General features: G+C 67.7%; 57 protein-coding genes and 1 pseudogene (1 of these 58 cut by a window edge). 31 read left to right on the top strand and 27 right to left on the bottom strand.

Going from position 1 to position 55,042, the window contains the following annotated elements:
* Positions 1 to 326 precede the first annotated feature (326 nt).
* Together QRN13_RS09680 and QRN13_RS09685 are read right to left on the bottom strand one after the other, a co-directional pair.
* Positions 327 to 1,037 carry a DUF6456 domain-containing protein gene (locus QRN13_RS09680; RefSeq protein WP_284877757.1) on the bottom strand — a complete coding sequence of 237 codons (711 nt, stop codon included), beginning with the start codon at positions 1,035 to 1,037 and terminating at the stop codon, positions 327 to 329.
* Positions 1,034 to 1,390 (bottom strand): chromosomal replication initiator DnaA, encoded by a 357-nt coding sequence (locus QRN13_RS09685; RefSeq protein WP_271042661.1) that lies wholly within the window; start codon positions 1,388 to 1,390, stop codon positions 1,034 to 1,036. Before QRN13_RS09685 ends, QRN13_RS09680 begins: the two co-directional genes overlap by 4 nt.
* A 379-nt stretch (positions 1,391 to 1,769) precedes the next feature.
* Between QRN13_RS09685 and ctrA the strand changes: the two genes are divergently transcribed.
* On the top strand, positions 1,770 to 2,471 hold the full coding sequence (gene ctrA, locus QRN13_RS09690; RefSeq protein WP_017505852.1) for a response regulator transcription factor CtrA: 702 nt from the start codon (positions 1,770 to 1,772) through the stop codon (positions 2,469 to 2,471).
* A gap of 63 nt (positions 2,472 to 2,534) precedes the next feature.
* On the opposite strand, the gene QRN13_RS09695 is transcribed toward ctrA, so the two are convergent.
* The 3 genes from QRN13_RS09695 to QRN13_RS09705 form a co-directional block, all read right to left on the bottom strand.
* Positions 2,535 to 3,914 carry a serine hydrolase gene (locus tag QRN13_RS09695; RefSeq protein WP_284877758.1) on the bottom strand — a complete coding sequence of 460 codons (1,380 nt, stop codon included), beginning with the start codon at positions 3,912 to 3,914 and terminating at the stop codon, positions 2,535 to 2,537.
* A gap of 87 nt (positions 3,915 to 4,001) precedes the next feature.
* Entirely contained in the window at positions 4,002 to 5,312 is a 1,311-nt protein-coding gene (locus QRN13_RS09700; RefSeq protein WP_284877759.1) for a sensor histidine kinase, read from the bottom strand.
* The gene (locus QRN13_RS09705; protein WP_284877760.1) at positions 5,300 to 6,016 is read right to left on the bottom strand and encodes a response regulator; all 717 of its coding nucleotides are present in this window, start codon (positions 6,014 to 6,016) and stop codon (positions 5,300 to 5,302) included. Before QRN13_RS09705 ends, QRN13_RS09700 begins: the two co-directional genes overlap by 13 nt.
* A gap of 195 nt (positions 6,017 to 6,211) precedes the next feature.
* Between QRN13_RS09705 and QRN13_RS09710 the strand changes: the two genes are divergently transcribed.
* Together QRN13_RS09710 and QRN13_RS09715 are read left to right on the top strand one after the other, a co-directional pair.
* Entirely contained in the window at positions 6,212 to 6,406 is a 195-nt protein-coding gene (locus tag QRN13_RS09710; RefSeq protein WP_017505846.1) for a hypothetical protein, read from the top strand.
* Positions 6,407 to 6,497: 91 nt separating this feature from the next.
* Positions 6,498 to 6,743 carry a hypothetical protein gene (locus tag QRN13_RS09715; RefSeq protein WP_284877761.1) on the top strand — a complete coding sequence of 82 codons (246 nt, stop codon included), beginning with the start codon at positions 6,498 to 6,500 and terminating at the stop codon, positions 6,741 to 6,743.
* Between the two features lie 81 nt (positions 6,744 to 6,824).
* Here QRN13_RS09715 and QRN13_RS09720 read toward each other — a convergent pair whose 3' ends face one another.
* The 3 genes from QRN13_RS09720 to fliI are packed head-to-tail and all read right to left on the bottom strand — an operon-like array spanning position 6,825 to position 9,833.
* Positions 6,825 to 8,081 carry an endo-1,4-beta-xylanase gene (locus QRN13_RS09720; protein ID WP_284877762.1) on the bottom strand — a complete coding sequence of 419 codons (1,257 nt, stop codon included), beginning with the start codon at positions 8,079 to 8,081 and terminating at the stop codon, positions 6,825 to 6,827.
* Entirely contained in the window at positions 8,071 to 8,481 is a 411-nt protein-coding gene (locus QRN13_RS09725) for a flagellar export protein FliJ (RefSeq protein WP_055803572.1), read from the bottom strand. Before QRN13_RS09725 ends, QRN13_RS09720 begins: the two co-directional genes overlap by 11 nt.
* Before the next feature lie 8 nt (positions 8,482 to 8,489).
* Positions 8,490 to 9,833, bottom strand: coding sequence for a flagellar protein export ATPase FliI (gene fliI / locus QRN13_RS09730; RefSeq protein ID WP_284877763.1), 1,344 nt, complete (start codon positions 9,831 to 9,833; stop codon positions 8,490 to 8,492).
* Positions 9,834 to 10,036: 203 nt separating this feature from the next.
* On the opposite strand from fliI, the gene QRN13_RS09735 reads away from it, so the two are divergent.
* A complete protein-coding gene (locus tag QRN13_RS09735) occupies positions 10,037 to 11,527 on the top strand; it encodes a methyl-accepting chemotaxis protein (RefSeq protein ID WP_284877764.1) in 1,491 nt (496 codons plus the stop codon).
* A gap of 38 nt (positions 11,528 to 11,565) precedes the next feature.
* Here QRN13_RS09735 and QRN13_RS09740 read toward each other — a convergent pair whose 3' ends face one another.
* Positions 11,566 to 12,396 (bottom strand): hypothetical protein, encoded by an 831-nt coding sequence (locus QRN13_RS09740; protein ID WP_284877765.1) that lies wholly within the window; start codon positions 12,394 to 12,396, stop codon positions 11,566 to 11,568.
* A gap of 65 nt (positions 12,397 to 12,461) precedes the next feature.
* Positions 12,462 to 13,370 (bottom strand): EamA family transporter, encoded by a 909-nt coding sequence (locus QRN13_RS09745; protein WP_284877766.1) that lies wholly within the window; start codon positions 13,368 to 13,370, stop codon positions 12,462 to 12,464.
* An 84-nt stretch (positions 13,371 to 13,454) separates the two neighbouring features.
* Between QRN13_RS09745 and QRN13_RS09750 the strand changes: the two genes are divergently transcribed.
* Complete coding sequence (locus tag QRN13_RS09750; protein WP_284877767.1) at positions 13,455 to 13,937, top strand: Lrp/AsnC family transcriptional regulator; 483 nt, start codon at positions 13,455 to 13,457, stop codon at positions 13,935 to 13,937.
* Here QRN13_RS09750 and QRN13_RS09755 read toward each other — a convergent pair.
* Both QRN13_RS09755 and QRN13_RS09760 read right to left on the bottom strand, forming a co-directional pair.
* Positions 13,934 to 15,223, bottom strand: a complete 1,290-nt coding sequence (locus tag QRN13_RS09755) for a sensor histidine kinase (RefSeq protein ID WP_284877768.1) — start codon at positions 15,221 to 15,223, stop codon at positions 13,934 to 13,936. The genes QRN13_RS09750 and QRN13_RS09755 overlap by 4 nt on opposite strands.
* Positions 15,224 to 15,376: 153 nt before the next feature.
* On the bottom strand, positions 15,377 to 16,366 hold the full coding sequence (locus QRN13_RS09760) for an alpha/beta hydrolase family protein (RefSeq protein ID WP_284877769.1): 990 nt from the start codon (positions 16,364 to 16,366) through the stop codon (positions 15,377 to 15,379).
* A 136-nt stretch (positions 16,367 to 16,502) separates the two neighbouring features.
* Here QRN13_RS09760 and QRN13_RS09765 point away from each other — a divergent pair, with 136 nt between their 5' ends.
* The 4 genes from QRN13_RS09765 (at position 16,503) to QRN13_RS09780 (ending at position 20,196) form a co-directional block, all read left to right on the top strand.
* Positions 16,503 to 17,264 carry a LytTR family DNA-binding domain-containing protein gene (locus tag QRN13_RS09765; RefSeq protein WP_284877770.1) on the top strand — a complete coding sequence of 254 codons (762 nt, stop codon included), beginning with the start codon at positions 16,503 to 16,505 and terminating at the stop codon, positions 17,262 to 17,264.
* Positions 17,265 to 17,369: 105 nt separating this feature from the next.
* Positions 17,370 to 18,350: a cysteine synthase A gene (gene cysK, locus QRN13_RS09770; protein ID WP_284877771.1), complete on the top strand. Its 981-nt coding sequence runs from the start codon at positions 17,370 to 17,372 to the stop codon at positions 18,348 to 18,350.
* Positions 18,351 to 18,393: 43 nt separating this feature from the next.
* A complete protein-coding gene (locus tag QRN13_RS09775; RefSeq protein WP_284877772.1) occupies positions 18,394 to 19,611 on the top strand; it encodes a DUF2336 domain-containing protein in 1,218 nt (405 codons plus the stop codon).
* A 150-nt stretch (positions 19,612 to 19,761) separates the two neighbouring features.
* Positions 19,762 to 20,196, top strand: a complete 435-nt coding sequence (locus QRN13_RS09780; RefSeq protein ID WP_055753018.1) for a Ros/MucR family transcriptional regulator — start codon at positions 19,762 to 19,764, stop codon at positions 20,194 to 20,196.
* Positions 20,197 to 20,316: 120 nt separating this feature from the next.
* On the opposite strand, the gene QRN13_RS09785 is transcribed toward QRN13_RS09780, so the two are convergent.
* The 4 genes from QRN13_RS09785 to QRN13_RS09800 form a co-directional block, all read right to left on the bottom strand.
* Complete coding sequence (locus QRN13_RS09785; protein ID WP_055753019.1) at positions 20,317 to 20,745, bottom strand: hypothetical protein; 429 nt, start codon at positions 20,743 to 20,745, stop codon at positions 20,317 to 20,319.
* A 232-nt stretch (positions 20,746 to 20,977) separates the two neighbouring features.
* A complete protein-coding gene (locus QRN13_RS09790; protein WP_165115596.1) occupies positions 20,978 to 22,093 on the bottom strand; it encodes a DUF2336 domain-containing protein in 1,116 nt (371 codons plus the stop codon).
* Complete coding sequence (locus tag QRN13_RS09795) at positions 22,090 to 22,995, bottom strand: hypothetical protein (RefSeq protein WP_284877773.1); 906 nt, start codon at positions 22,993 to 22,995, stop codon at positions 22,090 to 22,092. The genes QRN13_RS09790 and QRN13_RS09795 overlap by 4 nt, the downstream gene beginning before the upstream one ends.
* Positions 22,996 to 23,090: 95 nt before the next feature.
* Positions 23,091 to 24,131 carry an ABC transporter substrate-binding protein gene (locus tag QRN13_RS09800; protein ID WP_284877774.1) on the bottom strand — a complete coding sequence of 347 codons (1,041 nt, stop codon included), beginning with the start codon at positions 24,129 to 24,131 and terminating at the stop codon, positions 23,091 to 23,093.
* A 701-nt stretch (positions 24,132 to 24,832) separates the two neighbouring features.
* Between QRN13_RS09800 and QRN13_RS09805 the strand changes: the two genes are divergently transcribed.
* Positions 24,833 to 27,730, top strand: a complete 2,898-nt coding sequence (locus tag QRN13_RS09805; protein WP_284877775.1) for a PAS domain S-box protein — start codon at positions 24,833 to 24,835, stop codon at positions 27,728 to 27,730.
* Here the strand turns inward: QRN13_RS09805 and QRN13_RS09810 are convergent.
* Positions 27,727 to 28,695: an alpha/beta hydrolase gene (locus tag QRN13_RS09810; protein ID WP_284877776.1), complete on the bottom strand. Its 969-nt coding sequence runs from the start codon at positions 28,693 to 28,695 to the stop codon at positions 27,727 to 27,729. The two genes, QRN13_RS09805 and QRN13_RS09810, sit on opposite strands and share 4 nt — an antisense overlap.
* A 92-nt stretch (positions 28,696 to 28,787) precedes the next feature.
* On the opposite strand from QRN13_RS09810, the gene QRN13_RS09815 reads away from it, so the two are divergent.
* Positions 28,788 to 28,961 carry a hypothetical protein gene (locus QRN13_RS09815; RefSeq protein WP_176758279.1) on the top strand — a complete coding sequence of 58 codons (174 nt, stop codon included), beginning with the start codon at positions 28,788 to 28,790 and terminating at the stop codon, positions 28,959 to 28,961.
* A 42-nt stretch (positions 28,962 to 29,003) separates the two neighbouring features.
* On the opposite strand, the gene QRN13_RS09820 is transcribed toward QRN13_RS09815, so the two are convergent.
* On the bottom strand, positions 29,004 to 30,821 hold the full coding sequence (locus QRN13_RS09820) for an ABC-F family ATP-binding cassette domain-containing protein (RefSeq protein WP_284877777.1): 1,818 nt from the start codon (positions 30,819 to 30,821) through the stop codon (positions 29,004 to 29,006).
* Between the two features lie 175 nt (positions 30,822 to 30,996).
* Here QRN13_RS09820 and QRN13_RS09825 point away from each other — a divergent pair, with 175 nt between their 5' ends.
* From QRN13_RS09825 to QRN13_RS09870, 10 genes are all read left to right on the top strand, one after another.
* Positions 30,997 to 31,335 (top strand): SMR family transporter, encoded by a 339-nt coding sequence (locus QRN13_RS09825; protein WP_284877778.1) that lies wholly within the window; start codon positions 30,997 to 30,999, stop codon positions 31,333 to 31,335.
* Between the two features lie 40 nt (positions 31,336 to 31,375).
* On the top strand, positions 31,376 to 31,837 hold the full coding sequence (locus QRN13_RS09830) for a YcgN family cysteine cluster protein (RefSeq protein WP_284877779.1): 462 nt from the start codon (positions 31,376 to 31,378) through the stop codon (positions 31,835 to 31,837).
* A 23-nt stretch (positions 31,838 to 31,860) separates the two neighbouring features.
* Positions 31,861 to 32,394, top strand: a complete 534-nt coding sequence (locus QRN13_RS09835) for a hypothetical protein (protein ID WP_284877780.1) — start codon at positions 31,861 to 31,863, stop codon at positions 32,392 to 32,394.
* Complete coding sequence (locus QRN13_RS09840) at positions 32,312 to 33,538, top strand: DNA-packaging protein (protein WP_284877781.1); 1,227 nt, start codon at positions 32,312 to 32,314, stop codon at positions 33,536 to 33,538. The genes QRN13_RS09835 and QRN13_RS09840 overlap by 83 nt, the downstream gene beginning before the upstream one ends.
* 32 nt (positions 33,539 to 33,570) lie before the next feature.
* Entirely contained in the window at positions 33,571 to 33,858 is a 288-nt protein-coding gene (locus QRN13_RS09845) for a spike base protein, RCAP_Rcc01079 family (RefSeq protein ID WP_284877782.1), read from the top strand.
* On the top strand, positions 33,858 to 34,997 hold the full coding sequence (locus tag QRN13_RS09850; RefSeq protein WP_284877783.1) for an SGNH/GDSL hydrolase family protein: 1,140 nt from the start codon (positions 33,858 to 33,860) through the stop codon (positions 34,995 to 34,997). The genes QRN13_RS09845 and QRN13_RS09850 overlap by 1 nt, the downstream gene beginning before the upstream one ends.
* 38 nt (positions 34,998 to 35,035) lie before the next feature.
* Entirely contained in the window at positions 35,036 to 36,121 is a 1,086-nt protein-coding gene (locus QRN13_RS09855; protein ID WP_284877784.1) for an acyltransferase family protein, read from the top strand.
* A gap of 125 nt (positions 36,122 to 36,246) precedes the next feature.
* Entirely contained in the window at positions 36,247 to 37,419 is a 1,173-nt protein-coding gene (locus QRN13_RS09860; protein ID WP_284877785.1) for a phage portal protein, read from the top strand.
* On the top strand, positions 37,416 to 37,646 hold the full coding sequence (locus QRN13_RS09865) for a hypothetical protein (protein ID WP_153926101.1): 231 nt from the start codon (positions 37,416 to 37,418) through the stop codon (positions 37,644 to 37,646). Before QRN13_RS09860 ends, QRN13_RS09865 begins: the two co-directional genes overlap by 4 nt.
* The gene (locus tag QRN13_RS09870) at positions 37,643 to 38,050 is read left to right on the top strand and encodes an HK97 family phage prohead protease (protein WP_153926103.1); all 408 of its coding nucleotides are present in this window, start codon (positions 37,643 to 37,645) and stop codon (positions 38,048 to 38,050) included. The genes QRN13_RS09865 and QRN13_RS09870 overlap by 4 nt, the downstream gene beginning before the upstream one ends.
* Here QRN13_RS09870 and QRN13_RS09875 read toward each other — a convergent pair.
* Positions 38,037 to 38,855: a hypothetical protein gene (locus QRN13_RS09875; protein ID WP_284877786.1), complete on the bottom strand. Its 819-nt coding sequence runs from the start codon at positions 38,853 to 38,855 to the stop codon at positions 38,037 to 38,039. The two genes, QRN13_RS09870 and QRN13_RS09875, sit on opposite strands and share 14 nt — an antisense overlap.
* Before the next feature lie 10 nt (positions 38,856 to 38,865).
* The gene (locus QRN13_RS09880) at positions 38,866 to 39,504 is read right to left on the bottom strand and encodes a hypothetical protein (RefSeq protein WP_284877787.1); all 639 of its coding nucleotides are present in this window, start codon (positions 39,502 to 39,504) and stop codon (positions 38,866 to 38,868) included.
* 95 nt (positions 39,505 to 39,599) lie between these two features.
* Between QRN13_RS09880 and QRN13_RS09885 the strand changes: the two are divergent.
* Positions 39,600 to 39,836: pseudogene (locus tag QRN13_RS09885) on the top strand (phage tail tape measure protein); the annotation flags it as partial.
* Between the two features lie 53 nt (positions 39,837 to 39,889).
* Here QRN13_RS09885 and QRN13_RS09890 read toward each other — a convergent pair.
* The gene (locus QRN13_RS09890; protein ID WP_284877788.1) at positions 39,890 to 40,591 is read right to left on the bottom strand and encodes a DUF805 domain-containing protein; all 702 of its coding nucleotides are present in this window, start codon (positions 40,589 to 40,591) and stop codon (positions 39,890 to 39,892) included.
* Positions 40,592 to 40,688: 97 nt separating this feature from the next.
* Here QRN13_RS09890 and QRN13_RS14695 point away from each other — a divergent pair, with 97 nt between their 5' ends.
* The 6 genes from QRN13_RS14695 (at position 40,689) to QRN13_RS09920 (ending at position 46,133) form a co-directional block, all read left to right on the top strand.
* Positions 40,689 to 41,291, top strand: coding sequence for a DUF2460 domain-containing protein (locus tag QRN13_RS14695; protein WP_502868589.1), 603 nt, complete (start codon positions 40,689 to 40,691; stop codon positions 41,289 to 41,291).
* The gene (locus QRN13_RS09900; RefSeq protein WP_284877789.1) at positions 41,284 to 41,622 is read left to right on the top strand and encodes a hypothetical protein; all 339 of its coding nucleotides are present in this window, start codon (positions 41,284 to 41,286) and stop codon (positions 41,620 to 41,622) included. The genes QRN13_RS14695 and QRN13_RS09900 overlap by 8 nt, the downstream gene beginning before the upstream one ends.
* Before the next feature lie 90 nt (positions 41,623 to 41,712).
* Entirely contained in the window at positions 41,713 to 42,636 is a 924-nt protein-coding gene (locus tag QRN13_RS09905; protein WP_284877790.1) for a DnaJ C-terminal domain-containing protein, read from the top strand.
* A gap of 46 nt (positions 42,637 to 42,682) precedes the next feature.
* Positions 42,683 to 43,843 carry a phosphoserine transaminase gene (locus tag QRN13_RS09910; RefSeq protein WP_284877791.1) on the top strand — a complete coding sequence of 387 codons (1,161 nt, stop codon included), beginning with the start codon at positions 42,683 to 42,685 and terminating at the stop codon, positions 43,841 to 43,843.
* Between the two features lie 75 nt (positions 43,844 to 43,918).
* Positions 43,919 to 45,214, top strand: a complete 1,296-nt coding sequence (locus QRN13_RS09915; protein WP_174085878.1) for an adenylosuccinate synthase — start codon at positions 43,919 to 43,921, stop codon at positions 45,212 to 45,214.
* A 106-nt stretch (positions 45,215 to 45,320) separates the two neighbouring features.
* Positions 45,321 to 46,133: a response regulator gene (locus tag QRN13_RS09920; RefSeq protein ID WP_284877792.1), complete on the top strand. Its 813-nt coding sequence runs from the start codon at positions 45,321 to 45,323 to the stop codon at positions 46,131 to 46,133.
* A 44-nt stretch (positions 46,134 to 46,177) separates the two neighbouring features.
* Here the strand turns inward: QRN13_RS09920 and rpoH are convergent, their stop codons facing one another.
* On the bottom strand, positions 46,178 to 47,065 hold the full coding sequence (gene rpoH / locus QRN13_RS09925) for an RNA polymerase sigma factor RpoH (RefSeq protein WP_284877793.1): 888 nt from the start codon (positions 47,063 to 47,065) through the stop codon (positions 46,178 to 46,180).
* Between the two features lie 230 nt (positions 47,066 to 47,295).
* Positions 47,296 to 48,315: an RluA family pseudouridine synthase gene (locus tag QRN13_RS09930; RefSeq protein WP_502868590.1), complete on the bottom strand. Its 1,020-nt coding sequence runs from the start codon at positions 48,313 to 48,315 to the stop codon at positions 47,296 to 47,298.
* An 83-nt stretch (positions 48,316 to 48,398) separates the two neighbouring features.
* Here QRN13_RS09930 and QRN13_RS09935 point away from each other — a divergent pair, with 83 nt between their 5' ends.
* Positions 48,399 to 49,034: a DUF2799 domain-containing protein gene (locus QRN13_RS09935; RefSeq protein ID WP_284877794.1), complete on the top strand. Its 636-nt coding sequence runs from the start codon at positions 48,399 to 48,401 to the stop codon at positions 49,032 to 49,034.
* Positions 49,035 to 49,043: 9 nt separating this feature from the next.
* On the opposite strand, the gene fba is transcribed toward QRN13_RS09935, so the two are convergent.
* The 4 genes from fba to gap form a co-directional block, all read right to left on the bottom strand.
* A complete protein-coding gene (gene fba, locus QRN13_RS09940) occupies positions 49,044 to 50,129 on the bottom strand; it encodes a class II fructose-bisphosphate aldolase (RefSeq protein ID WP_284877795.1) in 1,086 nt (361 codons plus the stop codon).
* A gap of 143 nt (positions 50,130 to 50,272) precedes the next feature.
* Positions 50,273 to 51,469, bottom strand: coding sequence for a phosphoglycerate kinase (locus QRN13_RS09945; RefSeq protein ID WP_284877796.1), 1,197 nt, complete (start codon positions 51,467 to 51,469; stop codon positions 50,273 to 50,275).
* Between the two features lie 4 nt (positions 51,470 to 51,473).
* Positions 51,474 to 51,776, bottom strand: coding sequence for a hypothetical protein (locus QRN13_RS09950; protein WP_284877797.1), 303 nt, complete (start codon positions 51,774 to 51,776; stop codon positions 51,474 to 51,476).
* A 55-nt stretch (positions 51,777 to 51,831) separates the two neighbouring features.
* Positions 51,832 to 52,839, bottom strand: a complete 1,008-nt coding sequence (gap, locus tag QRN13_RS09955) for a type I glyceraldehyde-3-phosphate dehydrogenase (RefSeq protein ID WP_284877798.1) — start codon at positions 52,837 to 52,839, stop codon at positions 51,832 to 51,834.
* Positions 52,840 to 53,092: 253 nt separating this feature from the next.
* Here gap and QRN13_RS09960 point away from each other — a divergent pair, with 253 nt between their 5' ends.
* On the top strand, positions 53,093 to 53,245 hold the full coding sequence (locus tag QRN13_RS09960) for a hypothetical protein (protein ID WP_284877799.1): 153 nt from the start codon (positions 53,093 to 53,095) through the stop codon (positions 53,243 to 53,245).
* Positions 53,246 to 53,335: 90 nt separating this feature from the next.
* Positions 53,336 to 55,042 carry the 5' portion of a dihydroxy-acid dehydratase gene (gene ilvD / locus QRN13_RS09965; RefSeq protein WP_284877800.1) on the top strand. It continues 33 nt past the right edge of the window, so 1,707 of the gene's 1,740 nt are visible here — the first part of the coding sequence; the start codon lies at positions 53,336 to 53,338; its stop codon lies beyond the right edge, outside the window.

A 55,042-nucleotide genomic window follows, 5' to 3' on the forward strand; every position in this document is an offset into this window, starting at 1 on the left:
GCGGCGCCGACAGCCGTCCACAAGGCTCAGGCGCGGGTCGAAAGCTTCGCCCGCGCCCACGCCGCCCCTGCGCGAGCCCGCATGGCGCTAGGGCGTAATGGCCCGGCGCTGGCGGTCGTGGCGTCGAGTTGGGAAGAGTTCTGAGAAAAAAGCCGCTTCCGGCCTAGATCAAGCCCTTACCTCCACAATGTGCCGTACATTGAATTAATGCCCTGGGTCAGCGCAGGACTGACCGCAAGCCATAGCCACTGGCCGCTTCCCACCCTTGGCCGACATTCGCCGCGCCCGGGATCGCGCTCAGGAATCTCCAGTGCAAAGTGTGCACTTCATCCAATCCCGTAGTGATCCGCCAACGCCTGAAGCGCCTGTTTCAGGACGGTCTTGCCCTGGCGGCGGCGCAGGCCCAGGCCCGTTTCCGCCAGTTGCAGGCTGTCGCCATGGATGCAGATGCGGGTCAGGATGGGGCGCAGGCGCGGGCCGACGGCGGTCAGGGCCTGTTCGACGCGGCGGGCGGCGGACAGGGCGCGGTCGGTCGGCTCCATCCGCGCGGCGGTTCCTGAGCCGGAGGTCGGCAGGGCGTCCCAGCGCATGGTGAGCGACGCGCCCTTCGTCGCCTGTTCCGCCTCGCGCCGCAGCCGTTCGCCGGCGGCGGCCTCGGCCGGGGTCAACCAGGGGCGGCCGGACGCATCCTTGCGCCGCGCCAGCCAGGCGATGGGGCTTTCGCCCAGATTGGCCCGCGCGCGGACCATGCGGCCGTCCGGCTGCATCAGGTCGCGCTCGCCCGCCACGAAGCCGGGACGGCCGGGGGCGGGGGACGGCGTCGGGTCCGGCTGGGCGCGTCCCGACCAGCCGCCGCCTGGCCGCACGCGCAGGCCGGGCTGGTCGATCAGGGCGCGAAACTCGGTCTCGGTCAGGGTCAGGCTGATGCGGCTGCGGCGATCCGGCGACAGGCGCAAGGCATAGGCCCCGCCCTCGGCCGACAGCCAGGCGCCGGGCTTGGCCATCAGATCGCGCGCGCGTTCCAGAAGCCTGCTCATTGCGGCAGCTCCAGGCGGGGCGACTGATACAGGCCCTGGATGCAGCCTTCGAGATCGTTCATCAGGTCGTCGATGCTGCGCTGTTCGCGCTCGTCCTCGACCCAGCGGCAGGCGGCGCCGACGCTGGCGCGATTGACGCCGAAGACGTGGCCGACCCGTTCCATCGTCCAGCCATAGGCGACGTGCGACAAATACATGGCCAGCCAGCGCGGGCGGGCCGCGCGCGGGTTCATCCGACCCCGACCGGTCATCTGCGACGGATGGGCGCCGGTGCGCGCCGCGATCAGATGAATGGCCAGCCCGGCCTTGACCTGATCCTCCTCGGTGACCGGCACCCTGTAGTCCTCCAGCACGAAACGTCTCCCTCTCACGAACTCTCGACGCCGGCATCATAGGTGGTTGCGACGTCGAGATAGGAATATTATCCTACTATGCGCCAAAATCGGTCGTGGCGGCTTAACCGCCTTGAGGTTGCGGGCAGCACGTCGTGCGTGAGGGAGGTGAGAGGACGGGCGGTATGTCGGCCGAAACACGGGGCGCGGGTCCAACATGGTTAATAAATTTCGAATCGTTGACTCCAGCCTCTCGACGCCGATTCGCAAATCAGCCTAGATTCGCCTCAATTGGATGGCGTTAACCCTTCTTAAGGTTTTCACGTCTTAACTTGCGAACAAGGTTACCCGGCCGTGTGCCAGGGTGGTTACCGCAAAGCTTTTGCCTGGAGGGGCACGTATGCGCGTCCTGTTGATTGAAGACGATCACGCAACCGCCCAAAGCATCGAACTGATGCTGAAGTCGGAAGGCTTCAACGTCTATACGACGGACCTGGGCGAGGAAGGCATCGACCTGGGCAAGATCTATGACTACGACCTCATTCTTCTTGACCTGAACCTGCCGGACATGAGCGGCCTGGAAGTCCTGCGCCAGCTGCGCGTCGGCAAGGTCAACACCCCGGTCATGATCCTGTCGGGCAGCCACGAGATCGAAACCAAGGTCAAGACCTTCGGCGGCGGCGCCGACGACTATATGACCAAGCCCTTCCACAAGGACGAACTGATCGCGCGCACCCACGCCGTGGTCCGCCGCTCCAAGGGTCACGCCCAGGCGATCATCCACACCGGCGAGATCGCCGTGAACCTGGACGCCAAGACGGTCGAGGTGAACGGTCACCGCGTCCACCTGACGGGCAAGGAATACCAGATGCTGGAGCTGCTCTCGCTCCGCAAGGGCACGACCCTGACCAAGGAAATGTTCCTGAACCACCTGTACGGCGGCATGGACGAGCCCGAGCTGAAGATCATCGACGTCTTCATCTGCAAGCTGCGCAAGAAGCTGGCCACCGCCGCCGACGGCAAACACTATATCGAAACCGTCTGGGGACGCGGCTATGTTCTGCGCGACCCGGCCGAGGGCGTCGTCACCGTCGCCGCCTGATCGACCTTCGATCCGCGATTTCGAAACGCCCGCCGGTGACGGCGGGCGTTTTGCGTTGGGACCCTACTGACGCTTGGCCGGCATGTCGCGGCCGCCCTGGTGCAGGACCAGCCCATCGACGGCGCCGTCGGCGTTGCGGGTGAAGGTGATCTGGGCGTCGACGGCGGTCAGGTAGAAGGCGTCCTGGGCCTCCGCCGTCAGTTCGAAGGCGGGCTGGCCGGTGGCCTGGGCCATCAGCTTGCCGTCCACGACCGAGATCGTCAGGGCGAAGGTCGGGGCCAGATTGTAGACCCCCTCATAAGCCTTCAGCACGTCGGGCGAGAGGGCGACGGCGCGGCGTTCGCTGGGCAGGGTCACGGTCCCGCCGCGCGCCAGGGTGACCAAAGCCGCGCCCAGTTTGTCGGGCGCCTCGCCGTTCAGATTGCCCAGGACGATGACGGCGGTCCGATCGCCCGGATCATAGGCCATATAGGTGTTGAAGCCATCGATGGCGCCGTTGTGCCAGACCAGACGCTTGTCGTCGGCTTCGGACACCATCAGCCCCATGGCGTAGCCGTTGCGCACCGGCGTGGTCAGGGCGGTCATCGACTGGGCGTTCAGCAGCCGCCCGCCGAACAGGCCCTGTTCCCACTTCAGCAGGTCGTGGGTGGTCGAATACAGGGCGCCGGCCCCGGTCGGGATGCTCATGTCCACATAGTCGGCGTTGACGACGCCGTCGGCGCCCGGCGCATAGCCCGAGGCGCGGCGGAGCAGGATCACGTCGTGGCGGTCGTAGCCGCTGTCGCTCATGCCCAGCGGCTGGAACAGATTGGTGGTGATGAAGTCGGCATAGGTCTGACCGCTGGCCGCCTCGATGATGGCGCTGAGCAGCACATACCCCGAGTTGGAATAGGCGAACCGGGAGCCCGGCGCGAAGTCCAGCGGCCGGTCGCGGAACCGGGCGATCAGCTGCGGCAGCGTCGCGGGCCGGGTCTTCTGGGCCTCGAAGTCGGAAAAGGCGGTGAAGTTGGGCACGCCCGCCGTATGGCTGAGCAGATGGCGCGGGGTGATCGCGTCCCAGGCGGCCGGAGCGTCGGGCAGCCAGGTCTTGATCGGCGCATCCAGATCCAGCTTGCCCTGCTGGTTCAGCAGCATGACCGCGACGGCGGTGAACTGTTTCGACAGCGAGCCGAGGCGGAACTTCACATCACCGTCGTTAGGGATGTTCCACTCGCGGTTGGCCAGGCCGTAGCCCTGATCCAGAAGGATGCGGCCGTCGCGGGCGACCAGGACGGCGCCGGAAAAGGCGTCGGCGTCACTGGAGGCGCGGATCACCTGGTCCATGCGCGCCGCGTCCTGGGCGGCGGCCGGGCGGCTGGCCAGCGGGCTGAGCGTGAGGGCCAGGGCGCTGGCGGCCAGCAACAGGAGGACCTGACGGCGGCGAGCGAGGAACGAATGAGGCAAGGGGCGGTCTCCTGAACGCGTCACGCTAACGCTTTCAGAGAGAGGCGGCGAGAGCGGCGAACAGATGCAGGCGCCGCGTGCTTTTCGTCAGGCCTCGAACGTTAGCGTCGCCTCCAGCCCGCCGCCGTCGGCGTTGGCGAGCGTCAGATGAGCGCCGGCGCGTTCGGCCATGCGGCGCGCGATGGTCAGGCCCAGGCCGGAGCCGCCGCTGTCGCGCGAACGGGACGGATCGAGGCGGTAGAAGGGCTCGAACAGTTTCTCCAACTGATCCGGCGCCACGCCGGGACCGTGGTCGCGCACGATCAGGCGCACCGTATGGTCGTCGCGCACGGCGCTGACGGCCGCATCGCCGCCGTGGCGGACGGCGTTGTCGATCAGATTGGTCAGGCAGCGGCGCAGGGCCTGGGGCCGGGTCGGCACGACGGCGTTGCAGCCCTGGGTGAAGACGACCGGCTGGCCCGCCTCGGCCGCGTCCTCGCAGATGGCCGATAGAAGCGCGTCCAGATCGACGGGGGTCGCGGCCTCGACGGTCGTCTCGATCCGGGCCAGGTCCAGGCCTTCCCGAACCAGATGCTGCATCCCGGCCAGATCGCTGACGAACTGCGCGCGCAGGGTCTCGTCCTTAATCTTTTCGACGCGCAGCCGCATCCGGGTCAGGGGCGTCTGCAGGTCGTGGGCGACGGCGGCCAGCACGCGGGTGCGATCCTCGATCAGAGCCCTCAGTCGGGTCTGCATGGCGTTCAGGGCGGCGGCGGCCTCGCGGACCTCGCGCGCGCCCTCCTCGACCAGGGGCGGGCGGTCCAGATCGTGGCTGAGGGCGACGGCGCCCTGGGACAGGCGATTCAGCGGACCGGCCGCCAGCCGCGACGCCATCCAACCGGTCAGCAGCACGGCGGCCAGACCCGCAAACAGCAGGGCGGCGGCCTCGCGGCTGAGCGTCCACGGGCGCGGGGCGGGCGGCAGGCTGATCGCCACCGGGACGGGCGCGCCATTGACCGGCCGCAGCACCAGGATGCGGCACCGCAGCCGATCGGCCGCCGCGCCGCACGCCCCGGCCGAGGCCTCGAACGCCTTGACCGAGACGCCGTCCACGCCGCGCCGCTTCAGCGCCTCGGCGACCGCATGGGTCAGCGACGGATCGGGCGCGCCCAGCCTTTGGCCCGCCGCGTCCGGCAGGCCGTCGGTCAGGCCGACGGCGGGATCGTCGCTGGAGCCGGCCAGGTCCACGATCCGTTCGGCGGTGGTGAAGTCATGGGCCTGGGACAGGCGATGGCGATGGTTCAGGCCCAGGGCGGCGAAGGTCACGCCCGCCGCCAGCAGGGCGCCGACCAGCAGCAGCAGGAACAGCCGCGTGGTCTCGGCCTCGGCCCGGCCGTGGCGGGTGCTCACGCGCGCCATGTGACGGGCCCCGCCAGCATATAGCCCAGGCTGCGCACCGTGCGGATCAGGGCCGGGGCCTTGGCGTCGTCGCCCAGCTTCTGGCGCAAGCGGCTGACCCTCAGATCGATGGCGCGGTCGTCAGCGTCGGCGACGGTGGACAGGGCGCGGATCCGCTCGCGCGACAGGGGCTTGCCGCCGTTCCTGACCAGGGCGTGCAGCAGGTCGAAGTCGGCGCCCGACAGCGGAGCCAGCCGTCCGTCCGGCGCCGTCAGCGCCCGCGCGGCGATGTCCAGCGACCAGCCGGAGAAGTCGGCGTGTCGTCCCTCGCTCGTCGTCGCCTCGCCGCCGGTGCGACGCAGGACGGTGCGAATGCGGGCCACCAGCTCGCGCGGCTCGAACGGCTTGGCCATATAGTCGTCCGCGCCCATCTCCAGTCCCACGATCCGGTCGATGGGATCGCCGCGCGCCGTCAGGATGATGACGGGAATCTTGGACGCCGCGCGGATGCCGCGACACAACGACAGGCCGTCCTCGTCCGGCAGGTTCAGGTCCAGCACCACCAGATCGACCGGCCCGGCCTCCAGCGCCGCCTTCATGGCTCGCCCGTCGGCGGCCTTCACCGTGCGAAACCCGTGCTGCTCCAGATGGTCGGACAACAGGTTTCGGATCTCGCGATCGTCGTCGACGACCAGTAGGACAGGGGCGGCGGAGGTCTGGGACATTGGCGTTCGGCGAGCGGGAAGAAGCGCGATCTGTCGTCCTGTCTCATGGCCAAAGCGCGGCGGATACAGTCGGACACAATTCTCTTCGCCGACGATACGCGGCGACACCGACCGGCCCCGAACCGGCCGGACGCGGGTCTGAAACAGTGACTGTCCGACACGAGGCCGGACGCCAAACACACAGAAAGACCCGCCATGAAGTCCTTCCGTTCCACCGCCGCTTTCGGCGCCGCCGCACTGGTGATCCTGACCAGCGGCGCAGCCTTCGCCGGCACGCCTTCGGCCCCGTCGTCGGGCGCTCACGCCCGCCCCGCCGCCTCCGCCCGTGCGCATCATCGGGTCAGCCACGCCCGCACCCACCGCGCCGTGACGCCCGCCAAGAAGAAGTAAGGCCCGACGCCTTGCTGGTCCTGTCGGCGTCCCCGGCCGGCAGGACCCCCGACACTCCTGAGACTTCGACCTTCAAACGAAAGACATCGACATGAAATCCTTCCGCACCGCCGCCGCCGTTTCCGCCGTCGCCTTCGTCGCCCTGACCAGCGGCGCCGCCTTCGCCGGCACGACCCCGGCTCCCTCGACCGCCATGACCGCTCGTCCGGCCGCGACCGCTTCGGTGACGACGCCCGCGCCGTCGGCCCGCGCCCCGCGTGCGCATCGCCGGGGTCATCAAGCCCAGGCCCAGACCTCGGTCCAGGCGCCGGCCGCCGCGACCGCCAAGAAGAAGTAAACCGGCCGCCCCCTCCGGTTCGCACAGGAACGCCCGGCTGTCGCAAGACGGCCGGGCGTCTCCGTATTCAGAGGCCTGTCGTCAGGCCGGGGTCTTGAAGCCTGCCGCGAGGGCGGCCGCCATCGGATTGGGACGGCCGAAGCTGTCGAAGGGCAGGGGCTTGTCCCGGCCGTCGTCCTTGTCGCCCTGGCGATACCAGCTGTCGGTGTCGCGCAGGCCCCAGACGGTGAAGGCGAATTGCTGAGCTTTGGGCAGGGCCGCAAAGGCCGAGGCCAGTTCGGTGACGCGCGCGCCCTGGGCCGCGATCCGGTCGGCCTGGCTGCGGAGGTCCAGCCGGTTTTCGGTGCGCAGGGTGCAGTCCAGCTCCGACACATGGATCGGCAGGCCGAACTGGCTGATCTCGCGCATATAGGCGGCGATGACGCCTTCGGGGATGTCGATCCACAGATGGGATTGCAGGCCCAGGCCCTGCAGCGGACAGCCGGACTTCAGCAGCCGCTCGACCAGTTTCAGGAACTGCGCGCCCTTGGCCGGCACGCTCTCCTGATTGTATTCGTTGAGAAACAGAACGGCGTCAGGATCCGCGGTCCGGGCCTTTTCGAACGCGCGCAGGATATAGCCGTCCTGGCCATATTGCGCCGACCAGTGACAGTCGCGCATCCCCGATCCGTCGTCCAGGATCGGCTCATTGACCACGTCCCAACTGCGGACCTTGCCGCGATAGCGGCCGGCGACCGTGGCGATATAGCCGTCGAAGGCGCGGTCGAAGGCGGCGCCCGACAGGCCGGCGAAGGCCTCCTTGCCTTGCGCGTACCAGATCAGGGTGTGGCCATGCATCGTCATGCCCTCGGCCCGGACGAAGGCGGCGATACGGTCCGACCGGTCGAAGTTGGGCCGGTCCAGGCCGTTCGCCAGGATGTATTCCATCTTCATCTCCCACTCGGGCGTGAGTTGGGAGACGTTGGCGCGGGCCAGCGCGACCCAGTCCGGATCGTCGATCTGGCTGGCCTTGATCGCCGTGCCGAAGGGCGCCGGGGCAATGGACTTCAGCGGAGGAACGTTGGGCGGCGACGGCTCCGCCGAGGCGAAGCGGTCGCAGGCGGCGAGCGCAAGAGGGGCGGCGAGGATAGCGCGGCGACTAAAATCCTCGCCCGAGGAGCGCAGCGGAACGGGGGAGGGGGACCGCGAAGCGGTGGAGGGGGCGACCTCAGACTCGATCTGAAAGCGGCGTGCAAAAACCGAAGACAGGGGTCCGTGCGACTTCCGCCGCCTCCACCACGCTACGCGCGGTCCCCCTCCCCCGCGATGCGAGGGAGGATTTTTGGAGTCAGACCGCACGCTTCCGCAGGCCCAACTCGTCGAAGGCGGCGGTTTCGCGCTTGGCGAGGGCGATCAGTTGGTTGAGCCGGGTGGTTTCGGCGACGTGTTCGAACTTCTTCAGCTCTTCGAAGGCGCCGGTCAGGGCGTCGCGGGCGCCGGCTTCCTCGGCGTCCAGCACCGACAGGTCGCCTTCGGCGGCGGCCTTCCTTGATTTCCAGCCGTTCAGATAGGCGCCCAGCATCATGCCGGCCTCGGCGTCCATGCGGGCGCGGTTGCGTTCGCCCTCGGCCTCGGCGTCCAGCACGGCGATGCGGAGTTCGGCGCCGGCGCGGCGTTCGGCGATCTCGGCCAGGCGCTTCTGCAGCGTCTCGACCTCATAGTTGGAGATGCGGATCAGGGATTGGGCCCAAGCGGTCATCTAAATCATCACTCCCTGATCATGCCTTGGTTCAGGATTGCTTCCAGCCGGGTAAAGGAATCGGAAAGACGCGTCGCATCGTCCTTGTCCTGACCCAAAAAATCTTCGAGGGCCGGGTTCAGCGCGATGGCCCGGTCCACGATGGGGTCGGCGCCGGTGCGGTAGGCGCCGATCTTGATCAGCTCTTCCATATTGGCATAGGCGCTCAGGCACTGGCGGGCGCGCTTGTTCAGCTCGCGCTCGGGCGGTGTCTGGCAGGCGGGCATGGTGCGGCTGACGGACTTCAACACGTCGATGGCGGGGAAGCGCCCACGCTCAGCGATCTTGCGATCCATGACGATGTGGCCGTCCAGAATACCGCGCACGGCGTCGGCGATCGGCTCGTCATGGTCGCCGCCGTCCACCAGCACGGTGAACAGGGCGGTGATGGGCGCCGCCGTCGTGCCGTCGGGGCGGATCGGGCCGGGACCGGCGCGCTCCAGCAGCTTGGGCAGTTCGGTGAAGACGGTGGGGGTGTAGCCCTTGGTGGTCGGGGGCTCGCCAGCGGCCAGCCCGATCTCGCGCTGGGCCATCGCAAAACGGGTGACGCTGTCCATCAGGCACAGCACTTCCAGGTCTTGGTCGCGAAGATATTCGGCGATGGCCATGGTCATATAGGCTGACTGACGGCGCTTCAGGGCCGGTTCGTCCGACGTGGCGACCACGACGACGGCGCGTTTCAGCCCCTCTTCGCCCAGGGTCTCTTCCACGAACTCGCGTACCTCGCGGCCTCGTTCGCCGATAAGGCCGACGACCACGGCGTCGCAGGTCGCTTCCTTGGCCAGCATCGACAGCAGCACCGACTTGCCCACGCCCGAACCGGCGAAGATGCCCAGGCGCTGGCCCCGGCAGGTGGTGGTGAAGACGTCCATGGCCCGCACGCCCAGGTCCAGACGCTCGCCGACCCGGCCGCGCGAATGGGCGGGCGGGGGCGGGGCGCGCAAGGGGTAGGGGGCGGGGCCTTGCGGCAACGGCCCCTTGCCGTCGATGGGCTGGCCGAAGGCGTCGATGATCCGGCCTAGCCAGGCGGTGGTCGGGCGCACGCTGGCGGCCTGGTCGATGATGCGGATTTCGGCGCCGGGGGCCACGCCCTCGACCGGCCCGAAGGGCATCAGCAGGGCCTTGGAATCGCGAAAACCGACCACCTCGGCGGGCAGGGGATCGTGGCCGCGCCGCCCGATCTCGGCCCGAGCGCCGACGGCGAGGCGCGACAGGCCGCCGCGCGACTCGATCAGCAGGCCTGATACGCCCGCGACCTTGCCGGTCACGACCAGCGGATCGATCGCTTCGACGGCGGCGACGAGATTGCGCAAAAATCAGACCCCAGGAACAGGCCTCAACAGATGCGGCAACGTGGTTAACGACCGATGAAGCGCTGCTGGGAGGCGGGGGATAAGACAGCGATTATTGCGTCTCGATTGCAGCTCAAGCGGGCAACGATTTTTCAACTAATTAGAGGGCTAATCTTGCAACCCAGGCGGGCGGGGGCCGGCCGATAGCGAAGAGGTTGCAACCTATGTTCGCGCGTAAACCGAAGTCGTCGGACATGCAGGATCGGCTGGTCGATCTGGACGGCAAGATGGCCGCCATCGGTCGGTCGCAGGCGGTGATCGAGTTCAACCTGGACGGCACCATTATCGACGCCAACCAGAACCTTCTGACCACGATGGGCTATAGTCTGGACGAGATCCGGGGCGCCCACCACAGGACCTTCATGGACCCGGCCGAGGCGGCTTCGCCCGACTACGCCGCCTTTTGGCGCGAGCTGAACGCGGGACAGTTCCTGGCGCGCAAGTTCCGCCGCCTGGCCAAGGGCGGCCGCGAGGTCTGGCTGCAGGCCTCCTACAATCCGGTGTTCGGCCCAGACGGGCGGCCGGCCAAGGTCATCAAACTGGCCATCGACATCACCGCCGACGAGCAGGAGGCCGCGCGCCGCGAGGCCGAACGGGTCGAGGCGGAAAGCGCCCAGACCCTGCTGGTCGACGCCCTGGCGGGGGTGCTGAACAAGCTGTCGGCCGGCGACCTGACTGCGCGGATCGATGCGCCGGTGAAGGGCGACCATGTGCGGGTGCGCGACGATTATAATGCTGCGGTCGAAAGCCTGCGCCAGACGATGGGCCAGGCGCTTCGGGCCGTGTCGGGTCTGAGGGGCGGGGTGGGCGAAATCTCCAGCGCGTCCGACGACCTGTCGCGCCGCACCGAACAGCAGGCCGCCAGTCTGGAAGAAACAGCGGCGGCGCTGGACCAGATCACCGCCACGGTTAAACGCAGCGCGGACGGCGCCAAACAGGCCTCGGCTGCGGCCCTAGGCGCGCGCGCCGAGGCGGATCGGTCGGGCGAGGTCGTGCGCCAGGCGATCGCGGCAATGGACGGCATCAAGCGCAGCTCGACCCAGATCAGCGACATCATCGGCGTGATCGACGAGATCGCGTTCCAGACCAATCTGTTGGCCCTGAACGCCGGGGTCGAGGCGGCGCGGGCGGGCGAAGCCGGCCGCGGCTTCGCCGTCGTCGCCTCCGAAGTGCGGGCGCTGGCGCAGCGTTCGGCGGAAGCCGCCAAGGAGATCAAGACCCTGATCACCACCTCCGGCCAGGAGGTGGCGCAAGGGGTCAAGTTGGTCGACGAGACCGGTGCCGCCCTGTCGGCGATTGCGGTCAAGGTGGCGGAGATGGACGCCCTGGTCAGCGAGATCGCCGCCTCGGCTCAGGAACAGGCGACAGGGCTGAGCCAGGTCAATACGGCCGTCAACCAGATGGACCAGGTCACCCAGCAGAACGCGGCCATGGTCGAACAGACGACCGCCGCCGCCATGAGCCTGAAGTCCGAAACAGAACAGCTGGCCCTGCTGGTCGAACGGTTCGAGACGGGCGAGGCGCCCGCTCAGGCCCGCGTCCATGACCTGTCGCAAGCCGCCGCCCCCGTCCCCCTGGCCCGCGAACGCGCCCGGATCCGGGCCTTCGCCAGCGGCGGCGCGGCCGCGCAGACATCCGGTTGGGAGGAGTTCTGACCACCCCGCCTCCGAACTGGGAAGAATTCTGAGACGGGCTAGCGGCGGTTGAGGCCGAGGCTGTCCAGACGGTGAAAGAGGTTGCGAACCGACTCGGATAGCTTCGGATCGGTATCCTGGTTCTGACATAAACCGAAGGCGCGCCGCGCGTTCTGGTTTGCCTTTTCGAGATATCGATCATCTCGACGTTTGGATCGATGCTCGAAGATGTCAGCGTTGAGGGCAGCTGTCTGGATTTCCAATCTGATCCGTTGATTAAGGCTGATAGCCGGGCTGCGCCCCATGAAGTCTTCGATCAGGGTCAAAGCCGCCCGGTGCTCGCGCGATTCTCGCAGGAAGCGTGCAAGATGGATCACGATGTCGGCGGGCGGAGCCGACAGAGGCTGAACGGCTTTCCACCAATCGGCGGCGATACGGGCGCCCAGCCGCCATTGGCGATTGGCTTTCAGAAGCTGGGCCTGCGCCATTCTGTCGTCGGCGTCTGGAAGGTGGCCTTCTTGCCAATCCCTGACTACGGCCAGTACGCGTGGAGCGTCCAAGGGCGTGGATAGCTCGCCGTTTAAATAGGGCTGAAGTTCAGCCATCTGCATTTCCAACGGATATCTGGCCTGAAGGACGGCGACCGCCAAAGGAGCGGCGCGGCCAGTTGTGATCACGGCGCCTCCGGTCAAAACACGCGCAGAGACCGGTTTTCTTGCGCCGCTTTCCGGCTGGATAAGGACCAGAGTCTCTGCAGATGCCGAGGCGATTTCCCAAGCTGTCTCGTTGGCTCCATCGTCGAAGAGGGCGCCGATCATAAGAGCAGGATCGGATTTATCTTGTCTCAACCAGCGCGCGATTTCCGGCCCGGCGATTTTGAATTCGTCCATGAGCATCCATCGCTTTTGAGGCGAAAGCATTCAAGCGCAATCTCACGTAGATTTTTTGCGTGATCTCAGGGCGCGCTCGGCTCCAGCTCGATCTTCGTTTCCCGCGTCGTCGCGATGGCGCCGACCGACGCGGCGACGATGGCGGCGATGGCGAGCCACTGCTGGCCGGTCAGATGCTCGTGCAGGATCAGAAGCCCGGCCAGGGCGCCGACCGCCGGCTCGGCGCTGAGCACCACGCCGAAGGTGCGTTTGGGGATGCTGCGCAAAGCGACCATTTCCAGCGAATACGGCAGGGCGCTGGAGAAGATCGCCACCGCCACGCCCGCCAGGATGATGGCGGGGTTCAGCAGGGCGGCGCCCGCATGGGCCACGCCGAACGGCACGACGACCATGGCGGCGACGCTCATGCCCAGCGCCACCGATTGACCGGCGTGCAGGTGCGACAGCCGCTTGCCGAAGACGATGTACAGCGCCCAGCACAGGCCGGCGAAGGCCGCCAGCGCCATGCCGACAGGGTCCAGCGCGCCGGCCCCCGCCTTGATCGGCAGCAGCAGGCCCAGCCCCACGACCGCCAGACCAATGCAGGCGAAATGGATGGGTTTGCGCGAATGGATCAGGGCCAGGGTCAGGGGCCCCATGAACTCGATGGCGATGGCCAGACCCAGCGGAATGGTGCGCAGGGCCATGTAAAAGCTGAGGTTCATCGCCCCCAGCACGACGCCGTAAAGCGCAATGGCGCCCAGGTCCGCGCGTGTCAGGCGGAACCGCCAGGGCCGGAACACGGCGACCAGCAGAACGGCCGAAATCCCGACGCGATAGGCCGAGGTCCCCTCCGCCCCGATGACCGGAAACAGGGTCTTGGCGAAGGAGGTGCCGCACGCCAGCGTCACCATGCCCGCAAACAGCGCCAGATAGGGGATCAAGCGCGCCGCCAGCGGCGAGTTCAGATGGGTTTTCAGGGCCAGCGACGTCATGGCGTAAAGCTAGCGTAACGCCGCTTGCGCTTCCCGGCGAGTTTCCGCTTGAATGCGACGGAAATCGTCAATGGAGACCCTGTAATGACGAATTTCGTCACGCTCGACGATTTCGACCATAAGCTGCTGATGCGGGTCCGGCGCAACAATCTGGAGCCGGCGCGGGTGACGGCCGAGGCGGTGGGCCTATCGGAATCCGCCGTCCTGCGCCGCTTGCGTCGCCTGCGGGCCGAGGGCGTCATTGCCGCCGACGTCGCCGTCATTGATCCCGCCCGGGTCGAGCCGCGCATCGTCCTGCATGTCCAGGTCGAGATGAACACCCAGGATCGTAAGGTCATGGACGCCTTCCAGCGCGCCATGAAGGCCAGCCCGGAGGTGCAAGGCGCTTGGGACGTGACGGGCGAAACCGACTATTTGCTGACCGTCGCCGTCCGCTCCATGCAGGACTATGAAGCCTTCGGCATCCGCGAACTGGTCCCCGAAAAGGGCGTGCGCGGCTTCAAGAGCATGATCGTCATCCGCGAGGTCGTCGGCTTCGATCCGGGGCGCGCGGTGCTGGAGCGCTAGGTCGCCGGGGCCTCGACCACCAGGATCGCGCCGACGCCTTGGGTTCGGTTCTCGATCGTGCCGCCGATCTGGCGGACCAGGCTGTCGATCACGCGCATGCCCAGGCTGCGGTCGCTGCGGGCGGCGATTAGGTCGAAGCCCTTGCCCTGATCCGCGACCGTGACGGTCAGGCGTCCGTCGGCGATGCGGCCTGTGACCGCAACGACGCCGCCCTCGGGGCCATAGGCGTATTTGATGGCGTTGGTGACCAGCTCGTTCACGATCAGACCGAGCGGGATGGCGATGTCGGCGCCCAGCGGAGCATCGGACGCCTCGCAGGTGACGACATGGCGGTCGCTGCCGGCGTCGATGGCCTCGCACAGCTGGCACAGGAAGTCGGACAGGATCACGGTCTGGACGTCGGCGCCGCGCCACAGCTGATCATGGACTTCGCTGATGGCCTGGATGCGCGATCCGGCCGTGGCCAGAGCGGCGCGCACCTCGTCGGAGGCCGCGCCGCGCGCCTGCATCGACAGCAGGCTGGAGACTAGAGATAGGCTGTTCTTGACCCGGTGGCTGACCTCTCGCGTCAGAAGGGCCTGATGTTCGATGGCGGCCAGAAGCCGCTGCTCGGTCTGCTGGCGGGCGATGGCGGCGCCGACGACGGCGGCGAAGGCGTCCAGGAACAGGGCGTCGCGGGCGTCGAACTGGCCCTCTTCGGGGCTATCGACCTCCAGCACGCCCCAGGGTTCGCCGTCCAGTTCGGGCCGGATCAGGACATTGATGGCGCGCCGCACGCCGTGGTCGGCCAGAAGCTTGGGGGTATGGAAGCGCTGTTCGTTCTCCAGATGGTTGGAGATCAGCGGCTTTCCGGTCTGGAAGGCGTAGCCGGCCGGCGAATCCAGCTCGACGCCTAGCGAGGCGTGACCCTCGACCTCGCCGCTCCAGCCCACGCCGGCGACCAGGACCAGCCGGTCACGGCTTTCGTTGTGGATCAGCACCTTGGACAGGGGCGTCTCCAGGCCGTCGGCGCAGACCACGCAGGCGGCGTCGAGCAGGGCCTGACGATCGCGTTCGCGCAGGGCCACCTCGCCGAAACGCGCCAGCAGCGACTGCTGCTTCAGGCGATAGCGCAACTCGTCGGCGATGGTACGGGTCTCGGGCGTCGGCGCATCCTCGACCTTGGGCGCGACGGGATCGTCCATCTGGATCTGGGTCTGGGAGGCCGTGTCGGCCCACACCTCGGCGACCAGTTCGGCGATCTCCGGGGTCAGGCCGGGGTCGGAGGGCGGACGGGTGTGGGGCAAGGACGGAAATCTCGGTTCGCGCGACGGCGACATATAGGCTGACATAGCCGCTCTGAAAGGTTTGCGCAGAAATCATCGCGCGTCACACCTTGCGTGGGGCGGCAAGAGCCATGGTCATCCGTATCGGTTTCGCCTAGGCCGGTCCCCGCGGCGCTACAGCGTTCGCTGGAAGAAGCGGACGATCTCGCGATTGAGGTCCCTGTGAAAATCGGCGCGGTCGAAGTGTGGCGTCGGCGTGCAGATCTGCGGCGCCTCGGCCGCCAGGGCCGGCGAGCAGGGCGGCAGGAAGTCGTAATGACCTGCGCCTTCGACGCGGTGGTACTCGGGCGCGGCGCCCAGCCGATCGCGGATCGGCTCTACATTATAGGGCGCGGGCAGAATGTCGTCGGCGCCCGCCTGCCACAGCTGAACCGGAATGCGCACGGCGGCGAGGCTGTCGGACGTGAAGGAGAAACCCAGGGCCGGGGCGGCGATGACGGCCGACTTGATCCGGTCGTCCTTCGCACGCGGACGCCAGGTCGACAGGTCGATCCCCATCGCGTCCAGCAGGCGGCAGGCGAAGAAACCGGGATGGGCCTGGCAATGGTCTCCGATGGCCGCCGCGTCCGAGACCCCGCCAATGGCTGAGGTGACCGTGAAGCCGCCCGCCGAGAAGCCAAAGGCGCCGATGCGGTTCGGATCGATGGCGACGCCGCCCGGCCGCGAGCGCCAGTCGCCGGTCATATAGTCGATCAGGCGGCTGAGCTGGGGCGCGCGATTGGTCAGTTGGGTGGAGCGGCTCATGTCGCGATAGTTGTCGCCGGGATGGGTCAGGGCGGCGACCACGAAGCCGACGTCGGCCAGGGCTCTGGCGGTGTCGGCATGGCTGCGCAAGCCGCCGCCGTTGCCGTGCGAGATAACGATCAGGGGCGCCGGCCGGCCATCGGCGCGGCGGCTCGGCAGCCAGACCCCGGCCTCCACCGCGCCATCCGGTCCGCCGGGAAAGGTGAAGACCTGGTCGGGCGCCTGCGGATCGGTCTGGGCGCGCGCCGGGCCTTGGGCTTGTGACGCCGTCGCCTGCACGGGGGATGCGGCGCCGGCCAGAAGCATCAGGGCCAGGCTGAGGCCGGCGGTCAGGTTTTGGGGCGGTGAGCGATGGGGCATGTCGGTTTCCGTTGGTCGAGATGACCCGCTGTTCGGGGCAAGACGGAGCGAGCGCCAGCCGCATTTCGCCAATGGGCGAACGGGTGCGTGGACGGGCGAAGGGTTCGACGATAGTGGGCTGACGAGGGGAGGGACGATGACGCAGAACGCCGCTGACAGACTGAATACGCCGCGCGCCTGGGCCGTCGATCTGGCGGCCTGCGCCGTGACGGGGGTGGTGTTGGGCGCGGTCGGTCCCTTCGGCAGCTTCTTCAACGACGGGCTGGCGGTGCGGATCGGCTATTGGACGGCGGTTCTGGTGATCAGCGGCGCGGTGTTCGGGGCTGCGATCCGCTGGGCCTGGCCCAGGATGCGCCGCAGACGCGTGTCCATGCAGTTCTGGCTGCCCATGCTGATCGTCGTCGCCAGCGGGCCGACCGCCGTAATCAGCCGGATCATCGCCGTGGTCCTGTGGCCCGGCATTCGCCAACGTGTCGGCTGGGTCGAATGGTATGGGCAGGCCCTGCTGATCGGGGCTGTCTATGTAGCGCTCTACGCCCTGTTACGGATGCGGACGTCCGCTGCGGCGACGCGAGCGGTTGAAGGCGATCCGGGCTTCGCGCGCACCCTGCCCACGGGGTTGGGGCGCGACCTGATCTGCCTGCAAATGGAGGATCATTATGTGCGCGTGCACACGACGCGGGGGTCGCAGCTTGTTCTGATGTCGCTGTCGCAGGCCGTCTCGGCGTTGAAGGGCGTCGAGGGACTTCAGACCCATCGCTCGTGGTGGGTGGCGCGCGCGGCCATCGTCGGGGTCGTCGAGGACGGCCGTAACCTGCGCCTGGCCCTGACCGGTGGTCTGACGGCGCCGGTGTCGCGCGCGCGGGTGGCCAATCTGCGGGCCGCCGGCTGGCTTTAGGTCAAGGGTTCTGACGGTCGTTCGCAGAAATCATCGCGCGTCACCCCTTGCGTGGGCCGGCAAGGCCTTATCTGTTGTGCGCCAGCATTCGAGGAGACCTTTTCCATGACCGACTTCAGCTATGATGCGTCCCGCCACCTGAAGAAGGGCCGGGGCAAGGTCTATGACTCGATCGTCGACACCATCGGCGACACCCCGATCGTGCGTCTGCCGCGTCTGTCGGCGGAATACGATACGAAGGCGACGGTGCTGGCCAAGCTGGAGTTCTTCAACCCGATCGCCTCGGTCAAGGACCGGATCGGCGTGGCCATGGTCGAGGCGCTGCAGGAGGCGGGCAAGATCAATCAGGACACGGTGCTGATCGAGCCGACCAGCGGCAACACCGGCATCGCCCTGGCCTTCGTGGCGGCGGCCAAGGGGTTGAAGCTGACGTTGTGCATGCCCGAAAGCATGTCGATCGAGCGACGCAAGATGCTGGCGCTGCTGGGCGCGCGGCTGGAGCTGACGCCGGCCGAAAAGGGGATGAAGGGCGCGATCGCGCGGGCGCAGGAACTTTTGGAGACCACGCCGAACTCCATCAGTCCGTCGCAGTTCGAGAACCTGGCCAACCCGGCCATTCACCGCGTCACGACGGCCGAGGAAATCTGGAACGACACGGCCGGGGCGGTGGACATCGTCGTCGCCGGCGTCGGCACCGGCGGCACCATCTCGGGCGTGGGCCAGGCGCTGAAGGCAAAGAAGGCGTCGGTGCAGTTCATCGCCGTCGAGCCCGAGGCCTCTCCGGTGCTGTCCGGCGGCACGCCCGGCCCGCACAAGATCCAGGGCATCGGCGCCGGATTCGTGCCCGCCATCTATGATCCGTCGGTGGTCGATGGGGTCGAACAGGTGTCCAATGACGACAGTTTCGACATGGCCAGAAAGGCCGCGCGGGTCGAGGGCATCCCCGTCGGCATCAGCTCGGGCGCGGCCCTGACCGCCGCCTTCCGCATCGCCGCGCGCGAGGAGAATGCGGGCAAGACCATCGTGGTAATCATCCCGTCCTTCGCAGAACGCTATCTTTCGACCGCGCTTTTCGAAGGGCTTTGATCCGGCTCACGCCCGGTTAACCGCTCGCTTCTAAGGTGGGGGGATGGGCGATCTGGCAGCCATGATCGGGGAAGAGGTGACGCCGCCGCCGCTGCGTGCGCGCCGGGCGCTGCTGAAGCGTCTGGCCGACGTCGTGTCCCTGCCCGCCAGCCGCATCAACGCCTTCGAGCGGGCGGTGACGGGCGACCTGCTGGTCGAGATGCTGCGGCTGGCCTCGCACGATGAGCGCAAACGCGTGGCGGCGCGTCTGGCGCCGCTGGCCGAACTGCCCAACAGCGTGGCGCGCATCCTGTTGCGCGACGATCCGGACATCGCCGGCCTGCTGATCGAACAATGCGCTTCGCTGAGCGATGCGGAGATCGTCGGCTGTGCGCGCGACGCCAGTTTCGAACACCGGATGCTGCTGGCCGTGCGTCGGGGCCTGTCGGAGATCGTGACCGAGACCCTGTTCTCCTTCGGCGAGATGGAGGTGATTGAGGCGGTGCTGCGCAACACGACCGCGCGCCTGTCTCAACTAGGCATCGAGACGGTGGTGGGCCTTAGCCGCCAGTCGCCGGGCTTGTGCAGCCCCTTGCTGAAGCGGCCCGAGCTGAGGCCGTCGGGCGCCTATGTCATGTTCTGGTGGTGCGCGCCCGAGGATCGCCGCACCATTCTGCAACGGTTCGCCGTGTCGCGCGAAGTCATGCAGGAGGCGTCCGAGGACGTCTTCGCCATCGCCAATGACGAAAGCTGGTCCGATCCTGTCGCGCGCAAGGCGCTTCAGTTTATCGAGCGCCGCCAGCGCAATCGCGCGGCCATCGAAAAGAGCCCGTTCGACAACCTGGAACACGCCGTCATGGTCGCCGCCAACGATGGCCTGACACGCGAGACGGCGTCCGAGATCGCCTTCCTGGCGGGGATCAAACCGCTGACGGGGGCCAAGCTGCTGGGCGATCCTGGCGGCGAGCCGCTGGCGATCCTGTGCAAGGCGACGGGGATGTCGCGCGTTGATCTGACCAATCTGTGGCGCTCGATGCGGCGGCCCGAGACGACGGCGGACGGCAAGATCCATCCCGACTGGGAGCGTGTGCAGATCACCTATGAAATGCTGGCCGTCGATCGCGCCCAGACCGTGCTGCGTTACTGGAACTGGTCTTTGTCCTCGGCCTTGACGCCCACGCTGTTGCGCGCCATTCGCGACGGTGAGGATGACGCCGTCGATGAATATTCGGCGCCGGAGCGGGCGGCGATGATGGTGCTGGCCGAAGACTTCGGTCGATAGGTCTGATCACTAATGTCGAATGCATAGACGTGCATATCACACCGCTTATACGCGTGTTTGCTTTCGCGGCGAAACAACCCTATGACGCTATTGGGGTCGTTCGGTTGGAGAATCAGCCGAACTCAATAAATCAGGAAAGCGAAGCCGATAATGGAAGATAAGCCCGAACTGCTGGAGATGACCGCAGACATCGTGTCGGCCTATGTCGGCAATAACTCGGTCTCGGCAGAGGCCCTGCCTGCGCTTATCGCCAATATTCACGCCGCCCTGTCGGGTGTGTCGAACGGTCCGGTCGAGGCCGAACCTGAACCCAAGGAACCGGCGGTGCCGATCCGCAAGTCGATCGCGCCCGATTTCCTGATCTGCCTGGAAGACGGCCGCAAGTTCAAGTCGTTGAAGCGCCACCTGCGCACCAAATACGACATGAGCCCCGAAGAATACCGGGCCAAATGGGGTCTGCCTAAAGACTATCCGATGGTCGCCCCGAACTACGCCAAGGCGCGTTCGGAACTGGCCAAGTCGATGGGCCTGGGCCAGGGCGGCCGCAAGCCCGCCCGCGCCGCCGGAACCCGCGCGAAGAAATAAGCCGAACCGTTTTCGGTCTGGAGACGCCCGCTTCCATCAGGAGGCGGGCGTTTTTCTTTTGGGCCTTTGTGTGATGCCTTTCCGTTGCTCGGGGGCAGGCGGCCGAGGCGCTGGATGCGGCTAGCGACGCACCATATCGACTGTGCCGATAGGCCCGCCGATGGGCAGCAGACGGACCCTCAGATCGACCGCCCCGGCGAATCCCTGACGTGTTCGATCTGTGAGTGTGAAGGTCATCCGCATGCCGTTCGCGCCTGTCGCGATTACGAGCCTGCCGTTTCTTATCCTGCACTGGGCTGGTTCGGCATCGATTGTGCAGTTCAGCCGATCGCCTGATCGCGCCGTTATCGAGAGTGGTTGAACGAGTGGGCCGCCGTTTTTGGACTTGAAGGTGATCGTGCGTCCGTCGCCCTCGGCGGGCGTCATCCTGAGCGACCATTCGCCAATCACGTCACGACTGGTGATCGCAGGCGCCGTCTGTGCGATCGCTGCACCGCATACGAGCGACGACATCAAAATCGCCGATGCGACGACGTGCCTGTCTCTCATGGTCGTTCTCCCAAGACTCGCTCACAGGATGTTCTGAGGTTGACCACCGGTTTGCACGTGAATCTTCGGAAAGCTTTGGGCCGCTCTGAAACAGGGTAGGGGCCGGGGACAACCGGACGACGTCCCACGGACCTGGTCTGTCAAAGGAGTGCACCCGTGCCGGGCCGGTCTCACCCGGTCGCTGCGCGACCACCCTCCCCTGCAGGGGGAGGGAGACGTCGGCCTGTCTGGCTTACGCCGCCTGGGCGGTCCGGCGCATGCGCCAGAAGCGCAGGGTACGCAGGGCCGCGTCGCGGGTCAGTTCGCCGTACATGCGGCCATAGGCGGCGGCCTTGCCCATCGGATTGTCCTCGGCGCCCAGGACGGCGACGGCGTAGGTCAGATAGACGGCGCGGTCCATGTCGGCCGCCTTGCAGACCACCGACAGGGCATCCAGATCCTTGCGCTCGACGATGCCGCGCGCGGTGTGGAAGTCGATGTCGGCCAGCTTTGACAGGGCGATCAGGAAGGGCGTGCGGCCGTTGGAGCGCAGGAAGCGGATCAGGGTCTGGGGCGTCAGCTGGCCGGCGGCCTGAAGCTCGTCGATATAGGCCAGGTTCTCGGCATAGTCGGCCGGCAGGGCGCCGTCGTCGGTCGCAACGCGGGTGCGGCCGGCCGCGAGCGCCGCCTCCAGCAGGGCCGGATCCATGCGCGCGTTCTGTTCCAGAATCTGGTGACGCAGCCGGGCCTCGACCACGAAATACATCTCGTTCAGCAGGTCGGCGGGCAGGCTCTGGCGCTCGACCGTGGCGGCGTGAAGGGCCGGGTTGGCCTTGGCGCGCTCGATGGCGGTTTCGGAGGCGGCGCGCGACAGTTGGGCGCCGTCGTTGCGCAGCAGGGTATTCAAGGTGTCGTCGTCGCCGTGCTCGACGATGACGTCAGAGACCGCCTCGGACACCGTCGCGCGGCCCGAGACGGCGCGCAGATGGCCCTGGCTGCGCTTGCGCACGACCTGGATCAGATCCTCGTCGGTCAGGACGGTGGAGGCGCGCAGAACCTGTTCGGCGACCTCGATCTCGTCGTCGGCGAAACGGCGGATCAGGCTGTGGGGGGCGTTGGGGGCCTGGGCGAAACGGGCGGCCAGTTCGGCGCGGACCGCGACCTCCATCTCGGCCGACAGCTTGGCCAGAACCGTGCCGTAGAGCGCGGTTTCATTGGCGTTGGGCGAAGGCGCGCCGAAGAAGTGGGCCGTCAGTTCGCGCAGCAGCAGACGACGCTTCTCGCTGGACTCCTCACTGGCCAGGGCGATCAGTTCGGGCAGGCGCGAGCCCTTGATCTCGGCAGGTTCGATCACGGCGCGATCGCTCATGGCAGGTTGTCGGCTTCAGTCTGTGGCACGGCGCGCAGGGCGCCGTTGGCGTTGCGGATCAGGGCAGGCGGACCGTCCGGCTGGGCCAGGTCGCTGGATTGCGGCGTCTGGGCCATCTGGACGGGCAGGGCGTCGAGGTAGGTCTGCTGCGGCGCAGGGATGGCGTCGGGGTGACGGCCGGCCTGGCGGTGGACCGAATAGTAGCGCGCGCTGTTGTCGCCGGCTGTGGGCGTCGAGGCGGCCTGACCGCTGGCGGCGACGGCGGCGGCGGCGGCGTCCAGCGGCGCGCCGGCCTGGGGCCGTTGCAGGCGATAGATGGGGGCGTCGCGGCGCGGGGCCATCGGGTCGGCGACCGCCGGCTGGGGCGTGGGCTGGGGCTCGGCCTGCGCGGCCTGTTGCGGGACGGGCGCAGGCTCGGCCCGCATCTGAGGTTCAGGCTGAGGTTGAGGTGTGGAAGGCTGCGGCTCCGGTACATAGGGCGAGGGCGCGACGCGCGTCGCCGTCGCCTGCGCCGGGGCGGTTTCGACGGGTGCGGCCTCTACGGGTGCGACCTGCGCAGGCTCGGCCGGCGTCGGCGCACGCTGGGGCATCCAGGCGCTGGCGGGCGTCAGGCCGTTGCTGCGCGGCGTGGAGATCGAGGGGGTGACCGAAGGCGCGGGCGACAGGCGGGCCAGGGGAATGGCGCCGGGCAGGGTGCGATTGGCGGCGGTCACGGTCGGGGCGGGGGCCTCGGCCTGAATGACGGCGGGCGTCGGCGTCGCACGGGCGGCGACCGGCGGCTTGCCGGGCCAGGACAGGTAGCGCAGGCCCGACGCGTTGGTCGGCGCCTGTTGCGCCACGGCGGCGCCGGCCGCCAGATTGACGGCGGTCAGGACGATCGAAACTGCGAGGGCGCGGCGCACGGCGGCTCTCCGGAGAGGAATTCCAGCGCACACACTAGGGCTCGGACCCTTAATCCCGCGCTAATGTGAAGTCAGGATTCGACAACGACCGCGTGTCAGCCGCGACCGGGCAGATAGTTGTCGGTGAAGGCGTCGCGCCAGTTCAGACCGGCCTCGTAAACCCCGGCTTTCGAGGTCACGTCGAAGAAGGCCTGCCAGCGTTCCTCGGTCAGGGCGCCCAGGCCGTAAAGCGCCGCGTCGCCGCCATCGACGATGGCGTAGTCGCGCAGGCGTTCGCGGGCCTGATCCAGCACGGCCTGGGTCATGTCCGGGTTGTCCTTGCGGATCAGGGCGTCGGCGGCCGAGGCGTCGCCCCGGATATAGTCGCGCCACCCTTCCGCAGAGGCGGCGATGAAGCTGCGCAGCGCCGCGGCATTGTCGCGGGCGAAGGCGTTGGGCGCCAGGACCATGGCGGCGTAGGAGGGATAGCCCTCGTCGGCCAGCAGAAAGACGCGCGGGTCGAAATCGGCCGCCTGTTCGATGGCGTAGGGATCGCTGGTCAGATAGCCCTGCTGCACCGCCCGCGCATTGGCGATGAAGGCGGCGGGGTCATAGGCGAAGGGGCGCAGCTGCTCGTCGGTAAAGCCGTATTTGGCCTTCAGCCAGACCCAGAAGGTGCTGATCCCGGCCTCGGACAGCAGGAAGGGTCGGCCGGCCAGATCGGCGATGGTCTCCAGCGCCGCGTCGGGATGGGCCATCAGGACCTGCGGGTCCTTTTGGAAGAAGGCGGCGACCGCCTTCACCGGCGCACCGGACGCGACCAGGTTCAGGGGGATGAAGCTGTTGGAGCCCATGCCCAGTTCGACCGCGCCCGAGGCCAGCAGTTGCGGCACGTTCACGCCGGGGCCGCCCTGGACGATCTGGACGTTCAGCCCGCGCTTCTCATAGGCCCCGCTGGCGAGCGCCTGATAGAAGCCGCCCTGTTCGGCCTGGGCGCGCCAGTCGGTCGCGAAACGCAAACGCACCCGGCCCTGTTCGTCGACCGGCGCCTCGGCCCGCCCGCAGGCCCTAAGCCCGATCGCCCCCGCCGCCACAGCCGCCCCGCCCGCGATCAGCGCACGGCGACGGGTCAGCAGGCGATTCCCCAACAAGCTCATGCCCCTGACTTACGAGGCGATAGGGGCCTTGGGAAGGCGGGGCGTCAGTCCGCCGCGTTGTCGGCGCCCCAATTGAGCGAGGGGACGAAGCGTGCGGGCGGACCCGTCAGCTTCGTCCCCTCGCCAAGTCCGGGTTGGACTTGGCCGTTCGGGTCTGGACCTTGGCGTCAGCGTCGTTTCGGGCGAACCCGAAAGGGCGGTCGGCTGTATCCTGTCGCGCTCCTGGTCTTCGGCGTCCCGCGGCATTTTAGTCCGCGTCGTCCGTCGATCCCGATCCGGTTCTCCTGTCTGCCGTCGATCCAAAGACCGTCGAAGACTGGAGCCTGGATCCCGCCTGTCGCACGTTACGATCCGAAGATCGCCCGAAGCGCCGGGTCGGAGAGCCGGGCCGGTTCGCTGGAGGTCCAGGTCTCCCTGGATTTCCGCTGCCCCGTGTCCCTTGGCCTGTTGACGTTCGGACGAAACCGGCTATGAGGCAAGCGCCCGAACTCGCCCCAGTGTGCACGATTGGCCCGGCGGCGGTGGACAAGCCTGTGAACATCGGTGGACGGATCAAATTCGCGATTGCGGATCAGCGTCTTGTCTTGTCCACAGAAACGCGGCGATAGAGCGCTATGTCCGGCGTCGGACACATTGCGCTGCAACCGTGCGGCGCGCTTTGGGTTCTGTGATCAACGGACAAAAGTCCTTGGGGGAATTCGTTGTCCAACACCGGCTCTGACCACGCCTTGTCTATCGGCATCAATCGCAGCCAGCTGGCCCAGATGTTCGCCCATGCGCCGGGGTTCATGGCGCTGGTCACGGGGCCGGACCATCGGTTCGAGCTGACCAATCCCAACTACCAGAAGGTGATCGGCCACCGCGAGGTGATCGGGCGCACGGTGGGCGAGGTGCTGACCGATGCGGTGGCGCAAGGCTATCTGGATCTGCTGGACCAGGTTTACCGCAGCGGCGAGGCGCACCGGGCCGACAGCGCCCTGTACGCCGTTCAGGCCGAGCCGGGCGGCGAGGTCGTGGACCGCTACGTCGATTTCGTCTTCCAGCCGCTGAAGGAGGACGGTCGGGTCTGGGGCGTTTTCATCCAGGGGATGGATGTGTCGGATCGCCACCGGGCGGACCAGGCGCTGGCGCTGAGCGAAGCGCGATACGGCGCCCTGTTCGCGGCGATGGCGACAGGCTTCTGCGTCATCGAGATGAAGTTCGACGCGGCCGACCGGCCCGTCGATTACAGGATCGTCGAGGGCAACAAGGCCTTCGAGGAGATGACCGGCCTGGTCGACCCTTACGGCAAATGGGTCAGCGAGATCGCGCCGGGGCTGGAGCAGCACTGGTTCGATCTCTACGGCGGGGTGGCGCGCACGGGCGAGCCGGTCAGGTTCGAGAACCCGGCCGACATCTTTGGTCGCTGGTATGACGTGCAGGCGCTGCGGATCGGCCAGCCGGGCGCCTGGCAGGTCGCTATCCTGTTCAACAACATCACCGAGCGAAAGCAGAGCGAGACGCGTCAGAACGCGTTGCTGGAGCTGAACGACGCGATCCGCGATCTGACCGACGCCGGCGACATCGCCCAGGCCTCCGCCCAGGTTCTGGCCCGCACCATGGGCGTGAGCCGGGCCGGATACGGCACGGTGGACACGGTCGCCGAGACGATTACCATCGCGCGCGACTTCAACCAGCCGGGGGTGAACAGCATCGCCGGCGTCCTGTCGTTCCGCGACTACGGGTCCTATATCGAGGACATCAAGCGCGGCGAGACGGTGGCGATCGACGACGTCGCCCGCGATCCCCGCACGGCGGATACGGCCGAGGCCCTGAGGGCCATCAGCGCCGGGTCGTTCGTCAACATGCCGCTGATGGAACAGGGGCGGGTCGTGGCGATGGTGTTCGTCAACCATGCGACGCCGCGCCATTACACCGACAGCGATCTGCGCCTGATGCGCGACGTGGCCGAGCGGGTGCGTACGGCGACCGAGCGCGCCCGAAGCGAGGCGGCCCTGCGCGACAGCGAGGCCCAGTTCCGGGTCTTCGCCCAAGCCACGCCGATCCAGATCTGGGCCAGTTGGGCGGACGGGTCGCTGTATTGGTTCAACCCCCAGGTCTATGCCTACTCTGGCCTTGCAGAGGGCGCGTTGGACGGCACGACCGGATGGGGCAAGGTCGTTCACCCGGACGACCTGGATTGGGCGTCCGAGCGATGGGTCCAGGCCTTGGCCAGCGGCCAGGTCTATGAGAACGAGTTCCGCATCCGCCGCCACGACGGCGTCTATCGCACCTTCATGGTGCGGGCCGAGCCCGTGCACGACGAAGAGGGGCGTATCCTGCGCTGGGTCGGGTCCAACACCGACATCGAGGACCTGCGCCGCCAGTCGGCCGAACTGGCGCGGTTCAACGAGACCCTGGAAGAACAGGTCGCCGAGCGCACCAGCGCCCTGATGCAGGCCGAGGAGGCGCTGCGCCAGAGCCAGAAGATGGAGGCGGTCGGACAGCTGACCGGCGGCATCGCCCACGACTTCAACAACCTGTTGGCCGGCATCAGCGGCAGCCTGGAACTGATCACCAACCGGATTGCGCAGGGGCGTCATGCCGAGGTGGAGCGGTTCACGGTGGCGGCGCAAGGGGCGGCGAAACGCGCGGCGGCCCTGACGCACCGGTTGCTGGCCTTCTCGCGGCGTCAGACCCTGGATCCCAAGCCGACCGATCCCAACCGCCTGATCCGCGGGATGGAGGATCTGGTGCGGCGCACGACCGGGCCGGGCATCGAGGTCGAGGTGGTCGCCGGCGCCGGCCTGTGGCCCGTGCTGATCGACGCGCACCAGCTGGAAAACGCGGTGCTGAACCTGTGCATCAATGCACGCGACGCCATGCCGAGCGGCGGGCGTCTGACGATCGAGACCGGCAATCGCTGGATCGACGCGCGCACGGCCAAGGCCCAGGATCTGGAGCCGGGACAATATGTCTCCATCTGCGTCAGCGACACCGGCACGGGCATGGCGCCCGAGGTGGCGGCGCGCGCGTTCGAGCCCTTCTTCACCACCAAGCCGCTGGGCGAGGGGACGGGCTTGGGCCTGTCGATGATCTACGGCTTCGTGCGCCAGTCGGGCGGGCAGGTGCGGATCTATTCCGAGGCGGGCGAGGGTGCGATGATCTGCCTGTATCTGCCGCGCCACTTCGGCGAGGTGGACGATGCCGATCTGATCCCCGAGGTCGAACAGGCCCCGCGCGCCCAGGCCGGCGAGACGGTCATGGTCGTGGACGACGAGCCGACGGTGCGGATGCTGGTCGCCGAAATTCTGCATGAGCTGGGCTATCAGTGCATCGAGGCGTCCGACGGCGTGGCGGGGCTGAAGCTGCTGCAATCGGGCGCGCGGATCGACCTGTTGGTCACTGACGTGGGTCTGCCGGGCGGGATGAACGGGCGTCAGATGGCCGATGCTGCGCGGATCGATCGGCCGGACCTGAAGGTGCTGTTCATCACCGGCTATGCCGAGAATGCAGTGGTCGGCAACGGGCACCTGGATCCCGGCATGCACGTCATGACCAAGCCCTTCGCCATGGAGGCGCTGGGCAGTCGGATCCGCGAACTGATCGAGGCGAGCTAGAGCCGGGCGTTCAGCCAGGTGCGGATCGCCTTGCGCGCGCCGCGCGCGGCCGGGCCGCCGAAATGCAGGAAGCCGTGCGGGGTCTCAGGCACGCGGATCAGGTCGGCGTCCGAAGCCTCGCCCCAGCGCGTGGCCATCAACAGACTGTCTTCGAACAGAGGATCCTGCTCGCCGGCGAGGAACAGGGCGGGCGGCAGGCCGGTCAGGTCGGCATACAGCGGCGAGACGTCGGGCTGGCGCAAGGCCGCCTCGTCGCGATCCGGCGCCAGGCGCGCCAGATCGGCCTGCATCGTCGGGCCATTGAACAGCAGGGTCTCTGGCCCGGCCGAGCGCACGCTTTCGGTGCCCGACAGGTCGAAGACGCCGTAGGTGAAGACGCAGCCCTTCACCAAATCAATCAGCCCCTGGTCGCGCAGGGCGACGGCGGTCAGGGCGGCCAAATGCCCGCCGGCGGATTCGCCCGCCAGAAACAGGGTCGAGGCGCCCAGCCGGTCGACGTTGGTCACGGTCCAATAGGCGGCGGCCAGACAGTCGGCGATGGCAGCGTCGATATAGATCTGACGCCGCTCGGACAGCAGGCGATAATCCACCGAGACGACGCAGAAGCTGTGGTGGGCCAGATGAGCGTTCAGCCGGTCGTTCAGCCCGGCGCTGCCCAGCACCCAGCCGCCGCCGTGGATATCCAGGATGACGGCGCGGGGCGTGCCCGTCGGATGCAGGATGCGCAAGGGAACGGGGTGGTCGCCGTCCGTCTGGATGATCTCGACCGTGACGCCGCGCTTTTTGAGGCGCGGCGTGGTGATCCGCCCGGCGGCGGCGTCCAGCCACAGCGACAGCCGCTGGCCCGCATCGATCCGCCAGCCGTCGGTGCGCAGACGCGGCGCGCGGGCGAGGACGGCGTTAATCCGCCGCACCGCCGCCTGCTGGGGCGGGGCGAATTCGACGAGGTGACTGCGCAAGGTCATGAAGCTTGAGTGTGCAGCGGCGGGTTTGGTTTCAAATCGGGGCCTTTGGCCTAGCCTCGTCAACCACGACAAAGCCGGTTATCGTCCGCCCCATGAAACGGCTCACCCCCTTCGGCGTCCTGTTGATCTTTGGCTTGGTCGGGCTTTTGACGGGCAAGTTCGGCCTGTGGTTCGCGTTCGGCCTGGTCGCCTGCATCGCCGTCAGCGTGATGCAGAACAGGGGCGCGGCGAAGACGCCGCCCGGGGATCCGGACAGTCAGGGTTAGGCCCTAAAGCCGTCCTCGCCAGAGTGACGAGCCGTGCGGTCTCTACCCGGCCAGGGCCGCCTTCTTCTCTTCCAGCTCCAGCCATTCCAGTTCGGCGGATTCCAGCTCGGCGCGGGCTTTTTCGGCGGCCTTCATGGCGGCGTCGAAAGCCTTCGGGTCGCGGGCGTAGAGGCCGGGGTCGGCCAGGGTCGCGTCGTGTTTGGCGATGGTCGCGGGCAACGCATCGATCAGGGCTTCCAGCTCCTTGAGGCGGTGGGCGTCCTTGAAGGAGAGTTTGGCGGTCTTCTTGGGGGCGACGGCGGGCGGGGGCGCCTCGGCGGCGCGCTGGGCGGCGGCCTTGTCCTGGGGGCGGGGGTTCGAGCCGGGCTGAAGGAAGCCGGGGTTCTGGCGGATGAAGTCGGTCCAGCCGCCGGGGGTCTCGACGATGTCGCCGCGTCCGTTCAGGGCCAGGGTCGAGGTGGACAGCCGGTCGATGAAATCGCGGTCGTGGCTGACCAGGATCAGGGTGCCGTCATAGCCCTCCAGCAGCTCCTCCAGCTTGTCCAACGTGTCCATATCCAGGTCGTTGGTCGGTTCGTCGAGGATCAGCATATTGGCCGGCTTGGCCAACGCCCTGGCCAGCAGCAGGCGGTTGCGTTCGCCGCCCGACAGGGTCGAGATCGGCTGGCGAAGCTGGGCCTCCGAGAACAGGAAGTCCTTGGCGTAGGCGGCGACGTGTTTGGACACGCCGCGCACCACAATACTGTCGCCGCCGCCCGGCGTCAGGGCGTCCCACAGGGTCATGTCCGACTTCAGTCCCTCGCGCGACTGGTCCAGGTAGACCGGCTCGAGGTTCGCGCCCATGCGCACCGTGCCTTCGTCGGGCGCCAGTTCGCCCAGTAGGGTCTTGACCAGGGTGGTCTTGCCCGCGCCGTTGGGACCGACGATGCCCAGACGGTCGCCGCGGATGATGCGGGTGGTCAGGTCCTTGAACAGGGTGCGGCCGTTGAAGCCCTTTGAGACATGCTTGATCTCGGCGACCAGCTTGCCCGACGTCGAGCCGGAATCGACGCCGAGATACAGTTCGCGCGGCACATCCTTCATCTTCTCGGCGCGTTCGGCGCGCAACGCCTGAAGCGAGCGGGCGCGGCCCTCGTTGCGGCTGCGGCGGGCGGTGATGGAGGAGTAGAAGGTGGCGGTCTCGCGCTCGATGGTCTTGGTCAGGCGGCGCAGGGATTCGGCCTCTTCCTCCAGCACCTTGGAGGACCATTCGTCGAACTCGACGAAGCCCTTGTTCAGGGTGCGGACCCGACGGCCCTCCAGCCAGTGGACGGTGTTGGTGACGCGGTTCAGGAAGGCGCGGTCGTGGCTGACGACCAAGAGGGCGAACCGGGCCTGGATCAGCTCGTTCTCCAGCAGTTCGATGGCCAGGATGTCGAGGTGGTTGGTCGGCTCGTCCAGCAGCAGCAGGTCGGGTTCTTCGGCGAAAGCCTTGGCCAGGGCGGCGCGGCGGGTTTCGCCGCCAGACAACCCTTGCGTCGACTTCGCCGGGTTCAGGCCGAAGGTCTCCAGCCAGCTTTCGGCCGTCCAGGTCTCGGCCTCGCCCGACGACGCATAGTCCAGCAGGGTCTCGCCGGTGATCACGGGCTCTTGCGGCACATAGGCGAAGCGGACGGCGGACTGGATCGAGCGGTCGCCGCTGTCCGGCTCGATCAGGCCCATGACGACCTTCATCAGGGTGGACTTGCCCGCGCCGTTGCGCCCCACCAGGGCGGCGCGGCTGCGCGGTTCGACCGCAAGATCGACGCCGTCAAAGAGAGGGCGCTGGCCGTCCTGAAGGCGGACGTCCTTGAGTGCGACGAGAGGGGGTCTGGCTGCCATGTGACTTTCGATCCTCTCGGGCGACGCCGGAGAGGGAAACCGCGCACTGCGCGGCGGAGGGGGGCGGAAACGGGTGTGATCTAAGGGGTTCAGGCCCATTTCGCCACTGGAAAGGCGATACGCGCCGCAGGCTGTGGATTTGCGGCCGGGCGTCGGGCCGCGCTATGGGCCTGTCATGAGCATGATCACCTGGGCGGCGCTGCTGGGCGCCATCGCGCTGGAGGTGGCGGGCACGACGATGCTGCAGGCCTCGCAGCAGTTCACGCGGGCCTGGCCGACGGCGGGGATGGCGGTCTGCTACGGCCTGGCGTTCTACCTTCTGTCGATCGCCTTGCGGCAGATGCCGGTGGGGATCGCCTATGCGATCTGGAGCGGGTTGGGGGTGGTGCTGATCTCGGTGATCGGGACGGTGGTGTTCCGACAGCGGCTGGACCTGCCGGCGATGGTCGGGCTGGCGATGATCGTCGGCGGAGTGGTGGTGATCAACCTGTTCTCCAAGACGATCGGGCATTGAGGCTGTGACAAGCGGCGGCGCGGCGCGTATGAGGCGCGCCATGCAACCCCACTGGGAAACCAAGACCCTGGCCGAGATGTCGCCTTCCGAGTGGGAGGGGCTGTGCGACGGGTGCGGGCTGTGCTGCGTGATCCGGTTCGAGGATGAGGATACGGGCGAGGTCATTCCGACGCGGGTGCATTGCAAGCTGTTCGACCCCGACGCTTGCGCTTGTTCCGACTATGCGAACCGCAAGGCCCAGGTGCCGGACTGCATCAAGCTGACGCCCGGAAACATCGAGGCGTTGGAGTGGATGCCCAAGTCGTGCGCCTATCGCCGGCTGCATGAGGGGCGGCCGCTGGCCAAATGGCATCATCTGATCTCGGGCAGTCGCGAGACGGTGCATACGGCGGGCGTGTCGGTGCGGGGCCAGACGATTTCGGAGCTGTCGCTGGCCGAGCCGGAGGATGCGCTGGATTTCGAGGCGCCGGAATGGACGGTCGAACGCGGCCGGGAGCGATAGGGTAGCACCCCCTAGCCAGCGCAATGACGCTGGTTGAAAGGCTGCGAAAACAGACCGTTGGCGAATTATGTGGGCGTTCTTCCGGCCTGAGGACGCTGGTCCGCTATGGTTTGGGCATGACGGGAAATCGGGAAGACGGAGAGGGCGGCTGCGGGGGCGCGCGCGAGACGGCTGCGTCCTGCGCCGGGTGGATGGAGCCCCTTTTCCTGATGATGAAGGCCAAGATCGAGGAGACGGCGAAGAGCGTCTGTGAGACCGACGTCAAGGACGCCGCCGTCGCCGAGAAGGTCGCGCGCCAGATCGGGGTGATCGCGCGGTCGGCCAAGGCGGTCGAGGCGATGCGACTGCTGTGCCTGAGCGACAACGAAGAGGACGAGATGGGTGGACGAACCTACGACCCCGCCGAGGACGAGCGAATCCGACGAGAGTTGCTCGTCGAATACGAGCGGATCGACAGCATCATCGAGAGAAAGGATGCTGAAGCAGCTGAACGGGCGCGAGCTAAGGCTGAAGCGCAATCATGCGCGGCTGCTGGAGCACCAACACAAGCCGCGTGACCTCGACCTGCGGACCTGGCTTCTGTTGGGGGGACGAGGGTCAGGCAAGACTTTCGCCGGGTCGGTCTGGATCGACAAGATGGCGCGAAAGACACCCGGCGTCACCCTGGCGCTGGTCGGCCCCGCTCTGCACGATGTGCGCGAGGTGATGGTGGAGGGGGCGTCGGGGATCAAGGCGCTGGCGGAGCCGGGCGACCGGCCGCGTTGGGAAGCGGGGCGGCGTCGGCTGGTGTGGAAAAATCAGTCGGCGGCCTATGCGTTTTCGGCCGAGGATCCCGACAGTCTGAGGGGGCCGCAGTTTCATGCGGCCTGGGCGGACGAGTTCTGCGCCTGGCGACGGCCGGAAATGGTGCTGTCGAACCTGAGGTTCGGACTGCGGCTGGGGGGCTCGCCGCTGCTGGCGGTGACCACGACGCCCCGGCCGATCCCGGCGCTGAGGCGGTTGATGGCCGAGGCGGGGACGGTGACGGAACGGGCGGCGACGGCGCTGAACGCGCAGAACCTGTCGCCCGGCTTTCTGGCGCATCTGAACGACGTCTATGGCGGGACGCGGCTGGCGGCGCAGGAGCTGGAAGGCGTGGTGGTCGAGGGGGAGGGCGCTCTGTTCCGCATCGCGGACCTGAAACGGGCCAGGGGCGCGCGACCGGCCGAACTGGACCGGATCGTCGTGGCGGTCGATCCGCCGGCGACCGCGACCGGAGATGCCTGCGGCATCGTGGTCGTGGGGCGAAAAGGTCGCCAGGCCTTCGTACTGGCCGACCGGACGGTGCAGGGGCGCTCGCCCCGGAGCTGGGGCGGGGCGGTCAGCGCGGCCGCACGCGAGTTCGGCGCGCACGAGGTGGTCGCCGAGAGCAATCAGGGCGGCGACATGGTGCGCTCGGTCCTGGCCATCAGCGCGTGTCCCTGCCGGATCGAGATGGTCCACGCCTCGCGGTCCAAGGCGGCGCGGGCCGAGCCGGTGGCCCTGCTCTATGAACAGGGGCGGGTGGTCCACTGCGACGCCTTCCCGGCCCTGGAGGAAGAGATGCTGGCGCTTGGCAGCGAGGGCGGACCCAGCCCGGATCGGGCCGACGCCCTGGTGTGGGCGATCACGCGGCTGATGCTGGGGCCGCAGTCGGCGGGACCGCGATTGCGGGGGCTTTAGAGCCTCAAGATTTCAACGACAGGAGAGACGATATGCCGGCCATTCCCGAGCGGGACGGATTGCTGAATCATGGGCGCGACGCGGGCGGGCCGGCGCGGCGCGCCGTCGCGGTGACGCCCAGCGATACGGTCGATCTGACGGCCTACGCCAAGGCGCTGTATGTCGGGGCGGCGGGCAATGTCCGTGTAATGACGGTCGGGGCTGAGGATGGGGATGCGGTGACGTTCGCCAACCATCCGGTGGGGTGGTTGCCGGTGCAGGTGCGCCGGGTGCTGGCGACCGGGACGACGGCGACGCAGATCGTGGCGGCCTTCGACTGATGTCGGGTGTCGAGATCGGAGCGGCGACGGCGGCGCCGGGCGGGGTGCTGGCCGGTGTCTTGGGTGGGGCGCGGTTCGCCGTGCCCTATATGCCCGTCTGGTCGGCGGCGGTCAGGACCATGCAGGCGGGCGGGCGCGAGGCGCGGCTGCTGTGCATCGGCGACAGCGTGACCCAAGGCTATGGCGCGGTCTCCGGCGGCTGGACGCCGAACGGTCGGGCGAGCGCCTGGCCGGAGCGGCTGGCGGCGATGATGAGCGGGCGGGGCCTGCCGGCGTCGGCGGCGTCGGTCGCGGGCGCCGGGGCGGCGGATGGGGCCAGCGGAGGCTATTCCGCCTATGATCCGCGCGTAACCTTGGGCGCCGGGTGGGGCGTCAACACCCTGACCGGGATGGGCGGCAAGCTTTTTTCGGGCGCGGCCTCGTCGATTGGCATGTGGAGTTTTCAGCCCGACCGGCCGGTCGGTCGGTTCGACCTGTGGGCCGTGACCAATACGGCGCTGGGGGTGCTGACGGTCGAGACGGACGGCGCAGTGCGGGCGACGGTCAGCACCACCAAGGCGGCGTCGATGGAGGTGACGACCGTGGCCTTTCCCGAGACCGCCGGGCCGGTGAGCGTGCGCTGGGCCTCGGGCGGGGCGGTGTTCATCGCGGGCGGGGTCGCGTGGCGGTCAGATGTGAAGCGGGCGCGGGTGATCAACGCCGGGTGGGGCGGGGCCCGGATCGCGGACTGGATCACGACGGATCAGCCGTACCGGGCGTATGGGTCTATCCCGGCGGCGGCGCCTGATCTGTCGGTCGTGTGTCTGACGATCAACGACTGGAACGCGGGGACGGCGGTCGCGACCTATAAGGCCGGGCTGGGGACGCTGGTGGATCGGTGCCTGACGACAGGGGACGTGCTGCTGATGACCGGATGTCCGTCGGATCCGGCGCAGGGCAAGGCGAGCTATGCCGCGCAAACCGCGCTGCGAGATGCCGTTTTCGGCGTCGCGGCGACGCGGGGATTGGCGGCGCCCATCGACGGGACGGCCTTGTTCGGGGGCGGGTTCGCTAACGGGCTGATGTTTGATTCCGTCCATCCCAATGCGGCGGGCCAGGCGAGGATCGCCGAGGCGGTGCGGGCGTGTGTGATGATCTGAGGTTGTCGCGCGCTCTCGCGCGGTGGTAACCGTGGCGGATGGGGGAGCGGTTCTACGGGGTGCAGGCGCTGCGGTTCGCGGCGGCGACGGCGGTGGTCGTCACGCACGCCGTGGATCTGGCCGGCACGCGGCTGGAGCTGGAGACGGTGCTGGCTGGCGGGACGCTGGAGAACTTCGGCGCCGTGGGCGTGGACGTGTTCTTCGTCATCAGCGGCTTCATCATCGCCACGACGACGCGGGGGCAGGCGGGCGTCGAGGCGGCCGGCGCGTTTTTGTGGCGGCGGTTTCGGCGGGTGGCGCCGATCTATTGGCTGCTGTCGCTGCCGATTCTGATCGGGATGGCGCGGGGCGGGACGCTGAGCCCGGACGTGGCGGCGGCGACGTTTCTGTTCTGGCCGTTCAGCGGACTGGAGATGACGTTTCCGGCGCTGGGGCCGGGATGGACCCTGTGTTTCGAAATGCTGTTCTACGCCGGGTTTGGGCTGGCCATAGCGGGCAGGGCGATGGCGGGCGGCCGGCGGGTCGGCTGGGGGCTGGTCGGGGCCTATGCAGTGATGCTGGCGGTCGGATTGGTCGTGGCGGCGCCGGTGCTGAGGTTCTGGGGCGCGCCGATCATTCTGGAGTTTCTGCTGGGCGTCGGGATCGCCTCGGTGTGGCGGTTCGCGCCGCGTCGGTTGGGGCTGTGGGCGGTCGGGCTGGCGGTGCTCGGGTTCGGACTGGGCCTGGTCTTCGGCTATGGCGGCATCGACGATGTGCGGGCGCTGAACGATCCGTGGAACGGGCTGAGGCGGGCAGCGGTCTGGGGTCTGCCCAGCGCGATGCTGGTGTTCGGCGTGGTGCGGATGGAGCGGACGGATCAGGCGCCCGGGCGGCTGGAGCGAGCGGCGACCTTCATGGGGGATGCGTCCTATTCGATCTATCTGGCCCATGTGCTGGTCATCCGGGCCTTGGGGCGGCTGTTCGAGAGCGGGATGGTCGCCCTGCCGGGAGATGCGGTGGTGGGGCTGACTGTGCTCGCCAGTCTGGCGGCGGGGGCTGTCGTCCACGTCTGGGTCGAGCGGCCGTTGCTGAAGGTGATGACACCCTCTCCCGCTGGGAGAGGGCTTGAGCGTCCGAGAGCGTAGCGATCGGTCAACGCGAAGGGGTGAGGGCTCGCTCGCGCGCACTGGGCCGCCGGCCGACCCTCATCCGGCCCTGCGGGCCACCTTCTCCCACTGGGAGAAGGGACAGGAATTCTTGGGAGATTGCGATGGTTTCGATCCGGTGGCCGTTCGGCCAGGCGGGGCGCGTGGGCGCGCCTGAGGGCAAGGAAAGCCGGGCGGGCGGGGTGATCGCCCTGTCCGGAGTGGGGCGGCCGCGATGGACGCCCAACGACTACGCCAGCCTGGCGCGCGAGGGGTACCAGAGGAATGCCGTGGCCTATCGCTGCATCCGCATGATCGCCGAGGCGGCGGCGGCTGCCCCGTTCGCGGTGTTTGTGGACGGGGTGCGGAGCGACGATCATCCGCTAGCGAAACTGATCCGTCGGCCCAATCCCGAGCAGTCGGGGGCGGAGCTGATGGAGGCGGTCTATGGGGCGCTGCAGGTGTCGGGCAACGCCTATGTTGAGGCGACCGGCGATGCGGACGGTGACGGGGCGCCGGACGAGCTGTGGGCGCTGCGGTCGGACCGGGTGAAGGTGGTTCCGGGCCGCTCCGGCTGGCCCGAGGCATGGGATTATTCCGTGGACGGACGGTCTCTGCGGATCGGGCGGGCGGCGGACGGCTGGGCGCCGGTCATGCACCTGAAGCTGTGGCACCCGCTGGACGACTGGTACGGGCTGTCGCCGATGGCGGCGGCGGCGCAAGGGGTGGATGCGCACAATGCGGCCGGCGCCTGGAACAAGGCCCTGCTGGACAATGCGGCGCGGCCGTCGTGGGCGCTGGTCTATGGGGCGAAAAACGGCGAGCGGCTGACGGACGGACAGTTCGAGGCGCTGAAGGATCAGTTGTCGAACGTATACGCCGGGGCGACCAACGCCGGGCGGCCGATCCTGCTGGAGGGCGGGATGGACTGGAAGCCGCTGAGCCTGACGCCGGCGGAGATGGATTTCACGGCCGGCAAACACGCGGCGGCGCGCGAGATCGCCCTGGCCTTCGGTGTTCCGCCGCAGCTGCTGGGGATCCCCGGCGACGCGACCTACGCCAACTATCGCGAGGCCAATGCGGCCTTCTGGCGACAGACGGTGATCCCGCTGGTGCGGAAGGCGGCGGGGGCGATGACAGGCTGGCTGGGCGAGCGGTTCGCGGGGTGCGAAATCCGGGCGGACCTGGATGCGGTCTCGGCGCTGCAGCCCGAGCGGGTCGCCCTGTGGGCGCGGCTGGAGGCGGCGAGCTTCCTGACGGACGAGGAACGTCGGCGGATGGCGGGGTTGGGGGCATGACCGAACACCATATCCGGCGCGTGCCGACGGCGCTGCTGATCGCCGTCGTGGTGCAGACGGTGGGCGGCTTGGTCTGGGCCGGGGGCGCCGCGGCGCGGATCGCGACGCTGGAGCAGCGGGTCGGGGAGCAGAGGCTGGTGGCCGAACGGCTGGCGCGGCTGGAGGTCCAGGGCGAGGCGACGGCGGCGGCCGTGGAGCGGATCGAGCGGCGGTTGGAGGGGAAATGAGCGCACTGGCCATCGAAGGCTACGCCTCGCTGTGGGGCGTGGCGGATCTGAACGGGGATGTGGTGCAGGCGGGGGCGTTTGCGGACAGTCTGGCGAAGACAGGCGCCGAGGGGGTGCGGATGCTGAACCAGCATGATGCGCGGGCGCCGGTCGGGGTCTGGGAGCAGATCGTCGAGGATGCGCGCGGTCTGTTCGTGCGCGGCCGGATCGAGGACTGGTCGGCCGAGGCGCGGTTCGCCGGTGCGCTGAGCCGGGCCGGGGCGCTGGATGGGCTGTCGATCGGCTATCGCACGGCGCGGGCCCGGCGTCAGGGACGGCTGAGGGTGCTGAGCGCAGTCGAGCTGTGGGAAGTGTCGCTGGTGACGTTTCCGATGCTGCCGGGGGCGCGGTTCAGTTTGGCTTGAGCGCCTGGAAAGCGCCGTTGCGGTCGAGGGTTTCGGCGAGGGCCGCCATCTGGGCGCGGCCCTTCTTGCCGTGGAGATAGCGCAGGGCCCAGGCGGCGAGCACCAGGCCGAAGATCCAGCCGACGTGCAGCACCAGGTGGGCGAACAGGATGAAGACGGCCGCCAGCGCATAGGCGCCGAGATAGACCAGGGGCAGCTGGCCGCCGCGCGAGGCCGTGGGGTTCGACAGGCCGGCGATGATCTCGGCCAGGCCCGGCGCGGCGGCGGCGGACGGCAGGGCGTGATCGGAGGGCTTTGACGGCGGTTGAGGCGCGGGTTTGGGTTGCGCTTTTGGCGCGGCCTGGGCGGCGGGCGCAGCGGCCGGTCGGGCTGCGGGTTTTGGCTTGGGCGGGATCGGATCGGTCGCACGCCGGGCGGGACGGAACAGGATCGAGCGGCCGGCTTCGTCGACGGTGAAGACCTCTTCGAAGGCGGTGGTCGAGAAGTCGATGGCGCGGGTGTCCTGGCCGTAGCTCTGGCCATGCAGGGCCGTCAGCCGGCCTTGGCGCAGCTCGATCTGGAAGCCGACGGGGTCAGGCAGGCCGGCGACCATGGCATGGACGGTGCCGAACAGGCCGGTGGCGTCCGGGTTGGCGATCGCGCGGTCCGCATCGACGACGATCTGGGAATAGAGGCCGGCGCCAGTGTTGCGACGCAGGCCTGGCGAACTGGCGGCGACCTGTGCGCGCAGGTCCGGGACGCTGTCGCCCATCTGCCAGATCATGGCGTCCATGACGGCGCTTTCCAGAGGCGTCAGGTGGGACATGGGGCGGGCGTCACAGAGCAGGGAAGGGGCGACGACCGGAAGCTTTCGCCTCAGCGACGTAGTGATCGTTCATCTTACGCAGCTGTGCTCGAAGAAGAAGCAGCAAGGCCAGCACAAACAAGGTCGTGAAGACAGGCCAATACGGGATAGTCGGTATCCCCAAGTGGCGGTTTAGGAAACCCAGCGGGTCGCGCAAGCCCGCCACCGCGCAGAACATGATCCACACGGAAATGGACACTACGTCGATGACGTTGTCGGTACTTTTGGAAGGCGGAGCACCCCATCGCGCGATCAGCGCCTGGATGGGGCGAGGCACGGTTTCGATAGGCGGTTGTTTGGTAACGAGCAGGAATTCGCCGAGAGGAACCGGGTCGAGTTCGTGAGACGTTTGGAGACGCTGTAGCGGCGACAGGCTCCGCGCCAGTGTGCGCCGTCTGCGACGCGTGACGAAGGCGAGGCCATATTGAAGGCCCAAGGCGCCGAAGATCGCCAGCACAGGCAATGCATAGACCATTTCGGGAACCGCCCCTTCGTAGTGGTTCAAGATGGCGACCGCCGTTAGCGGGACGAACGGCGCCCATATCCAGACGAACTTAAGCAGCCAGGAGCGCTGCAGGCCTTTCACCAGTTTCGAGGGCGTGTCGGTCACGTCTCGACCCTAACCGCAACACGCGGCTCTTCAACCGGAGATATCATGAAAGAGACCAAACAGGCTTCGGGCCAGCCCGAGGCGCGCGATGTCGTGCGCGAGATGATGGCGGCGTTCGAGGTGCACAAAGGAGTAGAAGCGTCTATCTGGTCGGCGAGCGCGGGCCGGAGGTGTTTAGACCGACAGCGGGCGGCGAGATCGGGCCGGTCGGCGGAGGCGGGGTGACGATCAATGTGGCGGTGGACGGCGGGGCGCCGGCCCTGCTGCGCTCAGAGGCGCAGATCGCCCAGATGCTGGCGCGGGCCGTCAGCCTGGGCGCCAGGCGGATGTGAAAACGCCGCCCCGTCGAGGACGGGGCGGCGCTGAGGTCGATCGGCGATGAGGCTTATTCGCCCTTGGGGTTCGGGCCGAAGCGGTTTTCGCCCTTCTGGCTGTCGGCGATGCCGATCCACAGCAGGAAGGCCAGGCCGAGCAGACCGGCGATCGCGAACAGGCCGATGGCCGGGCCCATCAGGGCGAAGACGGCGGCGGGATTGCTCTCGTAATAGTCCTCGGCATAGCCGTTGGCGACGGCGCCGGCGATCATCATGGCGAAGCCGGCGACGAAGGCGATGACCGAGCCGACCCAGGGAATGGCGATCAGCCAGCCGGTCTTGCCCATGTCGTGCAGGCGCTTCACTGAAATGGCCAGGTTGGGCCAGATCAGCACGATGCCCAGCAGATTGATGAAGGGGATCCAGCTGATGACGACGTTGACGCCCAGCAGGATCAGCCAGCCGATCCAGAAATGGCTTCGGCGGATGCGGCCCTCGAAGGACAGAAACAGCTTCTGCCAATCGAAACCGGCGACGGCGGTCGAGGTCGAGCTGGCGTAGCCGCCGGCGACGCCGGTGGTGGTGGGCGAACCCGCCAGGATCAGGATCTGGGTGGCGGCGGCGCCTTCGGGGACGAAGTCGACGCGGACGCCGGCGGCGGGCACGGCCGGCGATTGCAGCGCGGCCGAGGTGAAATCGTAACGGGCGCCGTCGTCGCCGCTGATCAGACCGATTCCGGTGGTGGTGTCGTAGCTGAGAATCTCGCCGCGCAAACGTGTCGCTCCCCTTGGGCATGCGGCCGAAGCTGGCCGCAATGCGACCATGAACGAGCGACGATCCATGAACAAGTGAAAGGGAGGAAAGGTTCGCATGGCCTTTCATGAGGTGCGCCTGCCCGCGCGGCTGGCGTTCGGTTCGACCGGCGGGGTGGAGCGTCGGACGGAGATCACGACGCTGGCCTCGGGGTTCGAGCGGCGCTCCACGCCCTGGGCGCTGGGGCGCAGGCGGTATCTGATCGGGGCGAACCTGAGGTCGCTGGACGACATGGCCGAGCTGGTCGCCTTCTTCGAGGCGCGGCGGGGACGGCTGTACGGGTTCCGGTTCAAGGACTTCGCGGACTTCAAGTCATGTGCGCCGGGCGGAGTGGTCTCGGCGGGTGCTGGGCGTGGGGGATGGGACGCGCGCGGCGTTCGGTCTGGTGCAGCGCTTGGGTTTGGAGCGGCCGATCGCTTAGCCGGTCAAGGGATCGGTGCTGGTCGAGGCGCTAGGGCCGAGCGTGCGGCACCGTTGGGCCGAGGTCAACGCCTTGGTGGTGCGGCGCGAGGGCGAGGCGCCGGAACATGGGGCGAGGCGGCGGTGATGGGTGGCCGCAATGTGAGGACTGCCGCTGGTCTGTCGCGCGGGACCGGCTGGCGCGGCGCCGGGCGGTGCGGGGTTCAGCGAAGCCCTGTTCGTGGCGAGGGGCGTGCATGATCGGCCGTGGTCGCCGTCTGGTCTGACGGTCGAGACGTCCGAGGGTCTGGCGATCCGATGGACGCCGCGCGTGCGGCTGTTCGGCGACAGTTGGGATGGGGAACCGAGAGCGGTCGATCCGATGCGGTTCCGGCTGCGTGTGTTTGATCATGACGTCGTGGTTCGGACGATGGAGGTCGAGGGGACGTCGGCATCTTATACTGCGGGCGACTTGGCGGCGGACTTCCCAGACGGCGCGACATCGACGGCGCGGATCGCCGTGGCGCAGTGGGGCGAGGGGTTTGGGTGGGGCTCAGAAGCAGAGGTGGAGGCGGAAATCCGGCGGGTCTGACGAAATAGGGCGGGTCCAGCCCTTTGCGCGGGGCGGGGCATGGCTTAACTGACGGCCTCTCGACCTTTTTCAGCTGGAGCGACAACGGACGTGGCAGGCGACCCCTACAAGGAACTGGGCGTTTCGAAGGGCGCGAGCGCGGACGAGGTCAAGAAGGCGTATCGCAAGCTCGCCAAGGAACTGCATCCCGACAAGAACCCCGGCGACAAGATCACCGAGGACAAGTTCAAGCGGGTGACGGCGGCCTTCGACATCCTGGGCGACAAGGAAAAGCGCGCCAAATACGACGCGGGCCAGATCGACGGCGACGGCAACGAACAATATCGCGGCTTCGGCGGGGGCGGTCGTGCGGGCGGCAGTCCGTTCGGCCAGGGGGGCGGCTTTGCGGGCGCCGGCGGACCGGGTGGTCGCGGCAACTTCGAAGGCGTCGATCTGGACGACCTGTTCGGCATGTTCGGCGGGGCCGGGCGTCAGCGCGGCGCGCGGGACTTCACCTCACGCGGCCAGGACGTGAAGGCGACGCTGGACATCAGTCTGGAAGACGCCATCGCCGGGGCGACGCGACGGATCCAGTTTTCGGACGGGCGCACCCTGGACGTGACCATTCCCAAGGGGGCGTCGGAAGGCCAGACGATCCGCCTGCGCGGCCAGGGATCGCCGGGACGCGGGGCCGAGAACGGCGACGCCCTGATCGAACTGAGGATCGAACCGCACCCCATCTACAAGCGCGACGGGGCGGACCTGACCATGGACCTGCCGGTGTCGGTCCCCGATGCGGTGCTGGGCGCCAAGGTGCGGGTGCCGACGCCCGAAGGCGTGGTGCAGATGACGCTGCCGGCCGGATCGAACTCGGGCAAGGTGCTGAGGCTGAAGGGGCGCGGCGCGTTTGCGCAAGGCAGGCGGGGCGATCTGCTGGCGCGGGTGATGGTGACGCTGCCGGATGCGCCGGATGCTGAACTGACCCAGTTCGCCGAGGATTGGCGTGCCAGGCGGCCCTACACGCCGGGGCGGTGAGCGCGCTCAAGCCGCGCGAAGCGCGGTAGCGCCAAAGGAAAAGAGCATGAGCACGAAGCCTGATGTGAAGCCGGCGCGGCCGTGGTTTTCGGCAGGGCCGACGGCGAAGCGGCCGGGCTATGCGGTCGGCGGATTGCCGTCCGATCTGCTCGGGCGCGGCATTCGCGCACCGGAGGTGGTCGAGCGGTTCGCGCATGGCCTGCGGCTGACGCGCGAAGTGCTGGAAGTGCCTGACAGCCATGTGATGCTCTATACGCCGGGGTCTGACACAGGTGCGGTCGAGGCGGTGCTGTGGGGCATGCTGGGCGCGCGGCCGGTGCAGGTCGTGGCGTTTGAGAACTTCGGCCTGACCTGGCTGGCGGACGTGAAGGATCATCTGGGGCTGGAGCCCGAGGCGCTAACGGCGCCGTGGGGCGAACTGCCGGATCTGAGCCGGGCCGACTGGTCCAAGGACGTGGTGTTCCCGTGGAACGGCACGACCTCGGGCGTGCGCGTACCGGACGCCGACTGGATCGCCGACGATCGCGAGGGGCTGGCGATCTGCGACGCGACCTCCGCCGCCTTCGCCATGCCGCTGCCGTTCGACAAGCTGGATGTCGTGACCTTCAGCTTCCAGAAGGCGCTGGGTGGCGAGGCGGGCATCGGGGTGGTGGTGCTGTCGCCGCGCGCGGTCGAGCGGCTGGATACGTACCGGCCGGATCGGGCGATTCCCAAGCTGCTGCGGCTGACCGACGGCAAGGGACGGTTCGATCGGGCGCTGGCGGACGGGGTGGCGATCAACACCTTCTCGATCCTGACCATCGAAGACTGGATCGACGCCCTGGGCTGGGCCAAGGACATCGGCGGGTTGAGCGAATTGATCCGGCGGACAGACGCCAACTATGCCGCGTTGGCGGAATGGGTGGAGCGGACCGACTGGATCGCCTTCCTGCCGGATCGGCCGGAGATACGATCGACGACCTCGGTTTGCCTAAAGTTCACCGATGCGCGGATCGCCGCCTTGGACGACAAGGCGCAGAAGGCCTTTGTCGTGCGGTTCAAGGCCCTGCTGGAAGGCGAGGCGGCCGTGTTCGATATGGAGCCGCACCGCAATGCGCCGTCTGGCCTTCGGCTGTGGTGCGGCTGCACGGTCGAGACGGCCGATGTGGTTGCGGCGACGCCCTGGCTGGAATGGGCGTTCGAGACAGCGGTCAGCGAAGTCGGATAAATCCGCCTGACGGGACGACATCGGACGATTCCCTCGCTATAGGCTGCGCCCGCATTCCAGTGCGGAGAGACGGTTTTGGCGAACGTAGCGGTGGTCGGCGCCCAGTGGGGCGACGAGGGCAAGGGCAAGATCGTGGACTGGCTGTCCAACCGCGCCGACATGGTCGTGCGGTTCCAGGGTGGTCACAACGCGGGCCATACGCTGGTCGTGGACGGCAAGGTCTACAAGCTGGCGCTGCTGCCTTCGGGCGTCGTGCAGGGCAAGCCGTCGATCATCGGCAACGGCGTGGTCGTCGATCCCTGGCATCTGGTCGGCGAGATCGAGAAGATCGCCGCCCAGGGCGTGGCGATCAGTCCTGAGATCCTGACCATTGCGGACAACGCCTGTCTGATCCTGCCCATCCACCCTGCGCTGGACGTCGCGCGCGAGGCGGCGGCGAGCGCGCCGGGCGCCAAGATCGGCACGACCGGGCGGGGCATCGGTCCGGCCTATGAGGACAAGGTGGGGCGTCGCGCCATCCGGGTCTGCGATCTGGCCAACGAAGACGACTTGAAGGTCAAGATCGACCGCTTGCGCTCGCACCACGATCCGCTGCGCGCCGGTCTGGGGCTGGAGCCGATCGATCCCGACGCGCTGCTGGCGCAGTTGCTGGAGATCGCGCCGAAGATCCTACCCTATGTGAAACCGGCCTGGCGTGTGCTCGATCAGGCGCAGAAGGACGGCAAGCGCGTCCTGTTCGAAGGGGCGCAGGGCGCCTTCCTGGACGTGGATCACGGCACCTATCCCTATGTCACCAGCTCCAACACCGTGGCCGGTCAGGCGGCGGCGGGTTCAGGCATCGGGCCGCGCGGCGTCGGTTATGTGCTGGGCATCGTGAAGGCCTATACGACACGCGTCGGAGAGGGCCCCTTCGCCTGCGAACTGGATGATGAGGTCGGCGAGCATCTGGCGACCGTTGGCCGCGAGGTCGGGGTGAACACCGGCCGCGCCCGCCGCTGCGGCTGGTTCGACGCCGTGTTGGTGCGCCAGTCGGTGGCGATCAACGGCATCGACGGGATCGCCCTGACCAAGCTGGACGTGCTGGATGGGTTGAAGACGCTAAAGATCTGCGTTGGCTACAAGGTCGATGGCGAGGTGCTGGACTATCTGCCCTCGAGCCTGAAAGCCCAGGGCGCGGCCGAGCCGGTGTTCGAGGAGCTGGAAGGCTGGAGCGAAAGCACCGCCGGCGTCCGCAGCTTCAAGGACATCAACGCCAACGCCATCAAATATGTGCGCCGGATCGAGGAGTTGATCGGCGCGCCAGTGGCCCTGCTGTCGACCAGCCCCGAGCGCGACGACACCATTCTGATGCGCGATCCGTTCCAGGGCTGAGGCCTTGGAAGGGGCGGCGTGAGGCGGCGGACTACGCAGAAAGACCTATTCAACAGGTCTTAACCCGTCGGCGGTAAGGATAATGGCTCCAAACTCGGAGTCTGATGTGTTCGCCGCAAACGCCAGAACCATAAGCCGCATGGAGCCTGCGCTTCGTCGGGTGGTCATCGTGGACGCCAATCTGTCGTCAGCGCGACTGCTGACGGACATCGTGAAGGGCATGGGTGCGCGCGAGGTCTATTCCGAAGGCGACGAGGAGCGGGCGCTAGAGTTGCTGCGCGACGTCGAGCCGGGCGTGATCTTCACGGAGCGGTCTGGAGACAGGCTGAACGGCGAGACGCTGGCGCGGCGCATTCGGCGCTCCAGCATGTCGTGCCGCATGTCGCCGATCATCATGGTGACGGGCGAGGCAACCGCCGCGGCGATCAAGGGGGCGCGCGACGCCGGCATCCACGAGTTCTTGAGAAAGCCGTTCACGACAGGCGACCTGTTCAAGCGGGTCGAGAATGTGACGTTAAAGCCGCGACCCTGGATCGAGGCCGTCGGGTATGTCGGGCCGGATCGTCGCCGGTTCAACTCAGGTGAATATTCAGGCGCCCGCAAGCGCCGCAGCGATGGCGCGGCCGGAGGCGGCCCTGCCGAAATCCGCGATCAGGCGTCGCGAATCCTGGTTTCGGCAATGTCGCAGTTCGAGCAGGATCCGTCGCAGGCGACGCGCGCCATTCGTCAACAGGCCGAGACGCTGAACGGTCTGGCCATCAAGACGGCGGACGCGCGACTGGCGATGGCTGTGGCGACATTGCAGGCCTATGTGGCCAGCGGTCAGGTGACGAAGGCGGGACTGGCCCAGCCAATCGGCACGGTGGTGACGGCTGCGAGAGCGGCCAATGAAGCGGCGCCGGTGGCGCGCGCGTCGTGATGAATGGTCCGCCGCGCCGTTGAAGGCGCAGCGGACCGAGTTGCTCAGGCGTCGACCAGGTTCCGCTCTTCGGCGGCGGCGCGCATGGCCTTTTGCAGCTTCTCGAAGGCGCGGACCTCGATCTGACGCACGCGCTCGCGCGAGACGCCATACTGGCCGGCGAGTTCTTCCAGCGTGACCGGATCGTCCTTGAGGCGACGTTCCGTGAGGATGTGCTTCTCACGGTCGGTCAGCTCTTCCATAGCCTCTTGCAGGAGACTCATGCGGATGCCCTTTTCCTCGTCGTCGGCGAGTTGGGTTTCCTGAGACACGGCCGTGTCGTCGGCCAGCCAGTCCTGCCACTCGCTTTCGCCGTCGGCGCGCAAAGGGGCGTTCAGCGAGGCGTCGCCGCCGAGACGGCGGTTCATGTTGGTGACCTCTTCCTCCGTCACGCCCAGTTTGGTGGCGATGGCGGCGAGGTGTTCAGGATGCAGATCGCCTTCCTCGAAGGCCGAGATCTGGCTCTTGGCCTTGCGCAGGTTGAAGAACAGCTTCTTCTGCGCCGCGGTGGTGCCCATCTTCACGAGCGACCAGCTGCGCAGGATGTATTCCTGGATCGAGGCGCGGATCCACCACATGGCGTAGGTCGCCAGGCGGAAACCCTTGTCGGCGTCGAACTTCTTGACGGCCTGCATCAGGCCGACGTTGCCCTCGGAAATGACTTCGCCGATCGGCAGGCCGTAGCCGCGATACCCCATGGCGATCTTGGCCACGAGACGAAGGTGCGAGGTGACGAGACGGTGGGCGGCTTCGGGGTCCTGGTGCTCAGACCAACGCTTGGCGAGCATGAACTCCTCGTCCTTGGTCAGCATCGGAAACTTGCGGATTTCCGTCAGATAACGCGACAGGCCTTGTTCAGGCGACATCACCGCGAGCGTATTATTGGCAGCCATATACAGGTCCCTCCGACCGTCTTGAACGAGCGGGCTCTTCGCCATCGGCCACGGTGTGTGCGCCGACGTCTCACCCCTCAACCGGTAAAGTAGCGATGGGTTGCCGCCATTTTTAGAGGCGGATCGTCACACGAAAGCGTGACCGTGGCCCTGGCGCCACTCGCGCCGATCGACGTCCCATATAGAACTTTGTCAGTTGCTATTCAAGACCTGCTCGAACGGATGGCTGTTCAGAGTTCGGCGAGGCGCGTTTCGAGACGCTGCATGTCGGACGGCGGCGCGGTTTCGAAGCGAAGCGCCTCGCCCGTGACAGGATGGACAAAGCCCAGGACGGCGGCGTGGAGGGCCTGACGCTCAAGGCCCGCTTCGGCGATGGCGGTGCGAACGGGGATGGCGGGGCTGCCCGAGCCATAGGTCGCGTCGCCAAGGATGGGCGCGCCCTTGGACGATAGATGGACGCGGATTTGATGGGTGCGGCCGGTGTGCAGCGTGCAGGCGACGCGCGCGGCCATGGGTGCGCCGCCAGCTTTCGCGGGCTCCCCGAAGGTCGCCTGGACGACATAGTCGGTGATGGCCTCGCGGCCGCCGGCCTTGAGGACCGCCATTTTCTTGCGGTCGCTGGTGGAGCGGCCGATGCGGGTGTGGATGCGGCCGGTCGCGGGCGACGGCGCGCCGCGTGTCAGGGCGATGTATGTGCGCTCGATGTCATGCGCAGCGAACAGGGCGGAGAGGCCGGCGTGGGCGCGGTCGGTCTTGGCGGCGACCATGACGCCGGAGGTGTCCTTGTCCAGTCGGTGAACGATTCCGGGGCGGGCGACGCCACCGATGCCCGACAGGCTGTCGCCGCAATGGGCCAGCAGCGCATTGACCAAGGTGCCGTCGGGCGTGCCGGGCGCGGGGTGGGCGGCCATGCCCGCAGGCTTGTCGATGACGATAAGGTCGGCGTCCTCGTAGAGAACGGTCAGGGGAATGGCCTGGGGCTGGGGCGTGGCCGGCGCGACGGGCGGCAGGGCGACGGCATAGAGGCCGGGCTGGGCCTTGGCGGAACCGCCGGTCAGGACCGCGCCATCGCGGCTGACGGCGCCCTCGGCCAGCAGGGCCTGGAGCCGGGCGCGCGACAGGGTAGGGAAGGCGCCGGCCAGGGCCTTGTCCAGGCGAACGCCGGCCGCGTCGATGCGGGCCTCCAGCACCTCGGCGGGGGCGCCGGTCGCGGGGCCTTCGTCTTCGTCGATCAGATCATGGGCGGACACGCCGTCTCCCTAGCACGACCGGCCGCTTGCGCGAGGGGCGCGGGTGAGGTGATAGTCAAGCTTGGGGGCGTAGGGGACATCCGATGAAGCGGTTGATGATCGCCGGGGGCGCGTTCGCCGCGGCGGCGCTGCTGAGCAGCTGCACGACCATGAGCAAGGACGAATGCCTCGCCGGCGCCTGGGGCGAGAAGGGCTATGCCGACGGGGCGTCGGGCTATCCGATGACGCGACTGGACGACCACGCCAAGGCCTGCGCCAAGTTTCAGATCGCACCCAACTCGGCCGCCTACGGCTCGGCGCGTGAGGATGGCTTGCGGACCTACTGCACCTTCCAGCGCGGCTGGGAGGAGGGGCGGGCGGGCAATGCCTATTATGGCGTTTGTCGGCCGGAGGAGGAGCAGGCGTTTCTGCCGGCCTATCGCGACGGCCGAATGCTGCATGAGGTCGAGGACGCCTACGAGACGGCGGAAAGCGCGCTGAACAGCGCCGAGGCCCGGATCGAGAACCGCGAAGACAAGCTGGAGGCCAAGGAGCGCGAACTGCGCGGCGACGGCCTGACGGACGAAGAGCGGGAGCGTATCCGTGACCGCATCCAAGAGGTCAGAGGCGAAATCCGCGATGCGCGTCGCAATGCCCGAGAGGCCCGCGACGCGCTGGATCAGGCGGAATGGGACGTTCGCCGGGTGCGGCGCGAACTGAGCGGCCGCTACCCGGTCTAGACGACGGTCCTAGGCGGCCTTGACGGATGCGCCGCGGAAGGACGGATCCAGGTCGCCCGAGGCGTAGCGCTTCGCCATCTGGGCGGTGGAAAGCGGGCGGATCTTGGAGGCCTGGCCCTCGCAGCCGAACTGCTGATAGCGTTCCATGCAGAGCTTCTTCATCGCCTCCTTGGCGGGCTTCAGATAGTAGCGCGGGTCGAACTCGCCCGGCTTCTCCATCAGGGCCTTACGGATGGCGCCGGTGATGGCCATGCGGTTGTCGGTGTCGATGTTGACCTTGCGCACGCCGTGCTTGATGCCGCGCTGGATCTCCTCGACCGGCACGCCCCAGGTCTGGGGCATTTCGCCGCCGTACTGGTTGATGATGTCCTGTAGATCCTGCGGAACCGACGACGAGCCGTGCATCACCAAGTGGGTGTTGGGCAGGCGGCGGTGGATTTCCTCGATCACGTTCATGGCCAGGACCTCGCCGTCCGGCTGCCGCGTGAACTTGTAGGCGCCGTGGCTGGTGCCCATGGCGATGGCGAGGGCGTCGACCTTGGTGGCCGCGACGAAGTCGACGGCCTGATCCGGGTCGGTCAGCAGTTGCGAGTGGTCCAGCTTGCCCTCGAAGCCGTGACCGTCTTCGGCCTCGCCCATGCCGGTTTCCAGCGAACCCAGCACGCCCAGTTCACCCTCGACCGAGACGCCGCAGGCGTGGGCCATTTCGGTGACGCGACGGGTGACGTCGACGTTGTACTCGTAGGAGGCGGGCGTCTTGGCGTCCTCCTCTAGCGAACCGTCCATCATCACCGAGGTAAAGCCGTACTGAATGGCGGTGGCGCAGGTCGCCGGGCCGTTGCCGTGATCCTGGTGCATGCAGACCGGAATGTGCGGATAGAGCTCGGCCAGGGCGTCGATCAGCTTGGCCAGAACGATGTCGTTGGCGTAGGTCCGGGCGCCGCGCGAGGCCTGGATGATGACGGGGGCGTTGACCTCGTGGGCCGCCTCCATGATCGCCAGACCCTGTTCCATATTGTTGATGTTGTAAGCGGGCAGGCCGTAGTCGTTCTCTGCCGCGTGGTCGAGCAGCTGTCGCAGCGTAATGCGCGCCATGGGTTAGTCTCCTGAGCCGAATAGTCTTTTTGGTTGGGCGAGAGATTAGACGCCGGACAGCGCGAAGTCACGCCGTGTTACAGCCGTTCCAGCGCCGATTTCGAAGACAGGATGCAGGCGTGATCCGCCTGCATCGCTGAGCCTTAGGCGCGCAGGGCCTCAACGCCGGGCAGGGGCTTGCCCTCCATCCATTCCAGGAAGGCTCCGCCGGCGGTGGAGACGAAGGTCAGGTCTGCGCTGACGCCGGCATGACCGACGGCCGCGACCGTGTCGCCGCCGCCCGCCACCGCGATAAGGGCGCCGGCCTTGGTGCGCTCCGCGACGTGCTTGGCGGCCGCGACCGTGGCGGCGTCGAACGGCGGGACCTCGAACACGCCCAGCGGGCCGTTCCAGATCAGGGTCTTGGAGCCGTTGATCGCGGCGTTCAGGCGCGCGACGGTTTCGGGGCCTGCGTCCAGGATCTTGTCGTCGGCGGACAGGGCCTTGCCTGTCTTGATGGTGCGGGCGTCGGCGCCGGGATTGACCTCGGTCGCCACGACGACATCGACGGGAAGCAGGATGTCGCAGCCCTTGGCCTCGGCTTCCGCCAGGATTTCGCGCGCCGTGTCCGCCATATCCTTTTCGGCCAGCGAGCCGCCGATATCGATCCCTTGCGCATAAAGGAAGGTGTTGGCCATGCCGCCGCCGATGGCCAGCGTGTCCAGCTTGCCGACTAGGTTCTTCAGCAGGTCCAGCTTGGTCGAGACCTTGGAGCCGCCGACGATGCCGGCCACGGGCTTCTGCGGATTGCCGAGCGCCGCCTCGAGCGCATCGAGTTCACGACGCATGGATTCGCCGGCATAGGCGGGGATGTGGTGGGCGACGCCTTCGGTCGAGGCGTGGGCGCGGTGGGCGGCCGAGAAGGCGTCGTTGACGTAGAGATCGCCGAGATCCGCCAGCTTCTGGGCGAAGACCGGATCATTGGCCTCTTCCGCCGCATGGAAGCGCACGTTCTCCAACAAGACCACGCCGCCGGCGTCCAGATCGCGAATGGCCTCGACTGCGTCGGGACCGATACAGTCGTCGGCGAAGCGGACGGGGGCGCCGAGCAGTTCTTCCAGCGGCTGGACGACGGGTTTCAGGCTCATCGACGGAACGCGCTGGCCCTTGGGGCGGTCGAAATGGGCCAGCAGGGCGACCTTGGCGCCCGCGTCGCGCAGGCGCTGGATCGTCGGCAGGGCGACCCGCAGACGGGTGTCGTCCGTGACCTTGCCGCCCTCCATCGGGACGTTGAAGTCCACGCGAACCAGAGCCGTCTTGCCGGCGAGATCCTTGGCGTCGTCGAGGGTGCGGAAGGTCATAAGGTTATCCCAAAACAGTTTTGATGGCGCTGAAAAGGCCGAGGCCCGAGGCCGCCACGATCAAGAACGCCAGCATCGGAATACTGGCGACTGGTCTGCGAATCGGCGCGCCGTCCAGAAGTTCGCCAAATTCAAACCGGGTTCTGTTGAACCAGAACAGGGCAAGGACCAGCCACCAGCACAGGAGGGCGGCAGTCCATGCCGCCGCGTTGATCCAACTGCCGCCGAACTTCAACAGACGAAGGTGCTTGGCGGCCTCTAGCATGAAGCCGCCTGAAAACGGCGCCGCGACGACTAGCAGCAGCATCAGGATGCAGCCTGATCCTGCGTTTCTGACAGCCGCACGGCGCCAAGTTTTCAAGTTATAGGAACTTCGCCATCTGCAGCGCGGTGTCCGACATCCGGGTCGCGAAGCCCCACTCGTTATCATACCAGCTCAACACGCGGGCCAGCTTGCCGTCGACGACCTGGGTCTGGGGCAGGGCGGCGGTGGAGGAGGCGGCGATGTGGTTCAGGTCGTGCGAGACCAGCGGGTCGGTCGTGGTGAACAGGACGCCCTTCATCGGGCCGTCGGCGGCGGCCTGAAGTGCGGCGTTAATCTCTTCGACCGTGACTTCGCGACCGGCGACGACCTTCAGATCGACGACCGAGACGTTCGGGGTCGGGACGCGGATCGACGAACCGTCCAGCTTGCCCCTCAGTTCCGGCAGGACCAGACCCAGGGCCTTGGCGGCGCCGGTCGAGGTCGGGATCATCGACAGGGCCGCGGCGCGGGCGCGGTACAGGTCCTTGTGCATCGTATCCAACGTCGGCTGGTCGCCGGTGTAGGAGTGGATGGTGGTCATATAGCCGCGCTCGATGCCGAACAGGTCGTTCAGCACCTTGGCGACCGGGGCCAGGGCGTTGGTGGTGCAGGAGCCGTTCGACACGACGATGTCGTCGGCGGTCAGGGTTTCGTGGTTGACCTTGTAGACGATGGTCTTGTCGGCGTTGTCGGCGGGCGCTGAGACCAGGACGCGCTTGGCGCCGGCCTTCAGGTGGGCGCTGGCCTTGTCCTTGGAGGTGAAGATGCCGGTGCATTCGAAGGCGATGTCCACCTTCAGCTCGGCGTGCGGCAGATTGGCGGGATCGCGCTCGGCCGTGACCTTGATCTTGCCGGTGCCGACGTCGATCCAATCCTCGCCCGAGGTCACCGTGCCGGGAAAGCGGCCGTGGACCGAATCGTAGCGGAACAGGTGGGCGTTGGTCTCGACCGGACCCAGGTCGTTGATCGCCACCACCTCGATGTCCGTGCGGCCATGCTCGATGATCGAGCGAAGGACGAGACGGCCAATGCGGCCGAAACCATTGATGGCGACGCGAACGGTCATGGAGAGCTCCTGTGATCGGTATGACGAGCGTAATATAGGTGCGCGTCTCAATGGAGCGGTCGCGGGCGGGTTTCAACCCCGCGCGCGTAACATGATGTGATGGACGGTAACGCTTCGAAAATCGCCGGTGCCAGCTTCAGGTAAGAAACACCCCGGGCGCGGTCGTTTTCGATCTGTCGCGCAAAATTATTGCGACAGGGGTTGTGTGGCGGCCGCCGCTATGGTTTCTTGGCGTCAGAACAGGGAGCCGCCCGTGGCCACGATGACGCGCGACATGATGAAGGGACGCACCGCCAAGGCGGTCGCAGCCGTTCGCGCGCCGGTCGGCCTGCAAAGCCCCGTATTCCTCATTACTCTCGTACTTCTCGGCCTGCTTACGCAAGCGGCGTGGATGCACGCGACCTGACCTAAACGCACTCAGGATCGCCTCGCACCACCCCGCTCCCGAAAGGAAGCGGGGTTTTTCGTGCTTGGCGGTTCCAAAAGAACCGGACCGATGACGCAAGATTCTACCTCTCAGCCCAGAAAGCCCAACGTGCGCAGCGCGGCGGTGACGGCTGGCCCGAACCGGGCCGCCGCCCGCTCGTATCTGCGCGCCGCCGGGATGCAGGACGCCGACTTCGACAAGCCGATGATCGGCATCGTCAACACCTGGTCGACGGTCACGCCGTGCAACATGCACCTGGACCGTTTGGCCAAGGATGTGCGCGCCGGCATCGTCGCGGCGGGCGGCTATCCGGTCGATTTCAACACCATCGTCGTCACCGACGGCATCTCGATGGGCACGGCGGGCATGAAGGCCTCGCTGATCAGCCGCGAGGTCGTCGCCGACAGCATCGAACTGGCCATCGAGGGCCATCAGCTGGACGGCGTGGTCTGCATCGTCGGCTGCGACAAGACCATCCCGGCGGCGGCCATGGCCCTGGCGCGGATGGATATCCCCGGCCTGGTCTATTACGGCGGCACCATCATGCCTGGCGTGATCGGGTCCAAGGAAGTCTCGGTCCAGGAGGTGTTCGAGGCCATCGGCGCCCATTCGGCAGGCGCGCTGGACGATGCGGGCCTGAAGGCGGTCGAGACTGCGGTCTGCCCCGGCGCCGGCGCCTGCGGCGGTCAGTTCACGGCCAACACCATGGCCATGGCCCTGTCGGTCATGGGCATTTCGCCGATGGGCGCCAACGACGTGCCCGCCGTCGATCCGAACAAGGCGGCCGAGGGCGAGCGCTGCGGCCGGATCATCGTCGAGCGCGTCTTCTCCGGCGACACGGCCCGCAAATACATCACACGCGCCAGCCTGAAGAACGCCGCCGTCGCGGTGTCGGCCTCGGGCGGGTCGACCAATGCGGTCATGCACCTGACGGCCATCGCGGCGGAGGCCGGCGTCGACTTCGGCGTCGAGGACTGCCACCAGGCCTGCGTCGAGGCGCCGGTCATCTGCGATCTGAAGCCGGGCGGCCGCTTCCTGGCCTCGCACCTGTTCGCCGCCGGCGGCACCCGTCTGGTCACCCAGCGGATGGCCGAGGCGGGCAAGATCGTGAACACCCCCACCGTCACCGGCCGCAGCCTGTTCGCAGAGGCGGCCGAGGCGGAGGAGACGCCGGGTCAGGTGGTCGTGACCACCTTCGACGCCCCTGTGATGGATCGCGGCAGCTTCGCCGTCATCTATGGCGATGTCGCCCCGGAAGGCGCGGTCATCAAGCTGACGGGCCACAAGGTTGACACGTTCGAAGGTCCGGCCTGCGTCTTCGACTCAGAGGAAGACGCCTTCCACGCCGTTCAAGACGGATCGGTCGGCGAGGGCGACGTGATCATCATCCGCTACGAAGGACCCAAGGGCGGTCCGGGCATGCGTGAGATGCTGCAGGTCACCGCCGCCCTGAAGGGCCGCAAGATCGACAACGTCGCCCTGCTGACCGACGGCCGGTTCTCGGGCGCCAGCTACGGCTTCGTCGCCGGGCACGTCTCGCCGGAAGCCGCCGTGGGCGGCCCGATCGCCCTCATTCGCGATGGTGACCGCATCACCATCGACGTCACCAACCGCCGCATCGACGTCAACGTCGATCTGGCGACGCGCCGGGCGGGCTTTACGCCCCACGTAGTCCGCCCGGCGCGAGGTGTCTTCGCCAAATACCGCGCCTCGGTCGCCTCGGCCGCCCAGGGCGCCGTCACCATCCCCAACCCGCCGCCGGCCCAAGTCCCGGCA

Source organism: Brevundimonas sp. MEB006b, assembly GCF_030209705.1.
Classification (GTDB): Bacteria; Pseudomonadota; Alphaproteobacteria; order Caulobacterales; family Caulobacteraceae; genus Brevundimonas.

Bases quoted from the DNA above. Each gene is read 5' to 3' on its own strand.
- QRN13_RS09680 (WP_284877757.1), bottom strand. From the start codon at position 1,037: ATGAGCAGGCTTCTGGAACGCGCGCGCGATCTGATGGCCAAGCCCGGC.
- ctrA (WP_017505852.1), top strand. From the start codon at position 1,770: ATGCGCGTCCTGTTGATTGAAGACGATCACGCAACCGCCCAAAGCATC.
- QRN13_RS09700 (WP_284877759.1), bottom strand. From the start codon at position 5,312: ATGGCGCGCGTGAGCACCCGCCACGGCCGGGCCGAGGCCGAGACCACG.
- QRN13_RS09705 (WP_284877760.1), bottom strand. From the start codon at position 6,016: ATGTCCCAGACCTCCGCCGCCCCTGTCCTACTGGTCGTCGACGACGAT.
- QRN13_RS09710 (WP_017505846.1), top strand. From the start codon at position 6,212: ATGAAGTCCTTCCGTTCCACCGCCGCTTTCGGCGCCGCCGCACTGGTG.
- QRN13_RS09715 (WP_284877761.1), top strand. From the start codon at position 6,498: ATGAAATCCTTCCGCACCGCCGCCGCCGTTTCCGCCGTCGCCTTCGTC.
- QRN13_RS09725 (WP_055803572.1), bottom strand. From the start codon at position 8,481: ATGACCGCTTGGGCCCAATCCCTGATCCGCATCTCCAACTATGAGGTC.
- QRN13_RS09735 (WP_284877764.1), top strand. From the start codon at position 10,037: ATGTTCGCGCGTAAACCGAAGTCGTCGGACATGCAGGATCGGCTGGTC.
- QRN13_RS09740 (WP_284877765.1), bottom strand. From the start codon at position 12,396: ATGGACGAATTCAAAATCGCCGGGCCGGAAATCGCGCGCTGGTTGAGA.
- QRN13_RS09745 (WP_284877766.1), bottom strand. From the start codon at position 13,370: ATGACGTCGCTGGCCCTGAAAACCCATCTGAACTCGCCGCTGGCGGCG.
- QRN13_RS09750 (WP_284877767.1), top strand. From the start codon at position 13,455: ATGACGAATTTCGTCACGCTCGACGATTTCGACCATAAGCTGCTGATG.
- QRN13_RS09760 (WP_284877769.1), bottom strand. From the start codon at position 16,366: ATGCCCCATCGCTCACCGCCCCAAAACCTGACCGCCGGCCTCAGCCTG.
- QRN13_RS09765 (WP_284877770.1), top strand. From the start codon at position 16,503: ATGACGCAGAACGCCGCTGACAGACTGAATACGCCGCGCGCCTGGGCC.
- cysK (WP_284877771.1), top strand. From the start codon at position 17,370: ATGACCGACTTCAGCTATGATGCGTCCCGCCACCTGAAGAAGGGCCGG.
- QRN13_RS09775 (WP_284877772.1), top strand. From the start codon at position 18,394: ATGGGCGATCTGGCAGCCATGATCGGGGAAGAGGTGACGCCGCCGCCG.
- QRN13_RS09780 (WP_055753018.1), top strand. From the start codon at position 19,762: ATGGAAGATAAGCCCGAACTGCTGGAGATGACCGCAGACATCGTGTCG.
- QRN13_RS09785 (WP_055753019.1), bottom strand. From the start codon at position 20,745: ATGAGAGACAGGCACGTCGTCGCATCGGCGATTTTGATGTCGTCGCTC.
- QRN13_RS09790 (WP_165115596.1), bottom strand. From the start codon at position 22,093: ATGAGCGATCGCGCCGTGATCGAACCTGCCGAGATCAAGGGCTCGCGC.
- QRN13_RS09800 (WP_284877774.1), bottom strand. From the start codon at position 24,131: ATGAGCTTGTTGGGGAATCGCCTGCTGACCCGTCGCCGTGCGCTGATC.
- QRN13_RS09810 (WP_284877776.1), bottom strand. From the start codon at position 28,695: ATGACCTTGCGCAGTCACCTCGTCGAATTCGCCCCGCCCCAGCAGGCG.
- QRN13_RS09815 (WP_176758279.1), top strand. From the start codon at position 28,788: ATGAAACGGCTCACCCCCTTCGGCGTCCTGTTGATCTTTGGCTTGGTC.
- QRN13_RS09820 (WP_284877777.1), bottom strand. From the start codon at position 30,821: ATGGCAGCCAGACCCCCTCTCGTCGCACTCAAGGACGTCCGCCTTCAG.
- QRN13_RS09825 (WP_284877778.1), top strand. From the start codon at position 30,997: ATGAGCATGATCACCTGGGCGGCGCTGCTGGGCGCCATCGCGCTGGAG.
- QRN13_RS09830 (WP_284877779.1), top strand. From the start codon at position 31,376: ATGCAACCCCACTGGGAAACCAAGACCCTGGCCGAGATGTCGCCTTCC.
- QRN13_RS09835 (WP_284877780.1), top strand. From the start codon at position 31,861: ATGACGCTGGTTGAAAGGCTGCGAAAACAGACCGTTGGCGAATTATGT.
- QRN13_RS09840 (WP_284877781.1), top strand. From the start codon at position 32,312: ATGCTGAAGCAGCTGAACGGGCGCGAGCTAAGGCTGAAGCGCAATCAT.
- QRN13_RS09845 (WP_284877782.1), top strand. From the start codon at position 33,571: ATGCCGGCCATTCCCGAGCGGGACGGATTGCTGAATCATGGGCGCGAC.
- QRN13_RS09850 (WP_284877783.1), top strand. From the start codon at position 33,858: ATGTCGGGTGTCGAGATCGGAGCGGCGACGGCGGCGCCGGGCGGGGTG.
- QRN13_RS09855 (WP_284877784.1), top strand. From the start codon at position 35,036: ATGGGGGAGCGGTTCTACGGGGTGCAGGCGCTGCGGTTCGCGGCGGCG.
- QRN13_RS09860 (WP_284877785.1), top strand. From the start codon at position 36,247: ATGGTTTCGATCCGGTGGCCGTTCGGCCAGGCGGGGCGCGTGGGCGCG.
- QRN13_RS09865 (WP_153926101.1), top strand. From the start codon at position 37,416: ATGACCGAACACCATATCCGGCGCGTGCCGACGGCGCTGCTGATCGCC.
- QRN13_RS09870 (WP_153926103.1), top strand. From the start codon at position 37,643: ATGAGCGCACTGGCCATCGAAGGCTACGCCTCGCTGTGGGGCGTGGCG.
- QRN13_RS09875 (WP_284877786.1), bottom strand. From the start codon at position 38,855: ATGTCCCACCTGACGCCTCTGGAAAGCGCCGTCATGGACGCCATGATC.
- QRN13_RS14695 (WP_502868589.1), top strand. From the start codon at position 40,689: ATGGCCTTTCATGAGGTGCGCCTGCCCGCGCGGCTGGCGTTCGGTTCG.
- QRN13_RS09910 (WP_284877791.1), top strand. From the start codon at position 42,683: ATGAGCACGAAGCCTGATGTGAAGCCGGCGCGGCCGTGGTTTTCGGCA.
- rpoH (WP_284877793.1), bottom strand. From the start codon at position 47,065: ATGGCTGCCAATAATACGCTCGCGGTGATGTCGCCTGAACAAGGCCTG.
- QRN13_RS09935 (WP_284877794.1), top strand. From the start codon at position 48,399: ATGAAGCGGTTGATGATCGCCGGGGGCGCGTTCGCCGCGGCGGCGCTG.
- fba (WP_284877795.1), bottom strand. From the start codon at position 50,129: ATGGCGCGCATTACGCTGCGACAGCTGCTCGACCACGCGGCAGAGAAC.
- QRN13_RS09945 (WP_284877796.1), bottom strand. From the start codon at position 51,469: ATGACCTTCCGCACCCTCGACGACGCCAAGGATCTCGCCGGCAAGACG.
- QRN13_RS09950 (WP_284877797.1), bottom strand. From the start codon at position 51,776: ATGCTGCTGCTAGTCGTCGCGGCGCCGTTTTCAGGCGGCTTCATGCTA.
- gap (WP_284877798.1), bottom strand. From the start codon at position 52,839: ATGACCGTTCGCGTCGCCATCAATGGTTTCGGCCGCATTGGCCGTCTC.